General features: G+C 40.5%; 38 protein-coding genes (2 of these 38 running past the window's edge). 10 read left to right on the top strand and 28 right to left on the bottom strand.

The annotated features are described in order from the left end of the window. The 5 genes from KZP23_RS15060 to KZP23_RS15040 form a co-directional block, all read right to left on the bottom strand. Positions 1-2,225: the 5' portion of a SusC/RagA family TonB-linked outer membrane protein gene (locus KZP23_RS15060; protein WP_226332613.1), read on the bottom strand. Its footprint begins 1,156 nt before the window's first position; the window shows 2,225 of its 3,381 coding nt (coding positions 1-2,225); it begins with the start codon at positions 2,223-2,225; the stop codon falls past the left edge of the window. A gap of 103 nt (positions 2,226-2,328) precedes the next feature. Continuing rightward, positions 2,329-3,351, bottom strand: coding sequence for a FecR family protein (locus KZP23_RS15055; RefSeq protein ID WP_226332612.1), 1,023 nt, complete (start codon positions 3,349-3,351; stop codon positions 2,329-2,331). 261 nt (positions 3,352-3,612) lie between these two features. After that, a complete protein-coding gene (gene tnpA / locus KZP23_RS15050; protein ID WP_226332611.1) occupies positions 3,613-4,074 on the bottom strand; it encodes an IS200/IS605 family transposase in 462 nt (153 codons plus the stop codon). 46 nt (positions 4,075-4,120) lie between these two features. Further along, complete coding sequence (locus tag KZP23_RS15045; RefSeq protein ID WP_226332610.1) at positions 4,121-4,708, bottom strand: RNA polymerase sigma-70 factor; 588 nt, start codon at positions 4,706-4,708, stop codon at positions 4,121-4,123. Continuing rightward, a complete protein-coding gene (locus KZP23_RS15040; protein WP_226332547.1) occupies positions 4,650-5,567 on the bottom strand; it encodes an IS1595 family transposase in 918 nt (305 codons plus the stop codon). The genes KZP23_RS15045 and KZP23_RS15040 overlap by 59 nt, the downstream gene beginning before the upstream one ends. 467 nt (positions 5,568-6,034) lie before the next feature. Between KZP23_RS15040 and KZP23_RS15035 the strand changes: the two genes are divergently transcribed. Both KZP23_RS15035 and KZP23_RS15030 read left to right on the top strand, forming a co-directional pair. Then, the gene (locus tag KZP23_RS15035) at positions 6,035-6,478 is read left to right on the top strand and encodes a hypothetical protein (protein WP_226332609.1); all 444 of its coding nucleotides are present in this window, start codon (positions 6,035-6,037) and stop codon (positions 6,476-6,478) included. A gap of 174 nt (positions 6,479-6,652) precedes the next feature. Beyond that, a complete protein-coding gene (locus tag KZP23_RS15030) occupies positions 6,653-7,111 on the top strand; it encodes a rhodanese-like domain-containing protein (RefSeq protein ID WP_226332608.1) in 459 nt (152 codons plus the stop codon). 7 nt (positions 7,112-7,118) lie between these two features. On the opposite strand, the gene KZP23_RS15025 is transcribed toward KZP23_RS15030, so the two are convergent. Further along, the gene (locus tag KZP23_RS15025) at positions 7,119-8,963 is read right to left on the bottom strand and encodes an alkaline phosphatase (protein WP_226332607.1); all 1,845 of its coding nucleotides are present in this window, start codon (positions 8,961-8,963) and stop codon (positions 7,119-7,121) included. 575 nt (positions 8,964-9,538) lie between these two features. Then, on the bottom strand, positions 9,539-11,038 hold the full coding sequence (locus KZP23_RS15020; RefSeq protein WP_226332606.1) for a sulfatase: 1,500 nt from the start codon (positions 11,036-11,038) through the stop codon (positions 9,539-9,541). Positions 11,039-11,471: 433 nt separating this feature from the next. Here KZP23_RS15020 and KZP23_RS15015 point away from each other — a divergent pair, with 433 nt between their 5' ends. The 5 genes from KZP23_RS15015 to KZP23_RS14995 all read left to right on the top strand — a co-directional run bounded on the left by KZP23_RS15015 (position 11,472) and on the right by KZP23_RS14995 (position 19,648). Further along, on the top strand, positions 11,472-11,951 hold the full coding sequence (locus tag KZP23_RS15015; protein ID WP_226332605.1) for a YchJ family protein: 480 nt from the start codon (positions 11,472-11,474) through the stop codon (positions 11,949-11,951). 74 nt (positions 11,952-12,025) lie between these two features. Beyond that, positions 12,026-14,377, top strand: a complete 2,352-nt coding sequence (locus KZP23_RS15010; protein ID WP_226332604.1) for a type IA DNA topoisomerase — start codon at positions 12,026-12,028, stop codon at positions 14,375-14,377. Between the two features lie 470 nt (positions 14,378-14,847). Then, complete coding sequence (gene corA / locus KZP23_RS15005; protein ID WP_226332603.1) at positions 14,848-15,945, top strand: magnesium/cobalt transporter CorA; 1,098 nt, start codon at positions 14,848-14,850, stop codon at positions 15,943-15,945. A gap of 183 nt (positions 15,946-16,128) precedes the next feature. Next, on the top strand, positions 16,129-18,741 hold the full coding sequence (locus KZP23_RS15000) for a PAS domain S-box protein (RefSeq protein ID WP_226332602.1): 2,613 nt from the start codon (positions 16,129-16,131) through the stop codon (positions 18,739-18,741). Between the two features lie 517 nt (positions 18,742-19,258). Beyond that, a complete protein-coding gene (locus KZP23_RS14995; RefSeq protein WP_226332601.1) occupies positions 19,259-19,648 on the top strand; it encodes a response regulator in 390 nt (129 codons plus the stop codon). Positions 19,649-19,702: 54 nt separating this feature from the next. Here the strand turns inward: KZP23_RS14995 and KZP23_RS14990 are convergent, their stop codons facing one another. From KZP23_RS14990 to KZP23_RS14955, 8 genes are all read right to left on the bottom strand, one after another. Then, complete coding sequence (locus KZP23_RS14990; RefSeq protein WP_226332600.1) at positions 19,703-21,316, bottom strand: fibronectin type III domain-containing protein; 1,614 nt, start codon at positions 21,314-21,316, stop codon at positions 19,703-19,705. A gap of 277 nt (positions 21,317-21,593) precedes the next feature. Further along, positions 21,594-23,108: a sulfatase gene (locus tag KZP23_RS14985; protein ID WP_226332599.1), complete on the bottom strand. Its 1,515-nt coding sequence runs from the start codon at positions 23,106-23,108 to the stop codon at positions 21,594-21,596. A gap of 20 nt (positions 23,109-23,128) precedes the next feature. Further along, complete coding sequence (locus tag KZP23_RS14980) at positions 23,129-24,784, bottom strand: glycoside hydrolase family protein (protein WP_226332598.1); 1,656 nt, start codon at positions 24,782-24,784, stop codon at positions 23,129-23,131. Between the two features lie 14 nt (positions 24,785-24,798). Further along, a complete protein-coding gene (locus tag KZP23_RS14975; RefSeq protein WP_226332597.1) occupies positions 24,799-27,252 on the bottom strand; it encodes a glycoside hydrolase family 95 protein in 2,454 nt (817 codons plus the stop codon). A gap of 119 nt (positions 27,253-27,371) precedes the next feature. Beyond that, the gene (locus KZP23_RS14970) at positions 27,372-28,895 is read right to left on the bottom strand and encodes a RagB/SusD family nutrient uptake outer membrane protein (protein WP_226332596.1); all 1,524 of its coding nucleotides are present in this window, start codon (positions 28,893-28,895) and stop codon (positions 27,372-27,374) included. Between the two features lie 26 nt (positions 28,896-28,921). Then, positions 28,922-32,302 (bottom strand): SusC/RagA family TonB-linked outer membrane protein, encoded by a 3,381-nt coding sequence (locus tag KZP23_RS14965; protein WP_226332595.1) that lies wholly within the window; start codon positions 32,300-32,302, stop codon positions 28,922-28,924. Positions 32,303-32,355: 53 nt separating this feature from the next. After that, on the bottom strand, positions 32,356-33,411 hold the full coding sequence (locus KZP23_RS14960) for a FecR family protein (RefSeq protein ID WP_226332594.1): 1,056 nt from the start codon (positions 33,409-33,411) through the stop codon (positions 32,356-32,358). A gap of 233 nt (positions 33,412-33,644) precedes the next feature. Continuing rightward, positions 33,645-34,325 (bottom strand): RNA polymerase sigma factor, encoded by a 681-nt coding sequence (locus KZP23_RS14955; RefSeq protein ID WP_226332593.1) that lies wholly within the window; start codon positions 34,323-34,325, stop codon positions 33,645-33,647. A gap of 417 nt (positions 34,326-34,742) precedes the next feature. Between KZP23_RS14955 and KZP23_RS14950 the strand changes: the two genes are divergently transcribed. Next, the gene (locus KZP23_RS14950; protein ID WP_226332592.1) at positions 34,743-35,924 is read left to right on the top strand and encodes an IS4 family transposase; all 1,182 of its coding nucleotides are present in this window, start codon (positions 34,743-34,745) and stop codon (positions 35,922-35,924) included. 78 nt (positions 35,925-36,002) lie between these two features. Here the strand turns inward: KZP23_RS14950 and KZP23_RS14945 are convergent, their stop codons facing one another. Both KZP23_RS14945 and KZP23_RS14940 read right to left on the bottom strand, forming a co-directional pair. Then, positions 36,003-36,413, bottom strand: coding sequence for an SRPBCC family protein (locus KZP23_RS14945; protein ID WP_226332591.1), 411 nt, complete (start codon positions 36,411-36,413; stop codon positions 36,003-36,005). Between the two features lie 1,614 nt (positions 36,414-38,027). Further along, complete coding sequence (locus KZP23_RS14940; protein WP_226332590.1) at positions 38,028-39,590, bottom strand: sulfatase family protein; 1,563 nt, start codon at positions 39,588-39,590, stop codon at positions 38,028-38,030. Between the two features lie 228 nt (positions 39,591-39,818). Between KZP23_RS14940 and KZP23_RS14935 the strand changes: the two genes are divergently transcribed. Then, on the top strand, positions 39,819-40,037 hold the full coding sequence (locus tag KZP23_RS14935) for a hypothetical protein (protein ID WP_226332589.1): 219 nt from the start codon (positions 39,819-39,821) through the stop codon (positions 40,035-40,037). Positions 40,038-40,388: 351 nt separating this feature from the next. Here KZP23_RS14935 and KZP23_RS14930 read toward each other — a convergent pair whose 3' ends face one another. The 3 genes from KZP23_RS14930 to KZP23_RS14920 form a co-directional block, all read right to left on the bottom strand. Then, complete coding sequence (locus tag KZP23_RS14930) at positions 40,389-42,458, bottom strand: sulfatase-like hydrolase/transferase (RefSeq protein ID WP_226332588.1); 2,070 nt, start codon at positions 42,456-42,458, stop codon at positions 40,389-40,391. Positions 42,459-43,512: 1,054 nt separating this feature from the next. Further along, a complete protein-coding gene (locus tag KZP23_RS14925; protein WP_226332587.1) occupies positions 43,513-44,496 on the bottom strand; it encodes a polysaccharide deacetylase family protein in 984 nt (327 codons plus the stop codon). Positions 44,497-45,272: 776 nt separating this feature from the next. Continuing rightward, a complete protein-coding gene (locus KZP23_RS14920) occupies positions 45,273-46,451 on the bottom strand; it encodes a hypothetical protein (RefSeq protein WP_226332586.1) in 1,179 nt (392 codons plus the stop codon). Positions 46,452-46,542: 91 nt separating this feature from the next. On the opposite strand from KZP23_RS14920, the gene KZP23_RS14915 reads away from it, so the two are divergent. After that, a complete protein-coding gene (locus KZP23_RS14915) occupies positions 46,543-46,692 on the top strand; it encodes a hypothetical protein (RefSeq protein ID WP_226332585.1) in 150 nt (49 codons plus the stop codon). Between the two features lie 95 nt (positions 46,693-46,787). Here KZP23_RS14915 and KZP23_RS14910 read toward each other — a convergent pair whose 3' ends face one another. From KZP23_RS14910 to KZP23_RS14875, 8 genes are all read right to left on the bottom strand, one after another. After that, positions 46,788-48,011: a glycosyltransferase family protein gene (locus tag KZP23_RS14910; protein WP_226332584.1), complete on the bottom strand. Its 1,224-nt coding sequence runs from the start codon at positions 48,009-48,011 to the stop codon at positions 46,788-46,790. A gap of 1,083 nt (positions 48,012-49,094) precedes the next feature. Then, on the bottom strand, positions 49,095-50,180 hold the full coding sequence (locus KZP23_RS14905) for a glycosyltransferase family 4 protein (RefSeq protein WP_226332583.1): 1,086 nt from the start codon (positions 50,178-50,180) through the stop codon (positions 49,095-49,097). 1,026 nt (positions 50,181-51,206) lie between these two features. After that, positions 51,207-52,394 (bottom strand): hypothetical protein, encoded by a 1,188-nt coding sequence (locus tag KZP23_RS14900; protein WP_226332582.1) that lies wholly within the window; start codon positions 52,392-52,394, stop codon positions 51,207-51,209. Between the two features lie 256 nt (positions 52,395-52,650). After that, positions 52,651-53,781: a glycosyltransferase family 4 protein gene (locus tag KZP23_RS14895; protein ID WP_226332581.1), complete on the bottom strand. Its 1,131-nt coding sequence runs from the start codon at positions 53,779-53,781 to the stop codon at positions 52,651-52,653. 1 nt (position 53,782) lies between these two features. Further along, positions 53,783-54,844: a glycosyltransferase gene (locus tag KZP23_RS14890; RefSeq protein WP_226332580.1), complete on the bottom strand. Its 1,062-nt coding sequence runs from the start codon at positions 54,842-54,844 to the stop codon at positions 53,783-53,785. After that, positions 54,844-55,782: a glycosyltransferase family 2 protein gene (locus KZP23_RS14885; RefSeq protein WP_226332579.1), complete on the bottom strand. Its 939-nt coding sequence runs from the start codon at positions 55,780-55,782 to the stop codon at positions 54,844-54,846. Before KZP23_RS14885 ends, KZP23_RS14890 begins: the two co-directional genes overlap by 1 nt. A gap of 75 nt (positions 55,783-55,857) precedes the next feature. Beyond that, on the bottom strand, positions 55,858-56,808 hold the full coding sequence (locus KZP23_RS14880; protein ID WP_226332578.1) for a glycosyltransferase family 2 protein: 951 nt from the start codon (positions 56,806-56,808) through the stop codon (positions 55,858-55,860). Positions 56,809-57,001: 193 nt separating this feature from the next. Then, positions 57,002-57,671, bottom strand: partial view of a glycosyltransferase gene (locus KZP23_RS14875; RefSeq protein WP_226332577.1) — the 3' portion only. 218 nt of this gene lie beyond the right edge of the window; the window shows 670 of its 888 coding nt (coding positions 219-888); its start codon lies beyond the right edge, outside the window; it ends in the stop codon at positions 57,002-57,004.

Below are 57,671 nucleotides of genomic sequence, written 5' to 3'. Positions count from 1 at the left end.
GCTCTAAGCTTTAAATAATCTACAGTTGTGGAAAGTCCGCCAAAAAAATCTTCTTCACTAAGAACCCAGCCCAAAGCAACTGATGGAAACACCCCAACTTTATTTTGACTACCAAACCCTGAAAAACCATCTCTTCTTACTGTACCAGTAATCATATATTTGTTTTTAAAGCTATAAAACAATCTGCCCATCATATATAAGCTGGTCTCTTTTTCGTGCCCAGTAGAAATACCGTTCAATGTTGGATCTCCTGCCTGAAGTCTATCATAACCCAACAAATCATTTACAAAATTCTGGGCATTAGTATTAGTGTTAGACACATTTCTTTCCTCTACTCCATATAGGAATGTTGCATCCAACTTATGATCCTCTTCAAATGTCCTTTTATAGGAAACAATATTGTCAAATATCCAATCATAATCTTGGCTATGAAATTTAGAACCAGCTCCCGTATAGCTAGCACCCCAAGGATTAAAAGTAAATTGATCAGTCCTTCTATAGTTCTGGGAAAAATTAAGTCGATATGTTAATCCTTCTAAAAAAGGAAGGCTTACTTCGGCAAAAACTTTTCCAAACAGATTAAATCGCTTATCTGAATTATCTTGTTGAATTTGCAAAAACGGATTCAGGCCTCGGTTATCAGGGGTTAATGCATAATCCCCGTTCTCATCATAAACAGGAGCCCATGGATACATCACAAACGTATCTGATATATTCGGTGAAATTCCTGAATAATCACTGGTGGTTAAGAAAGACTCTAAACCTACACTAAGCCAATTATTTATCTTTCCCTTTAGATTTGCTCGATAATTATATTTTTTAAAAGCTTCATTTTCCATAAAACCTTTAACATCTGTAAATCCTCCTGATAGAAAATAGCTAACCCATTCATCTCCACCTCTAATACTTACATTTTGGTTGTTCGTACTTCCGTTATGGGTCAATGATCCCCACCAATCATTTTCTATTCCAGCAGAATAATTATCAGCAATGGCACCATTTCTAAAATATGGAGTTAAAGTAAAATCAGGATTGCTCTCTAAATAATCAGGCCCAATACGGCTACCATTGTCCCAAAAAACATCATGTAAAAACATATCGAGTTCTTCTCCTTCCATTGGTTCTAGTTTATTGGAAGGAATCTGTAAAGAATAACTAGCACTATAATTAATTACAGGCTTTTTCGACTCTCCTCCTTTTTTTGTTGTAATAAGTATTACACCATTAGAGGCTTGAGATCCATAGATAGCAGTTGAACTGATGTCTTTTAATACATCTATTGATTTTATATCAGCGGTATTGATATCAATAATATTACCTCTATATATCATTCCATCTACAACAATCAATGGTTGATTATCACCTTGGCTACTCGAAATCGTATTTTGCCCCCTTATCGAAAATGAGGGATTTTCTCCAGCTACATCTACAGCTCCAATATTTAGTCCAGGGACAGATCCTTGAAGCCCTTGAAAAGCGGATACATTTCCCATTTGAGTCAAATATTCTACGTTAGCTGAAACAACAGCTCCAGTTAAATCACTTTTCTTTTGTGTTCCATATCCAATTACTACTACTTCATCCATATTTTGGTAGTCTTCTTCCAAACTGACTTCCAGTATAGTTTGACTAGTAATTGAAATTTCCTGAGCCTTGTAACCCACAAAAGAAATGACCAATACAGCTCCTACATCAGGCACTTCAATCGAGAAGTTACCATCTATATCAGTAACGGTCCCCTTGGTAGAATTCTTTACTATTACCGTTGCGCCAGGAATGGGCTGCCCATCGGAATTCGAAAGGACTGTTCCACTTACAGTAAATTCCCTAATGGCATATTCAATTATTTTCTCCTCGGAAGAAGCCTTGCTTACGCTGATATTATTGTTAACCTGCTTAAATCTGAGTTTTTTCTCTCTGGCTATTTCGATCAAAACATCTTCAACGCTTTGCTTCTTCTTCACAAGGCTAATTCTTTCTGATAAAAACGGATCATCTTTATCATAGACAAACACAAAAGGGGTCTTCAATTCCAGTTCCCCAAATAGATCAACAAGCTTCTTGTTATCAAAGCCGACATTGACACTTACTTCTTTCATGCTTTTCACACTTTGGGCATTGGTATCCGTAGCCCATAACATGTTCACAAATAAAATCTGAGTGATTAGCCCAATTATAGAATAGGTAAATCCCATGAGCAATAGTTTTAGTACTCGTTTTTTCATACTTTTAAGTGGTTTATTGTTTAAAACATAGGCAATTAAACTTCTCTTTAACCGTATTGATTGGCGGATCAATACGGTTTCTTTTCTCTCATACGCAGATTTTTTAGTTAAATGTGATGATCAATTTCTTATCTTTTAATTCATATTGAAACCCTTTATTATAAGATACAGCATCAAGAATATTGGATAAATATTCATTCTTAAAAGTTCCTTTTAAATGCCAGGTTTGATTGGGTACGCCATGAATATCTACGCTTACCCCGTACCATCGACTGATTTCCTTTACAAATCCCGAAAGATCCACACCATTAAATATCAGCTCTCCATTTTTCCAATAAATCGCTTTATTAAATGTGTTTGGATCCTTTTCTCTGCTGAACTCACGAAATGCGTCAAGTGACTTGATATAAGTTAGCCCCTTTCCTGGACTCAAAAATAGTTCTTTATCTTGTCCCTCATTTTGATTGATGACCTTGACCGATCCCTCTAGCAAAGCCACACTCGACTGACCTTCTTCCTTAAATGCATGGACATTAAATGCTGTCCCTAACACTTGAATATCAAATTCATTTGTTTTGACAGTAAAAGGCCTTGTTTTGTCAGTAACAATCTCAAAAAATGCTTCGCCCTCTAAATTCACTAAACGACTTGAGTCCGAAAAATTCTCCGGAAAAGAAATTTTGCTGTCTGCATTCAGCCAAACTTTTGATCCATCAGGTAACTGAAATTGAGACTTTTGTCCTAAGGGGTTCATTTTATCAACCATAGCAACTGAAGTAGGCTGAACTACTACTTCTTGTTTACTAAAAAAAATAAGGGACAACACCAAAATAGTCACCAGTGATGCTACTAGTCCATAACTAATCCTTCTTATATTCCATCTTTTAGTTGATTCATTTGGAGCATCTCTCAAATACTTTTCCCAAATCTTACTTTTTTGATCCTCGTGGTTAATTAACTTATGGTCCTCAATGTCATCCTCCCAAAAAGACTGGAGTTTTTCGAATTCATACTGGTTTCTATGATCCTTTTTCAGCCATTCATGCACAGCCTTCTTTTCAGAAGCAGAAGCACTTCCTTGAAAAAATCTGATTAATAAAATTTCTATATCTTGGTTCTTATCCATGAAGTCACATTATCTCGATCAATAATAAAGACAACAGTTCTTCTAAAAACCCGTAATGATTATTTGACTTTTTTTACTTTTTCAAAAAAAATATTTCAATGATGGATATAATACCAAAAAATATCTCAGTCAGTATACCCTAAAACAATAAAGACAGAAACCGCTGATTTGAAACTGAAATCCTGCCCTTATATTCATCATAAAATTGCTGAAGGATAGCCCGTAAATAATCCTCGGGGCAAGCCCACGAGGCATTATTGGTCAATCGAATATTTTTAATTGATAATTGGTCTTCAGTTTTTTATATCCTTTTTCCAGCCCTTGACTCTTTACATAATTAGCGATCTTTTCCTCTGTTCCATGTTGGCCTACCGTATTGACAAAATATCCCTTACCCCAAAACTCCCCTCCCCAGAGCTGTTTTTTCACCTCTGGGCATTCTTTAAACACCTCTCGTGACACTAAACTCTTTATCTTTCTCACTATTTTGGTTATACTATACGTTGGAACCGATTGGATCAGAAAATGTACATGGTCAGCATCTGTACCGATTTCCAGAAATTTAATCTCATATCTTAGTTCTATCTGTTCACACGTCGATGTCAGAACTTTATCAACCTCTTTACTGAACACTACTCGTCTATATTTTGCTGAGCAAACTATATGGTACAGCAAAACTGATACATTATGACTCTTATGGATATACTTACTTTCTTGCGACATCGAGTCACAAGATAGTAAAACGAGGCTAGCCTCGGGGAATTTGACCCTAAGAGATTAAATCTGAAATGGCCAATTTTAAATGAACCTCAACAGTTCTTTCTGATATTTCCAATATCTCAGCCACCTCTTTATAAGACATATTTTCGTCCTTTACCATTTTAAAAACCAACCTTCTTTTTGGTGGCAAGTTTTCAATTACCCGATTAAGTTCCCTTCTTAAATCACTATTGATCATCCTCTTTTCAGGATCTGAAACATCCGGAATAAGATAATCTTGTATATCATCAATACTGATTTTTCCCTTTTCTTTTGAAGAAACCTTAAGCATATTCAGTGCCCGGTTTTTAACCATTTTGAAAAGATATCCTTCAAAATTTTGAATTTGGAGTAAGCCTTCTCTCTTCTGAAGTAGCTGCAAAATCACATCTGAAACCACCTCCTCTGCCATTTGATAATTTGGTAAAAACAATAAGGCTAAATTGATCAGTCTGGTATGGTAATGATCAAAAAAAGTCGCAAATGCTCGCTGATCATTGTCTTCAACAATCTTTCTTAAAATATTATGTGTATCCGTTTTACTGCACGTATGGGTAAGTGCCCGCAATAACGAGCCTTTCAAAGAGTCCTTTGCCAAAATATCTTCGGTTCAATCTGTAAACAAACTCATTTAAATAGTTCTGTAAATATTTATAAGTTATCATGTGATATACCCCCAACAGGGTTCTTTTAAGATTACTGATTGCTTTGTGTACCCATTTTAAGGTGTCGTTTACGGACTCCTTTCCCGATGGAACGGCCAAATGGGTGGCCACCACTTCCTCTATTTTCGAGTAGGCCGTGTTCTTGTCTGTAAACAGTACCACATCCCCTACGGTATTGGCCCGGATAAAGGCATTGACACTCTCGCAGTCCACTTTGTCCATGACCCTCATTTTGAAATAGCCACAGCGCTTTGTTTTCTGCCCGGAATCCAGGTCTTCCAAGGGTACCGATTCGGCCGCCACCGCTACTGCGGTCTGTTTCTGGCTGCCTTTTCCACGTTTAAGCTGACCCAAGATCTGGTTCTCCTGTACGGTTTCCATATAACACTCGTCATATTCAATCATGTCACTGAGGATATAAAGCTCATCTCGTTGTCCCATGGCTGACCGTATCCTGTGCATCAGACGGAAAGTGGTCTCATATCGGCTAAGCCCCAGTTGCCGCTGGAGCTCAAGGCAGGAAAACCCTTTCTTGGTCGCCGACATAAACAGCATGGCCAATAGCCAGATACGGAGCGGAAGCTTGCTGTTTTCCATTACCGTCCCTGATTTAAGAGAAGAACGTCTCCGACAACTGCTGCATTCGAAAAACCTGCCGTTGGCAAACCAATAGTGTCGGGTTATCTTCTCACAGTTTTTGCACCGTATACCGCTTTTCTCACGGTATTTCTTGATGTATTGTTCACAACTTTCCTCATCTGGGAAATGGCCCGTAAATTCTATAAGGTTCATAGCTTTTCTTGTTTTTATGCAAGAAAACAACTATCCTGATACCTTGAAATTTAATGACACGTATTGTCATATTTTATTACGTGCACTCTTACGGATACACATATAAAATATTGTTTAACTTAATTGGATTCATATATCTAGCAATAAATGCTTTTTACAAGCAAGTGGATTATTATGGGCAGGAATACGACTTTCTCTTTGTTGGCAGCCATCTTTATCAAATTTAGCACAAAAGACCTAAAAAACAAGAATCCAGCCTTTTTGAACATTAAAAAACTATTTTTTAGAATAATATGATCCAATATTAAACAAAACACCGTATTTGTCTGTTCATAGATTAGTCACCAATACCAAATCATCAATTACAAATTCTCATTTTAACAATTGATTTAGAAAAAATAGTTTATCATCACCCTATCCCCTTACAGCTATTCCTCTTTGGCAAAAAAAGTATCCCTTTAATCTATATGAAGCATCAGCCCAAAAAGCCGAGAGATCAAGGCCTATTGAAACAACTGCTTTACAATTTCCAGTCAAAATATCAAAGGAGCCCTACTTCCTTTGAATCCTTGGAAATTGCTGAATTGGCAAAATTGCTCTCCAGTCCTAAACAAGCCATAATTGAAGTCAAAATCACCCATTTTGAGCTTGTTAGGTCAGTTATGGATTCCTCAGTCCTTGAATATGGATTATCTGACCTTGATACAAAAATCATAAAATGGGCGGGAATCTATTTCTTGCAGAACCAATATATTTTTATACAGGTCGAGGATCCAGACCAAAAGCCATCCCTTAACATACAAGTTTTAGGAAATGACAGTAGTGCTGTTCCTCTTTTGATACAGCACAAAATAGCTCAGGAATTTTGGCAAGAGTTTGAGTGGCTTTATCATCATACAATTGAAAATTAAGCTATATCATAAATATTACTGCTATCAATCCACCTACTTATCCATTAAAAAAATTTACCTTGTGAACATTAAGCTTTCCTTCACTCCCCTGAAAATTCTGGTCTTTTGTTTCCAAAACAAAGTAAAAAAGCCATCTTGCAATAAAAACATACTTCTAGCTTACTCATTTATCCCATGATGAATAATCTTCCAAAGATCCAAAAATTCCTTCTAAGCAAGCTACCTTTCTTATTCTTGGCCATTTTGATCACGGTAGCATTCCAACAAAAGGAGCCTTGGACAGCCAAGCAAATGTTACCACCTGCTGAACTTGTTCAAAAATTAAAACTTCCCAAAGACAAACAACCCCTTATCATCAGCATCGGCCCCCAAGCGGTCATAAAGAACTCCGTGGATATAGGTGCGGGACAAAACCCCAAGAACATTACTCAACTTAAAGCCTTGGTCAGTAAATTACCTAAGGACAAAGAAATCGTTCTTTATTGTGGTTGCTGCCCACTGACCAAATGTCCCAATGTAAGACCTGCTTTCTCCACCTTGAACGAAATGGGCTTCAAAAACCATCAACTATTGGCCTTACTGACCAATATCAAGGTGGACTGGATCGATAAAGATTATCCCGTAAAGCAATAAATTAAATCTAATTACTGCTATTTACCTGCTGATGGCTATGGACCAATTCCATAATCCTCTTAAAAATATCGGTATTCTCATAAACACCGGTAAATGCGGATGCATGGGCACCATAAGCAAATAAAGGCACCATAATGCCGGTGTGGTCATGCGTACTAAATTCCAACTCAACTTCCCTTTCTGCTATATTTCCCTGAGGTAAAGTCACTCCCCCCGTTTCATGGTCCGCAGTGATCAATACCAAAGTTCCAGGATGGTCATCAGCATATTTTAGCACCTCACCTATCGCTAAATCAAAATCTACTTCCTCTTCCACCACCATTCCAGCGTCATTGATATGGCCTCCTGAATCTATCATGGCCCCTTCGATCAGCAAAAAGAATGGAGCCTGCTTATTATCCAAAAAGCTCAAAGCATTTCTTGTCGCTTCTAACAAGTAGTCCTCTCTACCTTTATTAACTGTTGGCAGGCCCTGATTACTCGCAAAATAACCGATCCTTTCAGCTCCTGAATGTGCAATTTCCCTGATTGATTTGGCCATTGAAAAACCTGATGTTTCCAAAGATTGGATTAAATCCCTTCCATTGGTCACAAAATCATTTTTACCAGCTCCAATAAATAAGCTCAATGGGCTGTTAGCGAGGTCCTCTGCGATACCAAGGGTCATTCCCCTGTCCATTCTATGTGCATAAAAAGAAGATGGAGTAGCGCCTGTCACATGATCAGTAGTGACAATACCACTGTTAAAATTATATTCTTTAAGGATTTCCGGAAGATTTTTAAGTGGTGTTTCATTTACAGAAAAGCCAATGGCCCTGTTATTCACTTTTTCACCCGTGGCCAGCGCTGTGGCTCCAGCGGCCGAATCAGTCGTAAAATCATCAGCTGATTGGGTCTTGACCAAGGCGATATGCTTTAATTGGCTCAGATTCAAAACCCCTCCATTGGCATATACACCTGCAGATATATGCGCCAAACCATTGCCGTCGCCGACCATCATTATAATTTGCTCTATAGGTACTTCCTGTCCATCCACTAGGTATTCGGGCTGGTAAACCGCATGCGGATATTTTGTGATAACTAGGTTTTTATCCAATTTGCTTAGGTACTCGTAAGCCTTATTGGGCTGGTCGGTATTGATATAATCAATGCCTAAATCAAAAAAAGCTTTCCATGCTGTTTTGCTATCCGGCGCCCCCCAAAACCTAATGGGGCGATTGGCATCATGGACAGTTTTGATCAATTCTTTCAACACTTTTTCCTCTTCAGCTACCAATCTGCCCTTTCCATTCCAAACGGAATATTTACTATAGGGCAAACTTACCAAGGCTATTTTATCCCATGGTAAACGCTTGGACAAATCAGTATCCTGATAATCAAACCGTATCAAATCTGAATAATTTTTATAGTCATTTATATCAGGCCTGCTGCCGGAGACCACCACTTGAACACCAGATTTAGCTCCATCCGAAAGAATATCTCTATAATCTTCAAGCACCTTTTCCAATACTTCCATGGTGGCATAAGCTTCTGTTTTGATGTCCACCAAAAGTTGAAAATCCATGGATAGTGGAAGCCCCAAATCTTTTGCCTTTCTGATCGGTGCTAGGTAAAGACTCTCCAATGTTTGGCCGGGCTTTATACTCTCTCTTTCATGGGCTACCATCAATTCTCCATTGACCAACAATACATCCGCTTCTATAGAGGCACAATGACTGGCAAAAGCCGTCCAGAAAGGCACATTTTGTTTGTAATCATTATGAGAATGAAGCTTAAAAAGCTCCTTTTCCTGCGCCAGCAAACTCAATGACAATAAAAAGTAAAAAAAGGTGAAAATAATCCTGATTTTCATATGGGAATAATTTGTGGAATTTTTAGTCAATTATTTTTGAAATCTATTAAACCCGAAATATGCATTAGCTTATCTATTACGGACTGAAAATGCTTTAAAATCAGACGCTTTGCTGCTGTTTTCGACTTCACCATAGCGGTGCTATGCCTCAGTCTCCAAACAGCCTGATTTTCTTGCATTTTTAGTCCTCACTACGATTGCTAATGCATAATCCGGGTTAAACCGAGGAGCATACATAGCTTGGGAAATCAATCCAAATCACCTCCTTAAAGCATTTTCCTATAGCCTTGATGGTATATTCCTATACCAATCTAAACGACTAAATCATAAAATTACGGGTATAAATAGATTGAATTGTCATTGAATAATTGGGGCTTAATGAAAGTACAAAATTATTCACATCATCCACTAAAGAATCCTAATAAAGATTAACAATTGATTAAGTTTCTTTTCCAATAAGAGCAGTATGGTTGTATTTAACCTGTCTTAGCTTAAAAATGTATGTTTATTTAATGGTCAAGATAACGGTTCTTTTATTTTTAGAAAGACTGTAGTAATTCGGAGTCTTGGCTTAACTATTCAAAAATCCCAGTATTTCCCCGCTCCCACAGCGGCATCAATTGCTCCACTATTTCCGGCTTTTGCTGGGCGATATTCACGGTTTCATTGGGATCGTTCTTATGATCATAAAGCTCTATTTTGGGCTCCTGTTCCCTGAAGTATTTACTCAGTCTATATTCAGGTGTCCTTAACGAAATTCCATTTCTAAAATAACCATAGGCTGTATTCCTCCATTCCTCCCAATCAGGGTTTTCCATTAAAGGAACCATGCTTTTTCCATCCAATGGATAGTTGGTTTTCACGCCCATCAAATCCATCAATGTAGGATAAATATCAACGGTACTAACGATTTTCTCAATTTCCTGAGCTTCCACTTTGGGATGCTTTATCATCAAAACGCTTTTCAGCCCCCTTTCAAAAATGGTATGCTTGCCCCAAACCAATTGGTCGCCCAAATGCCAGCCATGATCTCCCCAAACCACTACTACCGTATTCTCATCCAAGCCCAAACGCTCCAGTTCATCCAAAACCTTTCCCACTTGAGCATCCACATAGCTAACAGCTGCCAAATAACCATGACGAAGTTTTCTGGCGTAAGCATCAGATACCTTATGGTCCAAGCCCGCTTTTTCTTCTCCTAAAGCATATTGGTTGAATTCACCACTCTCTAATAAACTGGCTTTGGAGGAATTTTCTGGAACAGCTGCAAATGGCGCCAAGGGAATATCTTCCTCATCATAAAGGTCCCAATATTTTTTGGGAGCGGTAAAAGGTAAGTGCGGCTTGAAAAAGCCTACTCCCAAAAAGAAGGGTTCACCCTCTTTTTGGGATTTAAGCTCTTTTAATTTTTTTATGGCCAAATTAGCTGTCAGACCATCCGGATACCCCTCATCTTCCACATCGGCTGATTCGTAAGGCTTTACCTGCTTGTTCATACCATTTCTATTGTTACCATCTGCATAACCGAAAAAAGCATTGTGACCCGTTCCCCATTTCCCTGCATCCAATAGCATTTCATCCCAACTATGTGGCAATTCTAACTGGTCACTTTTTGGGTCCATATAACCATAGACATAGCCATCTGGATGATGGGAAATCTTGCCGATGCCTACCGTATAATATCCATTTCTCTTCAGCTGGTGTACAAAAGTCTCCGGCAGCTCTCCTTCTGGCTTCCCTGCAATTTTATTTGCTGCCGCTTGATTATTCAAATCTCCCTTATTTTTGGGCAACTGACCAGTCAACAAACTATACCTGGAGGCGCCACAAGTGGGAACGGTAACATAATGATTCATAAACAAACTGCTCTGACCGGCCAATTCATCCAGATGGGGTGAATGCACATAATCCTTTCCATACGCGCCTAATTCGGGTCTTAAGTCATCAATAGCGATGAACAGCACGTTCAAAGGCACTTCCTTCTTCTCTTGACAGGATAGGGTCAAAAGCATGATTAAGCCCAAAAGGACATTTTGCTTGATGAGTTCAAATGGTAAAAAATTCAGTTTTCTCAATTTTGCCGGCATTTGGTTTTATAATGTTCAAAAGTATCCTATAAAAATCATGGTATTATTTTAGTCCACAAAATAAATACCAATTTAAAAAGCACGCTCTCCATCCACCAGCAAAATTTATTTCCCTATAAATGATCCGCTTTCTTGCTAGTAATATAGTTTCTCTCGGATTTCTCGGATGATCACTGATAAACCATCAACAATCCATGCTCAACTGGCCGATTGATGAGCCATTCTTCTTTAGTTAAACGTTTACTGACATCATTGCAGATATAGATATTCTTTCAATTATATCCTGTCTTAACCAGCAAGCATTCAAAGACATCCAAAACCATCTGTAAGTTCATATTTAATTTTCACCCAGCACATTCTTTAATCCCTAATTTCAATGGATATCTTTGTAGCAGTTTTATAGTTTAAATACACATCGGATATGACAGATTGCTATTGTGGATCAGGACGGTCCTTTCAGGATTGCTGCGGACCAATCATTAAATCCAAAGCTGCTCCAACGGCGGAGGCCTTGATGCGATCCAGGTATGCTGCCTATTGTATCGTCGATGCTGGTTATATCCATCAAACTTCACATCCCAAGGTACAGGAGCAATACCAGTTTGAGGATATTCAAAACTGGGCCAAAGAAAATAAATGGACCAAACTGGAAATCATTCATACTGAAAAGGGCCAATCTTCAGATAATGAAGGAATAGTTGAATTTAAGGCACACTTTATCGCTGCTGATGGCAAACTGCATGTTCACCAAGAAAGATCAGTATTTCTAAAGGAAGACGGAAAATGGTTTTACTTGGAGGGTAGCTACCCAAAATCAGCCCCAGTCCAATCCAATAAGGTATCCCGCAATGATCCTTGCCCATGTGGAAGTGGCAAGAAGTTCAAAAAATGTTGTGGCTAACCATTATAGTTCTTTATTTTTAACCCAATCAATTTATTCATCAGGCCATACCCAAGACCTGTTTATCCATTTCCATGAAAGTTTGTATCGCCGAGAAGCCCAGTGTAGCCAAAGAGATAGCCCAAGTCATAGGGGCCAATGCCAGAAAGGATGGATATTTTGAAGGCAATGGCTACCAGGTAACCTGGACCTTTGGACATTTCTGCACCCTTTACCCACCGGAAGATTATGATAGCAGCTGGAAAAGATGGGACCTTTACACCTTGCCCATGTTACCAAAAAGGTTTGAAACAAAGGTCATCGAAGACAGTGGGGTAAAAAAGCAGTTTAAGGTTATCCAACAGTTATTTAAAAAAGCTGAAGTAGTCATCAACTGTGGTGATGCCGGACAAGAAGGAGAACTGATCCAACGATGGGTAATGAAACAGGCCGATTATAAAGGTCCTGTTCAGCGGCTTTGGATTTCATCATTGACTACCGAGTCCATCCAATCAGGCTTTGATAATTTAAAACCTGCAGAGGATTTTGATAACCTTTTCTACGCAGGCAGCTCGAGGGCCATAGGTGACTGGCTTTTGGGCATGAATGCCACAAGGCTTTACACACTCAAATACGGGGGCTATAAGCAGTTATTGTCCATAGGTAGGGTTCAAACCCCTACCCTTGCCATGTTGGTACAAAGACACCATGAAATAGAAAACTTCCAACCAGAACCTTACTGGGAACTTCAGACCCTTTACCGCGAAACCAAGTTCAGCAGCACTGAGGGAAAGTTTTTCAAAAAAGAAGATGGAGAAAAACTGCTAGAACAAGTCAGTGGCAAAGACCTGTTTATTACTGATATTGAGAAAAAGGAAGGCAAAGAATATGCCCCAAAGCTATTTGACCTGACCAGTTTACAAGTTTACTGTAATAATAAATTTGGTTTCACTGCCGACACCACACTTAAACTGGTGCAGAAACTTTATGAAATGAAAGTGGTCACCTATCCCAGGGTGGACACCACCTTTTTGCCCAATGACATGTACCCAAAAGTACCTGGTATTTTAAAAGGACTCGGCAATTATTCCCAATATACATCGCGGCTACTAGGTAAAAAGATCAGAAAATCCCCAAAGGTATTTAATGACAAAAAGGTGACCGATCACCATGCCATCATCCCAACAGGTGAACAAAAGCCATTGCCCAATGCAGAGCAAAAGATCTATGATATTATCGTAAGGCGCTTTATCGCCGTATTTTATCCGGATTGTAAAGTGGCCAAAACTTCTGTAAGCGCAGCCGTAGAAACCGTCACCTTTCAAGCCAAAGGAAAAGAAATCCTAGAGGAAGGTTGGCGAGTACTCTTCCCCAAGGAGTCCAAGAAAAACAAGGAAGATGATGATAAGGAGGACGAAGAAGGCATCTTACCTTCCTTTGATAAAGGAGAACATGGTCCCCATGAACCGTCTTTTACAGAAAAGACCACCAAGCCCCCTAAGCACTATACCGAAGCCTCTCTTTTGCGTGCCATGGAAACCGCCGGTAAGCAGGTGGAAGACGAAGAACTCCGCGACCTGATGAAAGCCAATGGCATCGGCCGCCCCTCCACTAGGGCAAGTATTATAGAAACGCTTTTCAGAAGGAAGTATATAGAAAGAAGAAAAAAGCAGGTGGTTCCCACAGAAATGGGTATTCAGCTGATCGGTACCATCCAAAATGAACTGTTAAAATCAGCAGAACTTACCGGACAGTGGGAAAAGCAATTGAAAGAAATTGAGGAAGGTGAATTCAGCGCCATCAAGTTTATCCATAATATGAAAAAAATGGTGGCTGAGCTGGTACAGGAAGTACGTTTGGAAACAGGCAAACCTAGATTGGCAGCACCAGAAGCAGCACCAAGCAGCCCAAAATCTGCAACAAAAGAAACGGCTACTAAATCCAACGCTACCACAAAAAGTAAAAAAAGCGCCAAAAGCATAGAAGAGGTCATTTGTCCAAAATGTAAGCAAGGCCATATCATCAAAGGAAAATCAGCCTATGGGTGTAGTCATTGGAAATCGGGATGCAATCTCCGCTTGCCTTTCAAGTTCCTAGAAAAAAAACTTACGGACAAGCAAGTCCAAAGACTATTGGAAAAGAAGTCCACTACCAAATTGAAAGGCTTTATGCATAATGGCCAAAAGGTAGATGGTATTATTCAACTAAGAGACGACTTCCAGCTTGAATTTGAATCAAAAGACAGTAAACCAAAAGAAGCTGATACCAATAAAATGCCTTCCTGTCCAAAGTGCAAAAAAGGCAGCATCATCAAAGGAAAGACGGCCTATGGATGTAGTGATTGGAAATCCGGTTGTGATTTCAGGTTTGCCTTTCAGGATATCAAGACCAAGGCCAATGGCCGGCCACTGACCAAAGAACTGGTACTGGAGATTATCAGCAGTTGATTATTTGATAACTTCATCAATCATCTTCAATGCCTGCATCTTTTAAGCATAATAGTATTATTTACAGTCCTCTTTTCCAATTAAACCAAACTGGTATGACGCAAGGAGTGCAGAAAAAAATGAAACACTCTTCATAATAGGAACCCAGCAAATTCCAGGCAAAACACCTTGGCCCCGATTGAGTGATCAGCAGTGGATAAGGATTGGGAATTTGTGATGAGATTAATCCATTCCTTTGGTACGGATCTAATTTCCGCTATCAAATCACTCTTATTCTGAAATCAGCATAAAACTCCTGATAATTACTTTTGAGAAGTCCTACCAGCATCAGACAATTCCTGAGACATTCCTATTTTATCCACAAATCCAACCCTATTTTTAAACATAATTTCTCACAAACAGTTTTTCTAAACCAATAAAACAAAAAGTCCTATCTTGTATCGAAACTAAGCAGTCAAAATTTTCCCAAAATGATTACACCTAAAATACCTTTACCTTCCAACCCATTTAAATTTGTCAAAAAGCAAAAGCAGGAAATCGGCATTTCCCCAGATGAGCTTTTGTTCAGGGGGATAAGAAAATCAGATAAAGTTCATTTAAGGATCATTGATTTTGATGACCAACAATTAGAAGAAAAGTCCATTGAAAACATTGATGAGGCATTTCCCCTCAGCGATACCGCTACGGTGACCTGGCTCAATATAGACGGGCTGCATGAGGCTCAAATCATGGACAAAATCCATAAAGGGCTAAATCTACCCAAACTTGTGCTTTCCAATGTTATGGACACCCAAGCTCGCCCCACAGTCCAAGACCACGAAAACAGCTTGTTTATCTCCCTCAAAATGCTGCAACGTAATCCTGAAACCGATCTGATAACCATTGAAAATCTGAGTATGGTGATTATGGATCATATGTTGATTTCTTTTCAGGAAAAAAAGGGAGATGTATTTGACCCTGTCCGTGAGCGGATTCGAATGAACAGAAAGCGCATCAGAAATTCAGGAACAGATTATCTGGCCTTTACGCTATTGGATATCGTCATAGATAACTATATCTATAACTTGGGCATATTAGGAGAGAAAATAGAAGATCTGGAAGATCGCCTGCTCGTCAACCAAAACAAAAAGACCATCGACCTGATCAATCGCTACAAGCGGGAATTGAACTTTATGAGAAAAAGCATCAAGCCCGCCAAAGAGATGATCTTAGCCCTTGCAAAACTGGATACGGACTTTATCCATGAGGAAAATGAAATCTATTTCAGGGAGCTCCAAGAAAATATCAGCCATGCCAGCGAAACCTCGGACAATTACAGGGAAATGCTATCTGACCAGCTGAATATTTATCACACCACCATCAGCTCCAAGCTTAACGATATCATGAAGTTCCTGACCATTTTCTCTGTTATTTTTATTCCCTTAACATTTATAGCAGGGATATATGGGACCAACTTTGACGTACTTCCAGAACTGCATTACCGCTACAGCTATTATATCATGTGGCTGGTAATGATTGTGATCACCATCGCCATGTTGGTTTATTTCAAAAAGAAAAAATGGTTTTAGATAAGTTCTTATTTCAATGATTCTAATTGAAATTTATTGCTATTTAACTAGCATATAAAAATGTCAGTAAAGTAAAAAAACAAATGGCCATTTGCAGGGTTCGATGATATAGTCGTCTAATAGTTATCATTTATAGCATACAAGAACTGTAAATTATCCATAAAAGTAGAAAGGCTACACCGCATGAATTATTTAGAGACAGAGCTTAAGGATTTACTTAAAAATGATGATACCATTTTCGGTTTTATTAAAGCATCCGCCTTAGATGGAATGTGGTATTGGGATCTAGAAAAACCGGAAAACGAATGGATGGACAACAGGTTTTGGACAACTTTAGGCTACGAACCGGACAGTTTTCCCAAGCAAGCCTTAATTTGGAAGAACTTTATTTTTAAGGAGGATCTAGATCAAATCGATAAAAGCCTCCACAGACATCTGGATGATTCCAATTCCCCCTATGACCAAATCGTCCGTTTCCTCCATAAAGATGGACATACCGTTTGGTTGAGGTGTTGGGGCAAGGTCATAAGGGATGAAAGCGGAAAGCCCATTAGAATGTTTGGTGCCCATATAGACCTCACGGAACTCAAAACAAAAGAGCAAATCCTTGAACATTGTAATACCGTAGCCTCCATTGGGCATTGGCAGTTAAATTTAGAAACGCTAAAACTGAACCTAGGTAAGGTAGCGAAGAAGATCCTACAGATTGAACCTGATTTAAGCCCTGGTTTAAAAACCTGTTTGGACAAACTGGAAAACAGAAATGACCGCCTTTTAATCATCAATAGCAGCAAGGAAGCTCTCAAGGAAAACGTCAGTTTTGAACTGGAACTGCCTATTCTTTATCAGGACGGATCCACCCACTGGATCAAGCTAATTGGAATTCCCCAAACAGGCAATGATAAAATATTGGGATTTTATGGGACCATTCAGGATATCAATGAACAAAAAATTCAAAACTTAAAACTCACCAAAGAAAGGGAAAAACTCAATAATGTCATCAAAGGTACCAATGTAGGCACCTGGGAATGGAATGTCCAAACTGGAGAGGCCATTTGCAATAAAAGGTCCGCCGAGATAATAGGCTATACTTTAGAGGAATTAGCCCCTATTTCCATCAAAACATTGGAAAGTTTTATTCACCCCGATGATTTTAAAAAGCAGCAAAAGAAACTGAAAAAATACTTTTCTGGAAAAAGGGACTTTTATAAGTGTGAATATAGGGTAAGACATAAGGACGGGCATTGGTTATGGATCTTGGACAAAGGCAAGGCCTTTTCTTGGACAGCTGATGACAGGCCCTTACAGATGTTTGGCACCCATCAGGACATCACCTCCAGCAAACAATTAACAGAAAATCAGGGGCTATTCATTAAACACGCCCCATCCGCCCTGGCCATGGTTGACCTTGATTTCAAATATATCGGCACCTCTCAAAAATGGCTGCAGAGCTTCCATATAGAAAAAGATGATATGAATCACCTCAGCCTCCTCGATACTTTTCCAGAAACCAAAGAGAAGCTAAAAGAAATCAGGGAATATTGCACCAAAGGATTAAACCACTCCGAGGAAGCCTATAAGATCAGCAAAGAGGGTAAGGTACAGTGGTTGAGATGGGAAGCAAGCCCCTGGATAAATGACCATGGAAAGGTCGGGGGATTCATCATGTCAGCAGAGGACATCACCCAACAAAAAATAAACGAAGAAAAACTCAAAATCAGTGAACTTTCATTTCTAAGAAACTTTTCCAACGCTGCGATAGGAATGGCACTGGTCAGCCTAGAGGGATACTGGCTGAAAGTCAATAAGAAATTATGCCAAATGATCGGCTATACCACCGAGGAGTTGCTTAAGCTCACCTTTGCCGAAATCACCCATCCAGATGACCTGGAGACCGATTTGGCTTTTTGCGAGGAGCTATTGGCTGGCAAAAGGGAAAACTATCAGATGGAAAAAAGGTATTACCATAAGAACGGCGACATCGTCAACATCATCTTGGCAGTATCCTTATTAAGAGGTATCAATAATAAGCCCATGTACTTTATTTCCCAGATCATTGATATTACAGAGCTAAAGCAAGCACAGCAAAAAATCCAAAGCCTCCTCAACACCACCCAAGAGCAAAACAGTAGGTTACAAAATTTCGCCCATATTGTCTCCCATAACCTTAAATCCCATTCAGGGAACATCGATTTTATGATCGATATTGTTTTGGACGAAAAACCGGATTTGAAAGATCTTCCTACCATCGCCCACTTAAAACAAGCCTCCAAAAACCTCTCAGAAACCATCTACCACCTCAACGAGGTTGCCTTGATCAATACTTCAGTAAAGGAAAACCTAAAATGTATATCTGTCCATGAGGCCATTCATAAGGGAATAGAAAATGTATCGGCCTTGGCCCAATCTGCCCAGGTCAATATCATTAACAAAATAGAAGCAGGTCATGAAATACTTGGTTTGCCAGCTTATCTGGACAGTATTATCCTGAATTTCCTGACCAATGGCATCAGGTACCGTTCTAATGGAAAAGCCGATAAACTGGAAATTAGCAGTCAAGAACAAGGAAATTATATCGTTATCAAATTTGAGGACAATGGATTGGGGATGGATTTGCAGCGCAATGGAAAAGAGCTCTTTGGCATGTACAAAACCTTCCACCGTCATCCAGAATCCAGGGGAATAGGGCTTTTTATCACCAAAAGTCAGGTCGATGCCCTGGGCGGAAAAATAGAAGTCACCAGTGAGGTCAACAAAGGCACAATGTTTAAGGTCTACTTTCAAAAATGTAAATAGCTCAAGGGTATTTTGCTGGCAGCACCAGTTCACAATTTTATACACATTTCTTTACAAAACTGGATTATCTAAACCAATATAGCTCAATAATAATATTTATAATGTATATCCGCAATTGCACCAGTAAAGGTTAAAAGCGAATCGAAATGTTGGTTTTAGTTAAAATATCAACTGCTTCGGTCTTCAGTCTTCAAACTCCCGACCACTTAAGCAAAGGATTTAAGGTTACTGGCATCATTGCGGATAATCAGAATATTTATTATTCAAAAACATTTCACCAACCAACACCCGAGTTCATGGTAAATTTTAGATGATTTTAAGGTATTATTAAAAATAATGGAATAAAATATTATGTTTAAACAAAAACAGCTTATACTTATTTTATATATTTGTTTTACTGGCGGAGCTTAGGGAAAGCTATCAGCCAAAAGGTATTGAAAAGAAATTTAGCGTATTTTCATATAGGCAATAATTTGTTTTTTTCCTTTTACTGTTAGAGATACATATGGATAATGACATGAAAAAAATCAGCAGTCTTTGTATAATAGATGATGACCCCATCTATACTTTTGGATTGAGAAAAATTATCGAATTGGGTGGCTTTGATGTAGAAACCATATTTTATGAAAATGGCAAAGAAGCTTTCGAAAAATTGTCCCAATCCATTGACGAAGGAAAATCCATTCCGGAAATAATTTTGCTGGACATCAATATGCCCATATGGAATGGTTGGAAATTTTTGGATGAATTCACCAAAATAAAGACTTCACAAAAAACCAAAATCTATATCATTTCCAGCTCGATCGACCCCAAAGATCATGAAAAGGCCAAGGAATATGATGTGATTGACAATTTTATTATCAAGCCCATCTCGGTGGAAAATATCAGCCAGCTATTGATTAACTAAGAACAAGTGATTGATTTGATCCTTTGCTTGGCCATTGCACCTTCACGGCCTGCTTTATCTAGCTTCAAAGGACTGCACCTCAGACCAATCACTCCAATTAAGGTGCTGGTCCCTGTACCTTACCCGCCAATAGTATTTTTTCCCTACAGTTAATAGTTTAAATACCTTTTCATCCCTCAGGTCATCCCCCTTCTGTTGGTCTTTATCATAATACCAATTTTCATGTTGCTTCCAAGTATCCATGATAAGATCGGAAAAATCCGGATCTATGCTTATTTGCCAATTTGATGCTGCATGAAAATTTCCCTTTCTATCGCTTTCAAAAGCCCCTGCTCTTAACACCAATCCCTTGGCAGGTGCTCCTTCATTCCTAGGATAAACCGCCTGAGGGACCTTTGGGGCCCAATTCATTTTCCATACCGTAATGGAATCCCTCAATTCATTGTCCCTGGAATGGTATTGATTGCCCCTACTGATCCTTTTCACTGTGAATTTAGGGTCCGCAGGATTGGCATCGACCTCTACCATCACAAAACCATACTCGTCTTGGCTCACTGTAAATTCATCATAATCCCTACTTTCAAACTCACCCCAGTTGTCCAGTGAACCACCCGCGGAAGCCACGTTGATCCATAAGTGCTTATGGTCCTTGGACTGCCCTCTGGAATAAGCATGAGTATGTCCAAAAAAGTGAACACTGGGCTTGCCAGTCTTATCTGTGAATGCCTCCAGCCTTTTGACCACTTCACCACTAAAATCAGATTCTCCGGGAATCCATAATTCCGATTTATGGGGATGGTGCATCTGAGCAAAAACAAAGTCTATTTCAGCCATTCCTTCTGTTTCAGCCAACACCTTATCCAACCATTCCAACTGGGGCTTTGCTCCTCCAATCCCATAACTGATATTTGAATTCAAACCCAAAATACGGGTATTGCCATAATCCTTGAACCACCAGTTTTCTGCATAGGCAGGGGTACCATTTTCCGGTAAACTGAAATACTTAAAATAAAATAGTGATTGATCTTCGTGGTTGCCCAAAACAGGATACACCGGCACTTGGGAAAAAAGCTGTGCTGCAGGCCCAAAGAAATGCTCCTTCCAGTGCTCATATACGCTGCCTCTTCCTACCAGATCTCCGGGAATCAGGACCATGGCCAGGTTTTCAGGGACATTTCCTTCAAACTCTTCTTCCAAATAAGATAGAATTCCTTCATTTACAATTTCGCTGAATTTTCCAGGCTCATTACCGTCAATCTGCATATCACTCATGGCCAACAGGTTAAAGGACTTCCGGTCACTGGAAAATGGTGGTGTCTTAAATTGATATATATCCGACACAGCCTCCCCTGTCCTTACGCGATAATAATATTCTGTCAGTCTTTGTAGCCCCTCCAGTTTCACCTCATGTACCCTTGCTTCCGTAAAATTGATATCAAATGCCTTGCCTACTGTCTGATTGCCCAATTTGGAAGATGTGCCCCACTCCACCATACTTTCTTCCCCAAAATCTGTCTGCCACATGATGGTGATCCCATTTGGCGATGCATTTTGTAGATAAGGTTTGATTTCTATCTGTTGGGCCTTTAGCTGCCCTTGCAAACCCAAAAAAAACATCAGTACACCAAACAAACCCGTTGACTGAGGGAACAAAAATTTCAATCTCATTGTGATCATTTAATTGCGTGGACAAATAATTTCATTATTATCAACCTCGAGACGAAAACCAAACCGCCCTGATGAATAGTAAAGGCAAATTTAGTCTTTTAAACTTCCGGTTTGTTTAAATTAATATTGCCATTATATCAGCTCTATTTTATCAAAAAGGGTTGTTAATTAATCAAAAGGAAACAGTCTAATCTTGTCGAAAAAAAGAAACCACATGAATCTTATAGTTCATGTGGTTTCCTGTTAATTCAATCAATCGATATCCTCCCGGATAATATTATTTCTTCGAAATATATGGGTATGGCACTGGCTTTCCAGTTTCCTTAATGATAGGCATTTGCGCCTTTGTTTTCTTTAAATGCTGTGTCAGCAGTTTGGCCAATTCCTTCGCTTTTTTAGGATTTTGGGCCAATAAATTATTCTCTTCACTGATATCCTCTGGAATATTGAAAAGCTCTAATGATTGGTCCACATGATGGTAGATCAATTTCCAATCACCTTTCCTCACCATACTGTAAGGAGGCTGATCATAAGTATTGGGATAATGCCAAAATAAGGCCCTCTCATGGTTAGCCTCTTCCCCTTTAAGTAAAGGCACAAAGCTTTGTCCATCCACCTCTTTGTCTATGCCCTTAGAAATCCCCGCCATTTGCAGAAAACTTGGGTAGATATCCTCAATGATCAAATAATCATCAATTACACGACCGGGCTGACTCACTCCCGGCCATTTCACGATCATTGGCACCCTGATTCCCCCCTCATAGGGCGTTAATTTATGTCCTCTCAAAGGCAGGTTCCTAGGAGTTTGCTTAGGGCTGCCATTATCCGACATAAAAACGATGATGGTATTATCTTTTACCCCTAGCTTTTCGAGCTGTCCAATGATATCTCCCAAGGATTTATCCATCCCCTCAATCATGGAAGCATAGGTAGCTTGAAACTCACCAAGGCCGGCATCAATGTATTTTTGGTAAAAGCGTTCATCCTTTTCCCAAGGGGCATGTATGGCATAATGGGCCATGTACAGGTAAAAAGGCTTCCCCTTGTCCACTGCTGAGGCAATGGCCTTGTTGGCTTCCAAGGTCAGGGCTTCCGTCAAGAAAATTTCTTTTCCATGGTACTTTTCCAAACCAGGCACATCCCATACAGGGCTGCCTGATCTCCAAACGGAACTAAAATCATGCGTTCCATGATAACTTCCAGGGCCTCCTGCGGCATGTCCGGCGATATTGACATCAAAGCCCAGATTTCGGGGATCCTCTCCGGGGGTATCCTTCGCCCCAAAGTGGGCTTTTCCCACATGGATGGTTTCATAACCTGCCGCTTTTAAAAGCTGCGGAAGGGTACTGTGATAAACGGTTAATTCTTGCCCTTCTCGATCACTTAATCCATTTAAGTTCCACTTCGGAGATTGTAAAACAGGATGATCTTGATCTGGAGATTTATCTTTCCTTAAAGTCCAGGAAGTCACCCGGTGTCTCGCGGCATTCATACCGGTCATTAAGCTGATCCTAGAAGGAGAACAAACCGCCGAGGCATAGGCCTGTGTAAACTTATCTCCTTGACTCGCCAGCTTTTCCATATTGGGAGTATGGTATTGATTATTTAAGGTTGTCTTTTCCGTATAAAAGGGCACAGAGGTGTCTTGCCAGCCCATATCATCCACAAAGAAGAAAACAATATTAGGTACTTTCGATGCCTTTTTACTTTGAGCAAATAACTGCCCAAAACTCCCTAGCATCAACAAAGCCATTATAACTTTGACCGTTCTACTTTTTATAAATATTTCCATGTTAATTTTTAGAATGTATTTCATTTCGCGGGAATTTCACCCGTTAGAATATCAGAAGTTTGCCCATCTGAACTTATCATAACTTGTACCTTGATTTTTCCTCCATTTAAAAGCTTCTCTTTTATAGGAATTTGAATGGTTCTTTTTTCAAAAGGCTCCAACTCAGGAACAATGGTCTTACCTATCTCCTCATATCCATCATCATCAAGGTATTTCACGCTTAGCGTGGATTTCATAGATCTGCTTTGTCCAAAATTCTGCACCTCCACTGAAAGCATATTTTGATCAATCCTAGGTAATTTAGCTGAAAGGGCAGCCTCCAAATAATTTACCCATGGCAACCTAGCAAATCCAAAAAGCAAGTTACCTTCCTTGTCTTTTCCTAGCAGTTTTCCTGCAAAATTATCTTCCTTAAAACCATTTCCTTCTCCTTCAAAGACCAAGATAAGATCTTGACCTGATGGTCTAGATGATTTTAATCTACAACCATGGCCATAATTAACTTCTTCAGAAGCTCCAAAATGCAAAGAGGAAAGATCCATATCTGTCTGCGCATTAAATCCTTCTTCAGACTTCACTAAAACCTCAATACTTTTGGTTTTGGCATTTATCTCTTTTTTATTGAGTATCGTCAACTGTCTCCCAACTGTCAGCGGGATACCTATATTCTTTGAACTGTGTTTATCATTTGGTTTGTCCTCATGCTTCAAATAATCAATCACCGCAAAGTTCGCTTGGACAGCTCTTCCTAGTTCATCCTGAAGAATTTTTATCCTTTCATATTTGAACCAATCTTCCTTGGTCCCATCGGTATATTGGGTAATTCCTGGCATATAAGCTTCTCCGGGATCAGTTTTCCAATTGATACCATCCTTTGACCTGAGATAAAAGGCGATTCTTCCCAACCAATCATTGACAATAAGGTGATATTGAACATGGTCTTTCCAAACTACAGGATCTTCAAAACGACCTTCTACAGGAGGATAAACCCTTTCATTACTGACTTGATTGAAAGTAGAAATCCCATCCTTGCTGAACCATACACCACCTCCCCTACATACCATCAAATAGGAACCATCTTCACGTTGGGCGAAGGTCAAATTGGATAATCCTTCAATAATTGGCCGGTCTCTTGGGTCAAACTCAAATTTATCATAATGCCAAGGGCCATTTAAATTATCGGCGATATAATAACCATCGATTACATAAATGATATAACTGCCCTCCTTGGTTTTGTAGATTTCTGGATTGTGTCCTTTCCCTATGGTATTAATTACCTTAAAGGGTCCTATTGAATTGTCTGCTACGGCATGTACAACGATCGAATTGGGCCATTCCATATGCCCCTTAGGAGCATCTTCCCTCCACCTACAAACAAAAAGGTGATACTTACCATCCTCTGTCTGCATGATATTTCCTCCCCAATAAGACCATTCTCCATCTTCAATACCATTGTCTATATACCTTGGCACGACTCCTTCTTCTCCCCATATTTCATTGACCAATTTTCCAACAGGATCAATAGGCTTAAATAGGTCAAGGAAGCGACCACCTTCCACCAGGTTATTCCATTCTGGAGGTTTTGGTCTTTCCTCTATTTGGGCATTGGCCTTGATACCTGATAGCAGGATCAAAACCATGAATGCCCCAAAAACTTTATTGTTTATTGTCATCATAAAAGGCCTGGTGCTTAGATTTCGGTCAAAATATACTTTTCTCCTTTCTCTGTATCAAAGGACATTACTTTTGCTGCATTACCTGAATTCTCCAGCAGTGTCTTGCCTTTAAGGGTGCTCACCTTCATTCTGGCTGGCACCAATACACTACAGGCTGACCCTGCCAAGGATTCGATAGAGGCCTTTACAATATTTCCATTTTCCCAAGAGAAATCAACCTTAAAGGCTCCTCTGCCCCGCATTCCTTTTACACTACCGTTTTGCCAAGCATCGTCACTAGGCAATGCAGGAATAAGTCGAATGGTTTCATCCTGACCTTGACTTTGGAAAAGCATCTCTGCGATTCCCGCTGCTCCGCCAAAATTACCATCGATTTGGAATGGTGGATGTGCGCAGAATAAATTGGGATAGGTTCCCCCATTGCTCATGACCATCTTGGTGCCATCACCTCCAACAGGCTGCAATAATTTTTTCAGTAATAATAGGGCGTGGTCTCCATCTCCCAATCTGGACCAAAAATTAATTTTCCAAGCACGACTCCAGCCTGTACCACCATCACCCCTCATTTCCAAGGTTTTGATTGCCGCTTTGGCCAATTCGGGAGTATCCCAAGGGGTAATTTCATCATAAGGGTGCAAACCATACAAATGCGAAACATGGCGATGTTTAGGATCTGCATCCTTCCAATCATGCAACCATTCATTGAGATCTCCTTCAGCTCCTATGGTGTTGGGAGCAAGTCTTGAACGTTTTTCGGCTAATTGCTGAGCAAAAGCTTTGTCTACCCCAAGTATTTCAGCCGCTTTGATGGTACTTCCAAAAAGCTCCCTGCTGATTTGCATATCCATCGTCGGTCCCATTACGGTATGACCTCTATAGCCATTGGGCTTCACATAGGTATTTTCTGGAGAATTAGAAGGGGCGGTAACCAAATACTGATTTTCAGGTTCTTCGATCAGCACCGATGACAAAAACTGAGCAGCACCTTTCAACACCGGATAATAAGCGGCCAAAAAAGCCGTGTCCCGGGTAAACCTATAATGTTCCCAAATATGTTCTGACAACCAAGCTCCCCCCGTCATGGTAGATCCCCAACTCGCTCCTTCCCCTGGGGAAGTATACCTCCATGGATTACTGATGACATGAGCCACCCATCCCGGTGCGTTATAGTATGCTTTTGCCGTTTTCTCTCCATGTTCTACCAAATCAGCGGCAAACTGGTGTACAGGTTCTGCCAAATCTCCCAAACCTACTTGCTCGGCCACCCAATAGTTCATTTGTAAGTTTATATCCAAGTGATAATCCCCATTCCAGGGGGCTTGGTATTCAGGTGCCCAGATTCCTTGCAAATTTGCCGGCAATTGGCCAGGCTGAGAAGAAGCAATCATCAAGTACTTGCCGTAATTATAATACAATACTGGCAACTGAGCATCTTCCTTTCCATCAGCATATCTTTGTAACCTTTCAGGAGTACTCAAGCTGTTGACTTCTTCATCCTGATGGTCCAGCACAAAGGTATTTCTCTTAAAATATTCCTGATAGCCATCAATATGGCGTTTTTGTGCCCCTTTTATTTTAAATGCCCTTAGCCTTTCATTCACCACATCTACTGGATTGGCAGCCCTTGTTTTAGGGTCCTCTATATTGAAATCCGTTGCGGCAGCCATAATCAAATAGCAAGTATTGGCGCCTTCCACGACAATTTTACCCTCCTTGCTATTTACATTCCCTCCTTGGGCGACAAGCTTAATTGCCGAGGCAAACTTCATCCCAGGAAGATCCCCATTGGGGAGTTGTCCAGTCATTAGCAGTTGTTCCTGTCCAATCGCTTCAGTACTGGCATTTTCCTTTCTGGTCAGGCCAATGCTAAAGCTGAGTTTTTTCTTTTCAGAGGCGGAAAGTTTGATCAATATCACCTTATCCTCAATACTAGAAAATGCCTCTTGGATATAATCTACACCTTCCCTCGTCCATGTTGTTTGGGCCAGGGCATTTTCTATATCCAATATCCTTGAATAATCAGCATAATCGGCGGTTGTATCCTTCCATGTAATCCAAAGGTCACCAAGGGTCTGGTAACTACCATAACTTACATTGGCCCCCCTACCTCTGCCAGATCCGGGGCCCTTACTGACAAAATTCTTTTGCAAGAGTGCCTCTGCCTCCCTGTTTTTGCCTTCAAGTAATAACTTTTGGATATCATCCAGGTATTCATGGGCATTTTCCCTATCGGCATCCTGCACACCACCTGACCATAAGGATTTTTCATTAAGTACTATGCGGTCCCTATTGGGATTGCCAAAGATCATTCCCCCCAGCTCCCCATTGCCTATAGGCAAGGATTCCAGATAATTACCTGCAGGTTGCTTAAAATAAAGGCTTAAATCCGCTTTTTGCGCCCACAGATTATGTCCTAGTAACACCAAACCTCCCAGAAGTGGAAGGGCTTTTCTAAAAAGCTTTTTCATTCTACTAAAATATATATTCTTTAAAACTGTTCATTACCCCAGGGCTATATAGTCTATTTGCCCTAAATGTAGAAAAGCCTTGGGGATTCCCAAAGCATTTCTATTTAATCTATTGATATTTATTGATAATCGGGATTTTGTTCCAATACCCCTTGGCTAATATCTATTTCTGACTGTGGAATCGGCCAATGAAAAAACTTATCTTCATAATGATAACCGACGATTCCGTCCTCAACATTATTTAGGACTTCTTCTGCAATCCTCCATCTTTTCAGGTCATAAAGCCTTAAACCTTCAAAGGCCAATTCAATCCTTCGTTCATGTCTGATCCGCTCACGCATCTCTTCCTTGGAAAGTCCATCCGGCAATTCTGGCATATCAGATCTGAACCTGACCTCATTGACTGCATCATATACCTCAGAATTGGGACCTGAAAGTTCATTCTCAATTTCTGCAAACATCAATAATACATCAGCATATCTAAGCAGAACCCAATCCTGTTGACTTCTAGTAGAATAACCATATGGAATCAAGCTAGGTGTCAGGAATTTCTTCAAACCAAATGTTGTTGGACCACCATTGGAAGGGGTATGAGTATTTCCATCGCCCCAGTCAACAAAATCTTTAAATACTGTTTTGGCCAATCTGCTATCCCTATTATTAAAGGGTTGCTCTGTATTTGTTAATGGTGATTCTCCATATGGAAGTCCGTCAGTGCATTCATAATCATCCACAAAATTCTGAAGCGGGCTTATCACAAACCAATCACCATACCACTGGTCCATTGCTGTGGCATTATCAGGAGCCAAAAACTTGATCGAGAATATAATTTCCTCATTTCCTTCCTGCGTAGCATCCTTAAATACATCTACATATTCCTCAGACAAATCATAACCTACTCCCATTAGTGAGGTAGCTAATCCCTTGGCAGACTGAAGAATTTCAGCTTTTGCATTCCCATTTTCATCGTAAGCATTGTACATCAGCGCTCTCAATAACAAGCCCTCAGCTGAAGATTTAACGGCATGTCCTCCTCCATCACTAAACGGAACTGCGCTAAGCTTCCCAATGGCTTCATTTAGATCATCAGTTATTTGGTCAAATACAGCTGATTCAGGTTGTTTCTCCTGATGTTGGTTATCTAGATTCAATGGTTCCAGTACAATGGGTACAGCTCCATAAGCTTTGTATAGTTCAAAATAATAATAGGCCCTAAAGAACTTTGCCTCGCCCTCATAAATCCCTCTCTGGTCTACACTAATATCAGTACCTACATAACTGGATAATTGATCCAAGAAAATATTTATCCTTGAGATAGCCTGATAGCTAGACCTATAAATATCGGACACATAGCCACCAGAAGTGGGATTGATATTACCTTGTACAATTTCCCTAGACCCCCAATAATTATGCTGTCCATAACCATTATCGGTCAGCACATCCAAATTAGGTGCTCCGAAGGAGTACATGGAATTTTGAATGGTCCCATATATTGCCGTGAGAGCATTATCAAAGTCAGATTTGGATTTCCAAAACAGATTGGATGATAACTGATCTGTAGGGTTTTTATCAAGGAATCCATCACAGCCCGCCATCAATGTTATCGTCAATATGATTAAAATATGTTGTTTTATCCTTTTCATAATCGCTTAGTTTTTGATTGGGAGAATTAAAGTTGAACCTGAAGGCCAAAAGAATAAATCTTATTCTGTGGATAGTTTACGAAATTTCCATTTCCACCCCTTTCAGGATCTAATCCAGGATAATCAGTGATAGTAAACAAATTATCCCCTGAGAAATAGACCCTCAGTTTGTTAAGCCTTAGCTTATTCAAAATGACTTCATTAAAGCTATATCCTAGCACCAAATTTTTCATTCTCAAATAGCTGGCATCCTGTAGGAAATAGGTAGATGCTCTAGAAATCTTACCACCATCATTCCATCCCCAGTACATCTTAGGCATAGTGGTTGAAGGGTTTTCAGGAGTCCAACGGTTTCTCCAATCCACTGTTGGTACGGCACCTTGCACAAATGGTATTGTTCCCCAATTGTTTACAAAAACATCTCTCTTTTGTACCCCTTGAAAAAAAGCAGAAAAGTCAAATCCCTTATAAGAAGCCCCAAGGTTAAAAGAATATTCAAACTTTGGAAATGGATTCCCTATAACTACTCGGTCATCTGCATTGATTACATTATCACCGTTTTGATCCTTGAACTTCAAATCTCCAGGCGTGGTATTATCATTGAATTGCTTTGGAGAATTGTTAACTTCCTCCTCAGTTTGGAAGATGCCTTCCCATTCCAGCATATAATAGCTGCCCCAAGGTAATCCCTCGCGATAAATATTGTTACCACTGATCTGCTCCGCTCCATATTCTACCAATTTATTTCTGAAGCGGTCTATATAAAAGCCTGCTTCATAAGTCAGTCCTTTCAACCCTCCATCTTTTAAATAATTCCTGTAATTCATACTAAATTCCAAGCCGGTATTTTGCATCACCCCATCATTAATGGTAGGAGGAGTCAATCCCACTACCCCTGCCAATTGAGAATCCCTTAAAATATCTGAAGTCACCTTTCTATACCAATCTACCGTCACACTCAATCCATTGAATATTAACATGTCCAAACCAATATCCGTCACCTTAGTGGTTTCCCATTTGATATTGGCATTGGATAGCCTGGTTTGGGCGACCCCGGTGGACAGGTCTGCATTATCAAACGGATATGCACCTGTGAATAATAATATATCCTGGTAAGGATATAGTCCTATGTTCTGGTTTCCCAATTCACCATAAGAAGCCCTAAGCTTAAGGTCATTTAACCAGTTGATATTTCCATCAGTAATAAATGACTCTTCAGAAACCCTCCATCCTGCAGAGACAGAAGGGAAAGCACCCCACCTAGTATCAGGGCTCAACCTACTGGTCCCGTCATATCGTAGGTTCACTTCTAACAAATAGCGTTCGTCATAATTATATCCTGCACGCCCGAAGAAAGACTGTATGGCCCATGCATTACTGGTTCCAGAAGCATTTTGTACCGCTGGACTACCCGCATTAAGTTCCAATAGTTCATTACTGGAAAAACGCTCTCTATAACCTCTAAGGAATTCGTAATTTTCACTCTCTTGGCTATATCCACCCTGTAAATTTATATGATGCTTTTCACCAATGCTTTTCTCGTAATTCAAGTAAGTAAACAAATTGGTATAGATCTCCTGATAAGCATCGATCATAAGTCCCCTGCCTCCTACATCCAAATCAGTCATAAAATCTCCTGTATGGTAGTTATATAAAGGTACTGCAGGCCTCCAATCTTTACTTTTGAAAAAATCTGCTACCACAGCCCCCTTGGTATACCATTTTAATCCGGGTACCAATTGAAATTCTGTCCAGGCCTGGGCATTCACCGAATGGTCCACTAGGGTATTGAGCACGCCATTTTCAACAATGGCCACAGGATTTTTATTATTGCTTTCAAAAGGAAAAGCCTTATATGCATACCTTCCAGAACCATCAGGTAAGGTGGGCAAATAGGTTGGTGCTTGTGACAAAGTGGACAAGAACATATCCACCCCACCTTGTCGCGGGTTAGATCGGTCTCCCCTTTTTAAAGACAGGTTAGTACCGAATTTGATATTTTCATTCAAAGCGGAATTCAGGTTTACCCTGAAGTTATAGCGCTCATAATCAAAGCCCTTCATCACCCCTTCTTGATTGACATATCCCAGGGACACATTATAAGTGGTCAGTTTCTCGCCCCCATTGAACGACAAATAATGATTTTGCGTCGGTGCAGGGTTAAACATGATGTCCACCCAATCAGCATTGGGATATTTATTCCTATCCGTAGCATTTCTGTACATGTCAATTTGTTCTTGTGTGTACAGGCCAGTAGTGATATTGGTATTCAACTTTGCCTCGTTGAACATTTCCATATATTCTGCAGAATTGGTAATAAATTCCGGCATTCTGGAAGGTGTATTAATCGCATAATTACCATTATAATCTATTCTCAGTCCCCCCTTTGTTCCCTTTTTGGTAGTTACCAAGATCACACCATTGGCAGCCCTAGAACCATAGATTGAAGCTGAAGCGGCGTCCTTAAGGACAGAGACATTCTCTATATCATTTGGAGAGATATCGGATAAACTACCTTCTACACCATCTATTAGGACCAATGGATTAGAACCCGCACCACTGAAAGTACCTTGGCCCCTGATCTGGATCCCAAGGCCTTCATTTCCAGGTTGACCGGAATTTTGCACTACCCTTACACCTGGTAACCTACCCTGTAACATGGAAGCAGCATTGGTTACAGGTCTTCTTGAAAGTACGTCACCATCTACATCTGCCACAGCACCAGTTACATTGATTTTTTTCTGGGTACCAAAGCCTACTACAACCACTTCTTCCAAACCCTGAAGATCCTCTTCCAAGGCTACTTCGATGATCGACTGATTACCAACTCTTATCTCTTGAGGCTTGTATCCCACAAAAGAAAAGATCAGTATTGACTCCTCGTCAGGAACGGTAATAGAAAAAGCCCCGTCAATATCCGTTGCAGTTCCTGTTGTGGTCCCCTTAATGCTTACAGTTGCTCCTGGAATGGCCATGCCATCAACTGCAGAGGTTACCACACCCTTCACTGTTTTATCAAACACTACGTTTTCCACCATAACCTCTTCTTCTTGTTTGGAAACATGGATGGTATTATTGATACTTTTAAAGCGTAATTTGGCATTTCTTGAAAGCTCCTCCAATGCCGATAATAAGGTACCATTTTGAACGGACAAATCTTGCGGAGGCACATTTCCCAGCCTTTGCTTCTCATAGGCAAAGGCATAACCTGTCTTCCTTTCTATTTCCTCAAAAATGGAATAAAGCTCTTGCTGATTGGCATGAATGGTAAGGTACACTTCCTCAATGCTCTTGTCTTGTGAGCTGTTGACCCTAGCAGTCAGGGTATGGCTTAACATTACAAATGCCAGCAAAAATGGCATCCATACCATCCTGCTAAAATTTAAAATTGGTACGTGTTGTTTCATAATCATTCTGGGTTAGTTGAAAATTATGTTATTAATAATCATATGAGTTTACATTATGTATTGTCCTTGGATTTCACCAATACTGTTTGTCCCTGTATTTCGAATTTTATTCCAGCAGAATATTCCATTCCCATCAGAACATTTTTTAGGCTTTGGTCTTCAAACCTCCCTGTATAGTCTCCTTCAAGTGTTACATCCTTTTCAATGACAAAGGAGACATCATACCAGTTGGAGAGCTGTTCAAAAACCTCATCGTACTGCGTATCCTGAAATTTTAGGATCTTTTCTTTCCAGCCCACCAATAATTCATAATCATAGAAATCCTTGCTCATTGCATTGGTTTTCCTGTCATAAAAAATGGCTTCTGTTGGAGTAATATGGCTTTCTATTCCATTGCCCGTGCTCACACGGACCTTCCCTGTTACCACAGCTACATGGAGTTTGTTTTGGCCATCATATGCCTTGATATCGAAAGAGGTTCCTAATACCCTGGTCTCCAATTCCCCACTTTTAACTATAAAGGGCCTTGCTGTATCCCTTTCCACATCAAAAAATGCCTGTCCTTTCAAATCTATTTCTCTAGTATTGCCAAAAGTTTCAGGATAACTTATGCTACTACCTGAATTCAATACCACCTTAGACCCATCAGGAAGCATGACTGTCTTTTTTATGCCTTTTGGGGCTGATTTATATATTGTTGGAATACTCACTGCAATAACCTCTTCCTTTGGTTTGTTGAACCAAATACTGTAAGAAAGCATCATCATTCCCAAAAGAAGAATAGATGCCGCTATAGACCCTCCCCAAGTGAAAATTCCAGGTTTCTTCACAGCATAATATCTGCTACTACCTTCCTCATCACTCTTATGGTTGGCCAGGATAAGTTGATCCAAACCTTTATAGAATCTTTCTTCATCCATTTTATTTTCTTCAACAGGCTTCAGTTTTTTGGCTATCAGTCTGGCATTGTTGAACATTTTTATCTTATCAGGATTGTTCCTGCACCACTTTTCCCAGTACCTGTTGCTATGGTCGTTTGGCTCACTTACCCATTTGATAAAAAATGTATTTTTCAGAAAATCAGATTCGTTCTTTGGCTTGAATTCCATTTATATATCTCTAGATTGAAATCAATTTTACTTTATTGATTACTTAGAGACACACATTCAAAAAGTGACATCGGAAAAAGGGAGATTTTTTTTCGAAAAAAGTAATCTAGGTAAAATCTGCTTAAATGAAATGATTACAAAAGCCCTAATCCATGTGGTTTTTAAGTCAGAATCAGGAAGACTGAGGTGAATAGAAATAACTCTAAATAGAAATTTCAAAGAGTTTTAAAAAGTCAAAGTATATTGAACAATAAAACCAATAGAAAAAGTACGTCTTCATGTTTTTTCAAGACCTCGGACATATTGTTAAGTGCCTTATAAAGTAGATTTCGAGCGGAACGTAAATTGGAAAAATCCATTATCCCAGCAATCTCCTTATAGGAAAGCTGTTCAAAAAAATAGAGTGAAATGATTTCCCTTTGTCTTACAGGTAAGTCATTGCTGATTTTATGAAGAAGCTTTTTTATATCTAAGGTAAAAGGTGTAGTCAAGGCATAGAAATCAGCTTCCACTTCCATTTTAAAACCATCCAACCGCTCATAATCTTCATTGAGTTTTATCTTTCTGTTACGCTTTAAGACCCGTAACAATTTTCTACGATAGGATGAATACAGGTAATTTTTTACGGATTTGATTTCTCCCAATTGGTGCTTTTTAGAGACCATATACAAAAAGACATCTTGGACAATATCATATGCCAAGTCCCGATCATTGGTTATTTGGGTCCCATAATTAAAAAGTTTGTCTGCATAGCGGGTATATATTTCAGCAAGTGCCTCATCTTCTCCCATTTTCACTCGATCCCATAACAATTCATCTGTTAGCGTACCAACAGAATTACCCACAAGGGGTACGATATCCTCCTTATTTGGATTATCCGTATTATCTGAAAACTGCGTATTCAGGCGAAGCATTTTGGGTGTTTTGGGAATTACTATAAAAGGATTCTTGGGTAATATTATGGATAGGAGCTAGCAATATTGTATTATCCACGTCAATCCAATACCCTATGTCAAAATAAATCAACAGCTAAGTAGAACAATATCAAAATTTGTTAAAAGCTTTTTAACGATATTGCAAATCAGGTATGGATATTTGGTAAAATAAAATCAGTAACTAAAAACCTAATTAAAAAATCATGAAAATCTTGCTAATTATGAGCTAGTGAAATGACAATAAAAAAATAGGTAGACATATAAAACACCATATCTCTACCAAAAAAAATATTTAATATTAAATTATATCAATAGCGTCCTAAATAAAAAAATGGGAGGTCTTAATTTTTGCCCAAAATAGTTATTTTGGGTTTGCACCAAAAACTCAGACCTCCCATGGGTAATATTACATTGTTTTCACAAATTATTAAAAAGATAGACCGATCAATTTTCAAGAATTTGGTAAAGAAAAAGCAGACCGATAAGGGCTGCAAGGGATTCGATAGCTGGACACATCTTGTCTCGATGTTGTTCTGCCATTTTGCCAAGAGCACCTCGGTAAGGGACATTTCCAACGGACTCCGGTCTGCCACCGGTAACCTTAACCATCTTGGTATTTCCAGGGCCCCTTCCAAATCAAGTATCAGCTATCAGAACAAACGAAGGGATTCGGACCTGTTCAGGGACCTTTACTATTCCCTGCTGGGAAGTTTAGGACAGCAGGCTTCCATTAAGAGGTCCAAACTCAGGATCAAGGTTCCTGTTTATCTGCTGGATGCCACGGTGATCAGCCTTTGCCTTTCGGTTTTTGACTGGGCCACTTTCCGTACCAAAAAGGGAGCTGTAAAGATGCATACCCTGCTGGAATATGACGGGAAACTCCCTGTTTACGTGAACATTACCGAGGGGAGTGTCGGGGACAATAAAGGGGCTTACGACATCCCCCTGGAAAAAGGGTCGGTGATCGTCGCCGACCGGTATTACAATGACTTTCCCATGCTCAACGTCTGGGACAGCAAAGGGGTGTTCTTCGTGATCAGGCACAAGGGCAACCTTGCTTTCAGTACCGTCGAAGAACGGGAACTGCCCACAACAACCGCTCAACATGTGCTCAAGGACGAAGAAATCGAACTGACAAACCCACAGTCCAAGGCCAAGTACCCCGGGAGGCTCAGAAGAGTGGCCGTGTGGGATGAGGAAAACCAGCAGACCATAGAACTGATCACCAACAACTTTGCATGGGCCGCTCAGACCATTGGGGATCTCTACAAATCACGATGGGAAATTGAGGTGTTTTTTCGGGACATCAAGCAGCTATTGCATATCAAAACTTTTATCGGAACCTCTAAAAATGCGGTAATGATCCAGATATGGACGGCTTTGATCACCATCCTGTTGCTCAAAGTCATGAAGGCTACCGCAAAATTCGGCTGGCACCTGTCCAATCTTGTCGCCTTTATCCGGCTTAATATCTTTGTTAAAATCGAACTGCAGAAATGGCTCGACAGCCCCTTCATGGAACCCGATAAACCACCCCAGAATATAGTACAGGGGGATCTGTTTGCTCAAACTCCTTAATATGTCCCTAATTTGGATTTAAACACTGGATAAAGGGCTTATCAAAAATTATTTAGGACAGCATTGAAATTATATCAATTAATTGGATTCCACATATTTTTTAAAATTGTCCAGGATCGCCTGCCAGCCTGTCTTCTGCATTTCTACTGGATTAGAACTCTCTGGATCGAAGGTTTCCTCTATCAGGCTTGTATCGCCCTCAGTTTTAAAAATCACCCGAACATTTCTACCATCCTCAAGTTCATAAGTGATCAGCTTCTCTTGAACCACATCCAAATAAACACCTGAAAAGTCAAAGCCCATACTACCATCTTTTGCTTCCATTCTAGCGGTAAAAACGCCTCCTTTTTTTAGATCATTGGAAGCATTAGGACAATGCCATTCATCATTGGCCGCATTCCATTTGGTGATGTGTTCTGGTTCGGTCCAATACCGCCAAACTTTTTCTACTGGGGCATGGACAGTGGTTTTTATGGTGATTTTTTCCATCGCTAAGGTTTATTGGTTGTAGCTATGGAATATAATGTTTTTGGTATTTTTAATCAATTTCTTTTCTCGATAAAAATTCGACCCCGTCGGGGTCGTGTTCTGATTATCGCTTTCGATCTAATTATGTTTTTACCCCTTCGGGGTATTGATGGTAACGGGAAAATTTTCAAAATTAAATGCTCTCTGCGCCCGAATACATAAGGAACATATCATCCTAATTGAATTTGAATAATGCATCCTTCGCGGTACAAACTGTATTGAACGTTTCCAATTATCAATAGAATTTTCGACCACGTCGGGGTACTGAGGGTTACGGGAAAATTTTCAAAAATAAATCCTCTCTGCGCCCGAATACATAAGGAACATATCATCCTAATTGAATTTGAATAATGCATCCTTCGCGGTACAAACTGTATTGAACGTTTCCAATTAACAATAGTATTTTCGACCACGTCGGGGTACTGAGGGTAACGGAAAGATTTTTAAAAATAAATGCTCTCTGCGTCCAAATACATAAGGAACATATCATCCTAATTGAATTTGAATAATATATCCTTCGCGGTACAAACTGTATTGAACGTTTCCAATTATCAATAGAATTTTCGACCACGTCGGGGTACTGAGGGTAACGGAATGATTTTCAAAATTAAATCCTCTCTGCGTCCAAATACATAAGGAATATATCATCCTAATTGAATTTGAATAATACATCCTTCGCAGTACAAACTGTATTGAACGTTTACAATTAACAATAGTATTTTCGACCACGTCGGGGTACTGAGGGTAACGGAATGATTTTTAAAAATAAATGCTCTCTGCGCCCGAATACATAAGGAATATATCATCCTAATTGAATTTGAATAATGCATCCTTCACGGTACAAACTGTATTGAACGTTTCCAATTATCAATAGTATTTTCGACCACGTCGGGGTCGCTAGGGGGATATCGTATACCAGGCTAAGCATGTTTTACCCCTTCGGGGTAAGGGCAATAGAGAGGTGGGTAATAAATATATTAAGGGAACTATCGATAAGGCCAATCGCATAGTGCAAAGATTATAATAGTCTCTTACCTGATGGAATATTTGACCTCATTCCGATCAAAAGATCAATCTTCTTTATGAATATAAAAATGTTTCCCCCCTTTAGGGGTATAGACCGTAACATGGCCAATTTTCTTAGAGGAAGTGGGACCATATCTGGATGCAAATGGAGCAAGCATATTTTAACCCTTCTGACTATGACATTAAAAAATATGGTATCAAGAATAGGTTACTCCTGAACAATGATCCCGAAGGGATCAAACATTCTTAACGAGATCGTCTAATCTAAAGTATCCTGCGACTCCAAAGGAGTCGAACATATCCTGTTTCATCTATCAAACTCGGCAAATTAAATAAAAAATAAGGCTGTCTCAAAAATCCACTCCATACGATTGAGGCGATAGCGAAGAGAAGCCTGCCTAAAGGACGGAAGGCAGGCAATCTCAACAGACGCGCAATGGGAGTACTTCGAGATCACTTCGCTTGGCTCGTGATCGCCTGCCCCGCTCTAAATCGAGGACGGATTTAAGACTTATGAAACAGCCTCTTTTGAGTACTTTTTGATGAGGTTTATTTTAACTCCAAAGCTTCAACTTCTGTGTTTTCATTGCCTCTGATCCTGTTATAATCAGCGATCATGGCTTGCAGTTTTTCAGGATTGCTGGCAGCCACATTGTTTTGTTGACCCATATCCTCTTTTAGATTATACAATTGATATTCACTGTCATTGCCCAACTCTATATTTACCTGTCCAGCTACCGCAGGGCCTTTGTATGGAGGAATCATGACCCAATCACCTTGCCTTAGGGCTGTTCTGGTACTTGCTTCCAAGATCAACTCCTCCCTGCCCTTTTGGGATTCACCCATAAAAACATCCAATAGATTTTTGCTATCCAAATCTTTTTGCTCACTGCCCACCAAATCAGCCACTGAATTCAACAAGTCCATCTGACATACCAAGGCATCGGAAACCTGAGGAGCAATCTTATCCTTCCAATAAACCATAAAAGGCACACGGGTACCCGCTTCAAACAAACTGTATTTACCACCTCTGAGTGGACCGGCTGGAGTATGGTCTCCTAATTTCTCTACTGCACCATCATAATAACCATCATTCAATACAGGACCATTATCACTAGAGAACACAATCAAGGTATTTTCCATTAAACCTTCCTCTTCCAAAGTTTTCATAAATTCACCTACGCACCAATCCGCTTCAAGGATCACATCACCCCTTGGTCCCATACCTGACTTTCCTGCAAATCTTGGGTGAGGAGTACGCGGCACATGGGGCTGCTGCAGGGCATAGTATAGGAAAAAAGGCTCATCTTTATGGGCTTTCACATAGTCTTGGGCCTTGGCCAGGAAATGATCGGCCATATCCACATCAGACCACTTGGCTGCTTCTCCGCCTTTCATAAAGCCAATTCTAGGCACGCCATTCACGATGCTGTTATTATGTCCATGGTGCCATCTCATGCTCAGTAATTCCGGATTTTCCTTGCCTGTAGGTTCACCTTCAAAGTTCTTTTTATAGCTTACCTCAATAGGATCGTTTGGATCAAGGTTCACCACATGGCCATCTTCAATATAGACCGTGGGTACCCTATCCTGGGTGGCAGCCAAAATATGGCTATAGTCAAAGCCCACCTCATTAGGGCTGGGGCTGATCTTTTCATTCCAGTTGACATTCCCGGTACCAAGACCTAGGTGCCATTTCCCCACTATCCCCGTGTAATAGCCTTGTTCTTTCAGCATCTTGGGAAGGGTCTCCTGATCCGTGCTGATCAATAAAGGAGCCGTCCCAGGAAGGATTTTGGCATTTTTATTTCTCCAAGGGTACATGCCTGTCAACAGGGCGTAGCGGCTTGGGGTACAAGTTGCCGATGTTGCATAGCCATTGGTAAAGCGAATGCCACCATTGGCCAGCTTGTCCATATGGGGGGTGTTGATTTCAGTAGCCCCATAGGCGCTGATATCCCCATAGCCCAAATCATCCATATAGATAACGATGATATTGGGTTTTGAAGGTGTTGCTGTTGTCGTTTCATTTTGGGTTTTGGTACTACATCCAACAGTGGCCAATATGGCCATAAAGCCAAGTACCATTTGTTTTAAAGGTTTGTATTTCATAAGTGGTTTATTGTTTATTTGTTTTGGTCCTCATTAAAAATAATATTTTCTAATATGATTATCCGTTATTACACCAGTAAACTTATTTCTCACGGATTCCACAGATTTGCACGGAATAAAATATCGTTTCTTTTGACTTTTGTGTTCTTACTGAAAGAATATCTTATTTACAAAATACTGGTGTCTTTACGGATATACAGATTTTCTGAAATCCATAATTTAGTTAGCTTGGCATTAGCGATAGGTAAAACCACCCCAAATATTTTGGCGACTAATGTCGTGAACCTGTATATCCCCTTTACCCCTACCTGGGCAGAAAGACCTGGCGCTCTCCATATGCAGACAGTCTCAAAAATCCACGTCATTGTGATTGCAGCGATAGCGAAAAGAAGTTTGCCTGTCGGAAGGCAGACAAACTCCGGATATGTACAATATGAGTACTTTTAGATGACTTCGTCGCTACTATTGACGTGAATAAAATGTCCCAGATATTCCTCGGGGCAGGCTATGCTGACGATAGAGCCAGTCCCTATTATCGGGAAAGCATCTCTTCTAGTAACAATTAACTAGAGAGATCCTTCCTTTGTCAGGATGACATCGATTTGAAGCTCACGTCATACAACTCTTTTATATTTGAGAAAACGTTGACCTCTCGTATGACGTATTTCAGACTTATAAGACAGCCTGTTTTTCAATTATTGTCTCCTGTATTTGTTCATTCTCTAAATTTTAGGTCTTAGTATTATAGCCGACTTTGTTAATTAAGACATGAACAGATTTAATTTTACCCTTCTTCATTTACCTGAAATAAACATTATCCGGTAACTCAGTTTTTCCAGTATCATTGAAGTTCCAGAATAGGTTCAATTCGGGATCTGTACTTAGTTCCTTATTTGAATAATAAAGCTTGATAGGATGATAGCCCGCCTCTAGGTATACGCTACCTGAAATCGGGCCTTCGGTGGAATAATTTCCATCCAAGACCGCCATATCATGGATGCGCATAAAGACCTTTTGGGCTCCAGCCTCTATAGAAAATTCGTATTTACCGTCACCGGGCACATTGATATATCCTTCAAAAACCTGAAGATGTCTACCAGATGGGACATTGACCGGTGTGAGACTGCTTAGTTTTTGTCCTTTTTTGGCCTTAGCGCTCAGCTGGGGAATCCAAGGGGTATCAAAGCCATAAGTATAAAGGGTCAAGCCAGGCTTTGCCTTCTTGATTTCCATGGCAGGTACCAACTCTTTATCATAAGGCCTGGGCGCTTCAGCATCCGCCATTCTGCTTCTCAATACTACCGCTTTTAATTCACGCTGAAGTCCAGGCATTGCCGCGGCCAAATTCTCGGTCTGCTGGCTATCTGCACTGACATCATAAATTTCAAAATCATCCTCATGGCTTTGGATATTGTACCTTAGCCCAACATGCTTGCCCTTTCGGATCATCTGCATTTGTCCCCGTTTTTTACCTTGATGGTTTTCATCAAATTCTGCATATTTTGGCACTGCTCCATTTTGGAAATATTCCACATAGACAAAGCTTGCTTCCTGCTTCCCCCTATGGGTCAAAGCAGGCAATAATGACACCCCGTCTGTCCTCACCGGCGCTGCTATTCCAGCAGCCTCTGCAAAAGTAGGCAACCAATCATAAGAGATACTTGGGGCATCCACCACGGTATTGTCCTTGATCTGTCCGGGCCAATAGGCAATGGTAGCTGTTCTTAATCCCCCTTCATAGACATCCCTCTTGATCCCGTCAAAATGGGCGAAATTATTAAAGAACTCAGGCGTATAGTCCACATATTCCTTTGGCAGGTAAGATTCCCTGGAAGGGCCATTATCAGAGGTAAAGACTACCAGGGTGTTTTCATCTATTTCCAAGTCCTTCAATAATTGCAGGATATCCCCTACCTGATCATCAATTCTTCTATTGACCGTAGCATAGCGCTTATAGGTATCCGGCCAGGCCACCTCGGGAGTAGAAGGATCTTTGTCATCATCATAGGTGGCATTGGCAAACTCAGGATAAGTAAAAGTATCTACCTCTCCAGAGGCCGTGTTGATCATTTTACCTGGAGTTCCCAGCCATTGCAAGCCACCATTTAGGCCCGCGCCTTCCGGGTAATCCTGGGTGGGCAGCTCCAATACCGCATGGGGTGTATCATAGGAAAGGAACATAAAAAAGGGTTCATCTTCCTTATCCTGATTATGTTCTATAATATACTGCTTGGCTTTGGCCGTAAAAAGGTCTCCCGTATAGCATTTGTCCAGCCCTTGGGCGATCTTATAATTTTCGTATACCTCCTTTTGGCCGCGGTAAACCCCTTCCACGGGATAGTGTTCGTGGCCATCACGGTGGCGGATATAGCCATAGTAATAATCAAATCCTTTTTTTAGTGGATGTGATGGCCAGTCAGGTCCTTCCCCCGGTCCCTGCAAGCCCCATTTGCCGATCAAGGCGGTGGAATAGCCTGCTTCTTTGAGCACATCGGCGATGGTATAATTGTCTCCCAGGTATTTGTCAAACTGATTATCCCTGACATGGGCATGGCCTTGGCTGACGCCCATTAAAATGGATGCCCTGGAAGGCGCACAGACAGGTGCTGCGGTGTAATGATTGGTGAGCATGGCCCCTGCTTCGGCCATCTTGTCCAGTTCCGGGGTCAAGATCCAAGGTTCACTACGGTCTCCAGTAGCCATCCGTTCATTTTGGAAGAATTTGCCCAAGTCCCCATAGCCCAGGTCATCTGTGAGGATAAAGATGATATTCGGCTTCTCTTTGGAAGACTGTTGTGCGCTGAGGCTAAAAGAAAGCAAGAAGCTGCCCATCAGCACCCAGGTAAAAAAGCTTGGTCTTTTATGCATTATAAGTGGGGTTTTATAAATTTATTTTTTTGCTATTTGTTATTTCTATTTATCCGCAATGATTGCAATAGCCAAAGCTCATTTACTTGTAAGGCTGGAAGTTTGAAGAAGGAAGACCGAAGGATTGCCTCAGGCATTGTTCCTATAAATCAAACAATTTTGCAAACCATGATTTTAACACACCCGTATCCTCCAATTTGAAGGATTACCCACAGTTGTTAAGTCTAGTTTAAACCCGCATTATGCATTAGCCTATCTATTGCGACCTGAAACTACTTTAAAATCAGTCGCTTCGCTGCTGTTTTCGATTTCACCATAGCGATGCTATGATTCAATCTCCAAACAGCCTGATTTTCTTGTAGTTTCAGTTCTCATAACGATTCCTAATGCATAAAACGGGTTAAATTAAGAAGCCAATTTATTGAATTTATTTAAATAATCTTGATCATTTTTTATGGTTTTAGCTCATTAGTCAAAAAATAAGAAAGGAAATAATGGTTTTTTTCAAAAGGAAAAGGAATTTATCGGGTGGGGATTTGAGACGGAGATAAGGTATAAAGTATAAGGTACGATGTACGAAGTAGGGTGAATGGGGAGTGGGAAATGAGGAATGGGGAATGAGGAATTAGGAATGGGGAATTAGGAATTAGGAATGGGGAGTGGTTAAGGGTTAATTGGTTAAGTGTTTTGGGGTTCGGGAGTGGGGAATTGTGAATGGTTAAGGGTTAACTGGTTAAGGGTTTGGGGATTCGGGAGTGGGGAATGGTTAAGTGTTTTGGGGTTTGGGGGATGCTCGGAGTAGCTAGTCGCTATTTGGGAGTAAAGATAAAAGAATAAAGAGCAAAAAGAATGGGATAAGTCTCAGCATTCCCATCGCTACCCCCAGCCCCTGAAGGGGAGTCTACCGCACTAAGTCACTATGTAGAAAATATGAGGTTTAAAGTAGGAAGGATGGAGAATGGGGAATTAGGAATGAGGAATGAGGATTGGGGAGTGGTTAAGGGTTAACTGGTTAAGGGTTAAGGGTTTGGGGGGAAGAGGGTTAATGCTTAAATCATGAGACGGCCTTTACTTTTTTGTGTGCGCCGCTGAGGGATAGCATATTACAGGACTGCATGCCGTATTCCTCTTTCAGTCCCTTAAAATGTTGTAAAATCACCTTCAAAAAACTTAAGTTGTCCGAGGTATAGGTTCCAAAATTATGTGGATGCCACCATAAATGATATACCTCCCCTTTCTTGGCTGCCAAGGTCATTTCCTCTGTGATCCGTTGGATCCGGCGATGATTAAAAATAGAAGGCTGTCGATATGGCCTGAGCAATCTGGATGCCGGTATATTGATCATCCCTGAAGCTTCATCGAAAATCTGCTCCTTAGGATAAGATGTCCTGTTGCCCAAGGCATAAAGGGTGTCGCCAGTACGGAAAACCTTCTTGAGCAAGTTGCTCTTTTCGGGAGACTTCCAAAACCAATCGGAAGGATTGCCCCGATAAACCTCAAAGCCCTCTTCTTTACAGATAGCAATACTTTCTGGCCCGTATTGATTTCTAGGGAATACCAAGGAACTAAGACTAAGGCCAAATTTATCCTTTGCTATCTTCTTGGCCATTTTTAAATCCGCCCTAAACTGGGAAAGCTCTTGTCCTTTTTCTTGGGTATAAAAATGAGAAAACGTATGGGAGCCTATTTCCTGGCCAGGACTATTGATGATTCTGGTGATCAGATCCGGAGCAAAAAGACAATTAGGGGCCTCATGCATGTTCTTTGCCGCCCATTCATAGGCGGATAGTTTAATATTGTCATAATTGGGAAAATCTTCCGGCAAATAATCCTTCCATTCATCCCAGCTTTCTGCAAATAACATCCCCACGGTGGCCCAAGTGGCTTCTATTCCAAAATCGGCAAATAAATCCAATATTTTTGGAATGGCCATGCGGGCATTCTGGTAATATTCCCGTTCTGCAGCCAGTGGAAACTTATCGAACCTTCCCCAATGCAATTCAAAATCCAGCGATATGGTAAAAATGGAATTTCTCATCAACAACTAAAAATACACTTTTGCATATAAATATTTACAGTTTATCACGAAAATATTTCAATAAGCCTCAATTATATTCCCATTGGGGAACCTTGGAGGTATTCAATGTTTTAGCAAACCTAGCTAATTAAGTCTATAAAGTGAAATTTAGGAGGAAGAATGGGGAATGAGGATTCGGGAATGGTTAAGGGTTAAGGGTTAATTGGTTGGGGGGTCGGGAATGGGGAATGAGGAATTAGGAATTAGGAATGGAGAATGGTTAAGGGTTAAGGGTTAATTGGTTAAGTGTTTGAGGTTGGGAATGGGGAATGAGGAATTAGGAATGGGGAATGGTTAAGTGTTAATTGACTAAGGGTTAATTGGTTAAGTGTTTGGGGTCGGGAATGGGAAATGAGGAATGGTTAAGGGTTAAGGGTTAACTGGTTAATTGGTTAGGGGGATGCTCAGAGTAGCTAGTCGCTATATGGGAGTAAAGATAAAAGAATAAAGAGCAAAAAGTAAAGACTTAGAATGGGATAAGTCTCAGCATTCCCTTCGCTACCCCCAGCCCCTGAAGGGGAGCCTACCGCACTAAGTCACTATGTAGAAAATATGAGTTTAAAGTAGGAAGGATGGAGAATGGGGATTCGGGAATTGTGAATGGTTAAGGGTTAAGGGTTAACTGGTTAATTGTTTGGGATTGGGCATTGCAAATGGCCTTTTATATGAGTTCCAAATTGCAAATTTGGAACAGCGTGGGAATGGGGAATTATGGGTATAGGGTGGCTGATTGATTGCTAAATGGGTTGAGAAGTTTGTTTGGATTTCTTCTGATACATCCAAGCCATAAACAATATGATCAATAGCATATAAGGGGCTTTCATGCGCATCATGATGCCCAAATTCCCCAGGCTATTGGCATATAAAAGTGATGTCAGGACAAATAAAACAAGTGAATAGCGCAGGAAAAGCGGAATTTTCCTCCAAGCTTGCCATTTGGCTTTGACCAAAAAGAAAAGCAAGAGTACTATCAACAGGGCATTTTCTATGGCCGCGGCCATATACATCAATCCACCTTTTATTTCCCCAACAAAAGGCCTGAACCAATAAGTGATCAATCGCATGGCCAATCCATAATCCTTCACGGGCACTGATGATCCAATGCCCTCCCCACTGAGCATGGCGATCTGTTGCTGGCTGATGGCTATCGGATTAATATTGGGCAAGTCCTTGATACCCGAATACCTATAAATGGCGGGTATGCATAAAACCAATAGAAAGAGCCCTCTCCAAAACAGCTGTTTTTGGGACTTGGAGAGCTTTTTGAAATCCATAAGAAAAAGCAAGACCAAAGCTATTGCCATGATGGCGGCCAAATAGGTCCTGACCATAAAAACACTGGCCAAGCCAATCATGCCCAATGCCCAATACCTTTTTTGACTTCCCCGGGACAAGGCAAAAAGCAGGGCTGACAATCCCCAAAAACAGAGTGCCTCCTTCCCTACTCCAGCGGTCCAAAAATGTATATTGGGCCAATAAAGCAACAGTAAGGCCATTGGCAATCCCCTGAATTGGGGAGCAGCTTGGTAGTGGTAGTACACGGTATGACTCAAATACCTAAAAGCATAATAGCCCAGCAGCCCATACAGCATATTGCCGGTATACCAGGACCAGTTCAGGACCTTGGAGGGAATATAGTTGAGCCAATACATAAATGGATAGCCTACCCCAAAATAATCCCCCCAAGAGCTGGCATGGGGATGGGCCAAAGGACCGATCAGTGCCCAATAACCCTGGCTGTCCCCTCCTTTTTGGCCGATATAATAGCTAAATACCAAGACCATGAGCATATGAAAGACCAAGAGTGCCTGAAGGTGAAACAGGTAAGCTTTGGGCAGGCCTTTTTTCTTGACCATATGCCTATTGTCCGCTATGCAGAGGCCTATCAATAGGATGATAAAAAGGTATTGGAGCATATTTCGTAGGTTAAGAAAAATCTAAGCTAGTAAAAATTTGAGGATAGACATGAGACCTGAGACATGAGATTGGAGATAAAAGTCATGAGTCGTGAGTGGAAATAAGGTACGAGGTGGGAAGGATGATGAATGGGGAATAGGGATTCGGGATTGGGGATTTGGAAATGGAGAGTGGTTAAGGGTTAATTGGTTAATTGTTTGGGGGTTGGGGAATGGGATTGGGGAATGGGGATCGGTTTAGGGTTAATGGTTAATTGGTTGGGGGATTTAGGTTCTCGATTTTTGACATTGGACTATTGACATTCGTCTTTGGCTGTGGACTTTAAGCTTGGCTGGTTATTCCTTAAGGCTCTCGTTGATGACCTTGCTATATTCGGCTATGCTTTTATTGAGGCTAAAATGCGCCAGGGCAAAATCCCTGATCTCCTGACGGTCTACTGTGGATAAGTCCTTCACCCATTCCACGGCCCGCTCTTTTCGGTCCTTTTCGCGGTGGTAATAGAGGTGGACAAATGGCAGTCCTTGCAGTAAAATTTCTGTATCGCCAATCCCAGTACTGGCGATCACCGGAAGGCCCATCAGTAAATACTCCCCCAACTTAATGGGGGCCACTCCCCTCATGCTCCAGGCTGGCAGGCGCAGGGAAAAAGCGATATCTGCCGCTGACAGGTGGGCAGGGATTTCCTGAAAAGGTAGGGATCGGAAGATCAACTTATCCTTTAGGCCCTTTGGTATGGCATGCCCCAAATGCTCTTTATGATTGACCAAAATTAAAAAGCGGCTGTTGGGCTGTTTTGTCTGATACAGTTCAAAAATGCCCAACATCTCCTTCAGGGCGTATTGGGGTCCTAAGCTGCCTGTGTATACCCAGAGTTTCTCGGTCTCCCTTATGCCCAGTGCCTGCCTGACACGTTCCCTATCTTGAGTCGAAAAAGTAAACCGGTCGGCATCCCTTCCGTTGCTTACCCAGTGAAAATCCCTGCGCCGACTCTCCCCTACCTTGGGAATATGGAAGTCTATGGCTTTCTGTGTCCTGCACAAAACCTTATTGGCTTTTTGCAGCATTTGGGTTTCCTGCCTTTTCAGGTATTTATACTGAAAGTCATTGCTTTTTAAGGCCGTAAAATCCAGTCTTTCCTCCAAAGGCAGGCCATCCGCATCGAAGAGCACCTTCACCTCCTTTCTTTTCAATACCCGCCAGAGTCTATTGACCATCATGGCCGGCATGGTGCTCCTAGGCATAAGGAGCTGGAAACCTTCTTGCTTGATCAGCTTTTTGATGATCTTTCGCCCCTTATAAACGGTCCATAAGCTCCCCAGCAGTGGATGGGGTTTCCGACTGATCGGATAATGCCAATAAGCAATGTCCTGTGCTTCAGAGAGGCTTTTTAATTGTTTGATCTTATCCGGGGCAGCCCAGGAAAACTGTAGGATGGCACAGCTTACTATCCCACTTTCCTGCAAGCCCTGAAGTATGGGCAGGAAGAGGCTTTCCAGGTAATTGGTACTGTCACTGTCCCAAGTGATGAAAAGGAGTTTTTTGGGGTGGTGGTTGTTCATTGGTTGATGAGCGTTGAGATTTGAGACTTTAGATTTGAGACTTGAGACTTGAGACTTTAGATTTGAGACTTGAGACTTGAGACTTGAGATAATAGAAGAAAGAGTAAAGAGTAAAGACTATGGATTGAGTAAGTTTTCAGCTTTCGGTATCTGCACCTCCGCTACCCCCAGCCCCTGAAGGGGAGCCTTTCTTCTGGAGATGTGAGATTTGAGATATGAGACTTGAGAAAGGCACGGGGTACCTTGTTGAAAATGGGGCACGCTATCCTTTTGTCACTCTGAGGGTAGCGAAGAGTCTCTTTGCAATATCATTACTAGAAGCGATTCTCTACCTTCGGAAGACAGGTTCGCTTTGCTCTGAATATTAGGTATTAGACCTGAGATAAAAGAATGGAGCTTAAAAGCATTTCTCTATCGCTACCCCCAGCCCCTGAAGGGGAGCCCAACCGCACTCATGATCCTTAGGCGAAACTCATCAACAGGATTTCCTTCCCTCAAGACCCCGAAGGGGAGACTGTCTTCTGGAGATTTGAGATATGAGATTTGAGATAATAGAACAAAGAGTAAAGACTGATGATCGAATAAGTTTTCAGCTTTAGGCATCTGCACCTCCGCTACCCCCAACCCCTGAAGGGGAGCCCAACCGCACTCATGATCCTTAGGCGAAACTCATCAACAGGATTTCCTTCCCTCAAGACCCCGGAGGGGTCAAATATACGTAGACGTCAGGCATCACGTCGTCCCAACGACCCTGAAGGGGTCGAACCTCACACGATAACAGATAAATCATAAAGTAGCACCAATCCAGATTTGGTTTAAAATGAATTTTAGGGGCATTGCAAATGCCCTTTATATTGGTTCCACATTGCAAATGTGGAACAGCGATAATCGATTGTCACTCTGAGTGTAAGGAACCTGTCTGCCTTTGGTAGAGAGTCTCTTTGCAAGATCGCATTATTCTTTACGCTAGCCTGTGCCTCACATATCTGCATATATTCGTTTTCCATGGATTCAATGGGGCATTACAAATGCCCCTTTATAGTGGTTCCACATTGCAAATGTGGAACAGCTTCGACAGCTTCGTTATAAATGTGGAACTTCACTATTAATATTTAAGTAGGATTGGATTTTTTGCCAGTTGTGCTCGAGGGTGTATTTTTCTTCTACCAGTTTTCTGCCTGCTGTGCCCATGATTTGCCGGAGATAAGGGTCTTCCAGAAGGATTTTCAGGTACCGGGTCCATTCCTCGTGGCTGCTGGCCAAAAAGCCATTCACTCCATGCCGGACCACTTCCTTGTTCATGCCAATGGGTGAAGCGATAACGGGCAGCCCACAGGCCATGTACTGGATGAGCTTATAGGCACATTTTCCCTGCTCCCAAGGAGTATCGTTTAGGGGCATGATGCCGATATCCAATTGCTGGATCATAGCTACTTCCTCTTGCTCGGACCAGTAGAGTGTTTTTTCCAGGTCAAACAAGCCTATCCCCTGTCCATTGGCGATAATATGTAGGGTGAAAGCCTCTTCTTTTTTCAGCCCTTCAAAAACCGGCTTTAATTGGTCCAAGTATTTCAGTGTGGTGGGCGAGCCTATCCAACCTATTTTTACGGTTGCATTTTCCTTTACAGGTCCCAGTTGGTACTTATTTAAATCAATGACGGTAGGGAGGTCCATGATATTATGGGCACCGGCTTCTTGTGCCCTTGCGGCCAAGTACTCATTGCCCAACCAAAGTTGATCTGCCCTGGCCATTAGCCGGTCTATTTTGTCCCTTAGTAAGCTTCTGATCCATTTATTCCCATGTAGGTCATAATTATGGAATACGGCATCATCATAATCGAAGATGTATTGGGGACCTTGTTTGAAGGCCCATTTTTCCAAGCCAAAGGGGATAAAGGGAAAGAGTTCTTTTTCTATGATGATATACTCATAATCAGCAGCGTTCCGAAGTATCTTCCAGCGTCTTTTATAACAGGCAAGCACATTACCTTTATCGATGGGGCGCTTTGCATAATGTTCTTCCAGGTATTGTTTATTAAAGAAGGAGGAAAGGGTTACATCAAAACCTGCTGCCTCCCATAAGGGCAGGTACTGAAAGGTCCTTAGCCTGCTGCTGGCTCCCATTCGTGGGTATTTGGGAAGGAAGAGTATTTTGTTTTTTTTGGGCACTTTTTTATAGTAATATTCGACCCCTTCGGGGTCGTGGATGATTGTTATTCCGATCCGTTAGTGATGTTTGACCCCTTCGGGGTCTCGGAAGAACCACAGCGTAGCGCTGAGATAGCACAGAGCTCTCTGAGGTTTAATATAAGTCAAAGGCCTAAAGTTAAAAGCCTAAAGCCAATGGGACTAATTATTGGCATTATCAAATGAGCCGGGTCTAAGGGTAACTACAGCGTAGCGCTGAGATAGCACAGAGGTCACCGAGGTTGATATAAGTCAAAGGCCTAAGGTTAAAGGCCTAAAGCAGATGGGCCTAATTATTTATTTTATCAAATGAGCCGGGCCTAAGGGTAACCACTGAGTATCGCAGAGATAGCACAGAGTCCACTGAGGTTGAGTATAAGTCAAAGGCCTAAGGCCAAAAGCCGATGAGACTCAATATTTACTTTATCAAATGAGCCGGGGCTAAGGGGAACCACAGCGTAGCGCAATGGTAACACAGCGGTCACTGAGGTTGAATATAAGCAAAGGCCTAAGGTTAAAGGCCGAAAGCTGATGGGACTCACTATTTACTTTATCAAATGAGCCGGGGCTAAGGGGAACCACAGCGTAGCGCAGAGGTAGCACAGCGGTCACTGAAGTTGAATATAAGCAAAGGCCTAAGGTTAAAGGCCGAAAGCCGATGGGGCTCACTATTTACTTTATCAAATGAACCAGGTCTAAGGGTAACCACAGCGTAACGCGGAGGTATCACAGCGGTCCCTGGGGTTGAGTATAAGTCAAAGGCCTAAGGTTAAAAGCCTAAAGCCAATGGGATGAATTATTTACTTTATCAAATGAGTCTGAGACCTACCTAAAGGTAGGCAGGCCTGCCTACAGCAGGCGGGCTCAGGGTTTGTGGTACTGGGGCACAGCCCTCAGCACAACGGGTATGCTATGGCATTACCAATGCCCTATTATTTGAGTTTCACATCGCAAATGTGGAACAGCATAAGCCTGATGCCTTCGGCCATTGGCTTTCGGCATTCAGCTTTAGACATTTTCCTCTTTTGCTGCTGCTTTCTGTGCTATGATTTCTTGGCGTTTTTGGTAATAGCGTTGTTTTTCCAAGTGCTTTTGGTAGCGAAGCTTTTTATTGTAGACGATCAGAAATAGAATAAAAAGGACAAAATAGATCATCATCATATTCTTCATGCGCATGATTACCCCTAAGTTTCCTAAACTATTGGCAAAGGCCAAGGTTACGGGAATAAAGGTCACAAAACCCACCTTTAAGAAAACCGGCATATCCCTTAATGCCTCTGGGGTCCAGTTTCTAACAATAAACAAACTTAACCATAGGTACAAAGCATTTTCTATGGAACTTAAGAAAGCCATGATATTATGGGCATCAATAAAAATCGGTCTATACATATAAGTAAAAATCTTTAGAGGTAAAGAATAATTATTCATATCTACTCCAGACCCCACATGACTATCATTCAAATTACCAACTTTTTCACCTGTATAAGCAACTAAACTATCCAATGAAAGATCATCCAACTCAAGTACCTCCATAGTATGAGAACTTAAATAAAAAGTCCCAAACAAAGCTAAAGCACCTAATACAAATTTATATTCCCTTCGAATTTCTGATCCCAATATAATAGCAAAGGCTGTTCCACCAATCAATGCCTGCCCCATATGGGGTCTAGCCATGTACACAAAGAAAAAGGCAATTAGACCTTGCCACCAACGGGAATTGTACTTTTGTACTGCAAACATAAACCAGGCAATGGCCCAAAAGCAAATAGCATCCTTCCCCACTCCTGCAGTCCAAAAATTAAAATTAGCCATATAAAAAATGGCAGGAAATAAAGGGATATTTAAGATCTTATGGTTTAACGGGAAATACTCAGCCGTCAAAATGAAAAGATATCTAATCCCTATAAAACCTAAAAAACCAAATAAAATATTTCCTGTGATATAACTTAATCCAAACACTTTACTAGGGATATAACATAACCATAAAATAAAGGTGGTGCTTTCCCCAAAATATTTCATCCAAGTTTCCTCTCCATGAATCAACACCTGTTGCATTCCCAAACGCCAATAACCTTGCGAATCCCCTCCAAAATTAAGGATATACCAGGTAAAGAATAGGCTAAAAAAGAGGTGGTAAAAAAGGAGGTAGTGGAGGTGGTATTGGTATTTTTGGGGCAGGCCAAATTTTTTGGCCATACTTTGGTTGGTATTGACCAGGGCGATAAGGCATATGATGATAATGATGAGGTCGAGCAAAGTATTTCTTTGACTTTTGTGGTTTTATGTTGGGGTAAATATAGAGATTAATTTGATAGGTCATCCCTATAGAGATAAACTCAATGGCTTCTGTCCCCCCCTCCTAGCCTCCCCCTTTAGGGTGAGGAACCATAATCGTAAACGGAATCAATATGTCTCTCTACAAAGCCTGTCCCGAACTTGATTCGGGAGGGATTTAGGGCGTAATCCCTTTCTCCTTCAATAGCCCCAAATACAAATCCTCTACCTCCTTTACGTACCTTTCTGCGGAATAATGCTTTTTGGCTCTTTCGTAACCGGCATGGCCGAATTGGGTTCTGAGGTCGGGGTGGTCGATGAGGTGTTGGAGCTTGTCGGCCAGGGACTGGGGATTATAGGGTGGGACTAAAAAACCGGTTTCTCCATCCACCACCACATTTTGTAAGCCGCCTACCTTGGTCGCTACCACTGGTAAATGATGCATCATGGCTTCTGCGGCTACTAAGCCAAAGCCTTCCCTTGCAGAGGGGAAACAGGCTATGTCCATGATTTGGTAAAATATTGAGGTATTAAATTGATATCCAGCAAATATTACCTGATTCGAAAGTTTCAATTCATCGACTCTCTCTTTAATCATCTGCATATCGACTCCGTTTCCCACAATTAGTAATTTAATCCTGTTTGATTTTAATAGTGGTAACGCTGACAATAAATCAGATATCCTTTTATGATCATTATTCAATCTTCCTACAAAGCCAATTACTAAATTTCCATCTCCTATCCCAAATTTTAATTTTAATCTAGCGATTTCATTAGAAGCACTTCTTTGAATAGCTTGCACAGCATTATTAATTAAAACTATTTTTTCTTTCGGTTTTATTTTTGCCTCCAAACTTAGATACTCATAAACCTTGGGAGAAATGGCGACAACCTTATCTGACATTTTAGAATATATTTTTAAAAGCCAGTTTGCTTTTGTTGAGCGATTCTGAGGATCGGAAGTTTCTTCTATTATACGTATTGGAACATTCTTTAAAAAACCAGAAATGGCTGTTACACTATTTCCTTCAAATACCCCCCCATGAATAATATGTGGGCGAAAAGATTTAATTAAATTCTGAACTTTTCTATGTACATCTATATCAAATGGCCCTTTCATAGCTCCAACCTGAATGAGTTCTACACCAAGTTTCTGAAATGAATCTGCAATAGGGCCTCCAGCATAGGTACAGGTTATTTTTATTTGAAAACCTCTATGGATTAAATATTTACAAATCATCAAACGTGTCTGTTCCACCCCCCCAGATGCAATAGTTTCGACACAAAAAAGTAGCCTAATACTATTCACTTTAATTATTATATATATCCATCAAGTCGGAGACATGTTTTTCCAAAGAATATTTTTCTTCTACCTCCCTTTTTCCATTTAAACCAATCTCACATAGCTCTTCTAGCGATAATCCCATTATAGAAAGCATTGTAGATAAAAGCTCATTTTCATTACCAGGAGAAACCAGCCAGCCCGATTTACCTGAATAAATCAACTTTGGTGCTACCCCAGCCTTAGTTGAAAGCACTGGAATCCCCAACAACATCGCCTCAGCCAATGCATTGGAAAACCCTTCCGTATGTGAGTTTAATACGAACAGGTCCACATTTAGAATAGCTTCCCAAGGCCTAGTCTTAAACCCAACAAAATCCACTTTATGATCTAGGTTCATTTCATTCACCATTCCCTTAAGATGTTCTTTTTGTGGGCCATCACCAATAATAGTAAGAATGGTTTTAGGATAATATTGTAATATTTTTGAAAAAACAAGAATCAGAGACTCCAAGTTTTTAACTGGTTCTAATCTAGAAACGGTCAAAACCCTAAATATTCCATCATTTGAAAATGCTATTTTTGATTGTATACTTTTGGGAATAGGATTATCTATGATTTTTACCTTTGACATGGAAACCTTGTTTTTTAATACTAAATAATCCGCCACTACTTTAGCATTACAAAGGACATGATTTGAAAACCTATAAATTCCTTGGAACACCTTATTAGCTACCTTACTTTGTCCAGGAATTCCAATTTCTTCAGTAATTATATTTTTAATACCTGCCAATCTACCAGCTATCACTCCATGGAAATTAGCTTCAGCTCCAGAGGTATGGATAACATCAGGCATTTCCTTTCTGAAAAAATTAATCAAGGATAGGATAGTTACCAAACTTGGTATCTTTATATTCTGAGCCAAAACCACTACATTCTTTCCGTTTTCCATAATTTGTTTTTCAGCCTCCCCTCCTTTACCTAATGCACAAAAAATCCATTCATGCTCATCTTGCCAATGAGAAATGTTAATCAGCCTCCTTTCAACTCCTCCATAATCCAATGATGAAACCAAGCGTATTATTTTCATTAGCCGTAGATAACCCTAAAACAAAATTTAAGATAGTTTCTTAACTGTTTCTTAAGAAAAGAAACTTTCACTATTTCCTTCATGAGAACACTAGGAATAAAATAAACTATTTTACCAAGAAAATATTTGTTCCCCTGATGGTTGATAATCCTTCTTATTTCTCGGAAATTTCTGGAATCAAGGTAGTATTGAAAAAGATTAAAATAGATGTATTTGATTTTAAACTGGTTAAAGTCATCCTTACTTTCAATTGATGAGGATCTTAAATATCCATTTCGCCCTATTTCACATAGTAGAGATGAGGATATATCAAACTGAACGTTAGTGGCACTTTTTACATCACCTTGTTCGTAACAAACCAACCGTGCTTTGCAAAATGCAGGACTTCCAAAAGTCAATACAGCCCTAAAAAGCACATCTAGGTCCTCTCCTCTTTTCAGGTATTCTTTGAATCCAATATTCTCATCAAAAAATCGCTTGGATATCACCATAGCAGAGGTAAAAAACAATGTGTTAACAATTGCTTTATCAAAATACCTTTGTATTAAATGAAACTCTTCTCCAGAAAAACTTAGTTCCTTTTGATAAAAACTGTAGCTACTTCCCCAAACTCCTGCTTGGGGAAATCGAGTGATTCCATCTTTGATTACCGTCAAATACATTGGGTGCCAAAGATCATCTGCATCTAAAAAAGCGATATATTCACCTTTTGCTTGTGAAATACCATTATTTCTGGCTACTGATACTCCCTGATTAGCCTGGTGAATCAAAACTACTTTGCTCCCATATCTCTCCTCAACAAGCTGCTCTCCTCCATCGGAAGAACCATCATTCACTACGATGATCTCAAAATCTCTATAGGATTGTTGAAGCACAGACTCAATAGCCCTGCAGATATATGGTGCTTTATTGTATAAAGGGATGATTACTGAAAACAATGGATTAGAAGTGAGATGTTATACATGAGAATTGAGCCCCTGAGTTATCTGGACTAAAAGCACAGACAAGGACAGTCAAGACAAAAACCGCTTCAACCTTATGGCATTTTTAAAGCCCAAGAATTTGGATAAGTTTCGGAATTTTGGTCCCCCTATTCTAACTGGACTATCAAAATGAAACTTTTTAAACTCCATTTCTGCTTCCCTAATTAGTTCAGGGTATTTAGGGTAGGTCACATAAATAAATCTAAGATAATTCTTGGCTAAAGCAATTCTGACTCTGATTGAATCTTCTTTATTTCTTAATTCTCTTTCATAACAACGGTAACTTTCCAATAATGAGGCTGAAGCCATAAATGATTTTTGCTGAGACACATTGGTTACACCAGGTTTTCTGTAATACACCTTTTGGGTAGATTCATATAATATTTTTTCTGCCTGAAGTAATACTCGCATAAAAAATTCACCATCCTGGTTTATTATTAGGGTTTCATCCCATGCACCTGCCCTATCAATTAACTCTCTATGACACAAATAAACAGCAGGCTGCATCATTTCTGCATTGTTATATAAATCCAATAACATTTGTATGGGAATTTCATAATCTTTATAAACACCTAATGACCAATTCTCATAAATAGTATTGCTTTTGACAAATGTGACCCACTCACAAGAGGCCATTGTCATTTTACCCTTGCCCAGAAGTAAATTTACTTGATTTTTTATCTTATTTGATGAAATCAAATCATCTGCATCCAGAAATTGGATGTATTCACCTTTTGCATAGCTAATTCCCTTATTTGTAGCCTTAGATACCCCCGAATTTTCCTGTTCGATTAATACTATTTTTTCAGGGAATTGCTTTGCATATCTTCTTATAATCAACTTTGATCCATCAGTAGATCCATCATCTACTAATATGATCTCAATATTCTGATAAGTCTGAGCTAAAGCTGAATCTATGGTCTGTGACACATAGGCTGCTTTATTATAAACTGGGATAATGATGGATACTAATGGATTCATATTTACGTCATTGCGAGGACGAGGTAGGAGGACGAAGCCCGCCTCCAGGAGGGCAGGCAATCCCATTTTCGGTAGATTAGATTGCTTCGGGTCTCTCTAAAACCTTTTCGAATATATTGAATTATTTATGTCCCTCCCAATGACGGATACGTCACTGCGAGCGACCAAAGGGAGCGTGGCAGTCCCACCATCACTACCGTTTTGTCTCTCCTCCTCTAATCAAATTAAAGTATTCTTTAACTGCACCCCAATTGATGGCATTACAAACTTTAAAGATGGCCCAAGACTCATGAATGGGAACAGTAAAGAATTTCTTTAGTGAGAACCTATACCTCCTTAAAATAAAATTTAGCACATGGGGAGTAAAAGCCCATGTATTCTCCTCAAACCTGCGGGTAAATGCACCACCTAATAGTCTTCTATATTTATTTACCAAGTCCTCTGTATGATACCTGGCTGGATGATGGACAATGATATCCTCTTTATACACAATCTTATATTTGGAGCTGATCTTCCCTGATAAATCTGAATCTCCATTTGATTTTAATGCCGCATTAAAACCTCCAAATTCCTCGATCACATCTTTATAGGAAAACCAGTTGGCTGTAATTGCCTTACCTTCTCTTACATATAAATGAGTGGTAAAACCAGTATGTTTTTCATATTTTTCCGCAGCAGTCAGATTATGTGAATCCCTGAAAAATAAAGGAACTGGCCCTGTCAATATACCTATTTCCCTTTTATCATCATGTTCAAACAAATGATAGGCATTTTCCAACCAATCCCTATCCGGAACACAGTCCGAATCAGTAAACGCCAGGATCCTTCCATTTGCGTATTTGATTCCCGTATTCCTCGCTGCA

Source organism: Echinicola marina, assembly GCF_020463795.1.
Classification (GTDB): Bacteria; Bacteroidota; Bacteroidia; order Cytophagales; family Cyclobacteriaceae; genus Echinicola; species Echinicola marina.
Note: the sequence above shows the minus strand (reverse complement) of the source record. Positions and strands in the feature narration are given on the sequence as shown.

Excerpts from the sequence above, each read along its gene's own strand:
- KZP23_RS15015 (WP_226332605.1), top strand. The coding sequence starts at position 11,472 with ATGACAGATTGCTATTGTGGATCAGGACGGTCCTTTCAGGATTGCTGC.
- KZP23_RS14925 (WP_226332587.1), bottom strand. The coding sequence starts at position 44,496 with ATGAGAAATTCCATTTTTACCATATCGCTGGATTTTGAATTGCATTGG.
- KZP23_RS14930 (WP_226332588.1), bottom strand. The coding sequence starts at position 42,458 with ATGCATAAAAGACCAAGCTTTTTTACCTGGGTGCTGATGGGCAGCTTC.
- KZP23_RS14955 (WP_226332593.1), bottom strand. The coding sequence starts at position 34,325 with ATGCTTCGCCTGAATACGCAGTTTTCAGATAATACGGATAATCCAAAT.
- KZP23_RS14960 (WP_226332594.1), bottom strand. The coding sequence starts at position 33,411 with ATGGAATTCAAGCCAAAGAACGAATCTGATTTTCTGAAAAATACATTT.
- KZP23_RS14975 (WP_226332597.1), bottom strand. The coding sequence starts at position 27,252 with ATGAAAAAGCTTTTTAGAAAAGCCCTTCCACTTCTGGGAGGTTTGGTG.
- KZP23_RS14910 (WP_226332584.1), bottom strand. The coding sequence starts at position 48,011 with ATGAACAACCACCACCCCAAAAAACTCCTTTTCATCACTTGGGACAGT.
- KZP23_RS15040 (WP_226332547.1), bottom strand. The coding sequence starts at position 5,567 with ATGAACCTTATAGAATTTACGGGCCATTTCCCAGATGAGGAAAGTTGT.
- KZP23_RS15000 (WP_226332602.1), top strand. The coding sequence starts at position 16,129 with ATGAATTATTTAGAGACAGAGCTTAAGGATTTACTTAAAAATGATGAT.
- KZP23_RS14890 (WP_226332580.1), bottom strand. The coding sequence starts at position 54,844 with ATGAAAATAATACGCTTGGTTTCATCATTGGATTATGGAGGAGTTGAA.
- KZP23_RS15010 (WP_226332604.1), top strand. The coding sequence starts at position 12,026 with ATGAAAGTTTGTATCGCCGAGAAGCCCAGTGTAGCCAAAGAGATAGCC.
- KZP23_RS14900 (WP_226332582.1), bottom strand. The coding sequence starts at position 52,394 with ATGGCCAAAAAATTTGGCCTGCCCCAAAAATACCAATACCACCTCCAC.
- KZP23_RS14940 (WP_226332590.1), bottom strand. The coding sequence starts at position 39,590 with ATGAAATACAAACCTTTAAAACAAATGGTACTTGGCTTTATGGCCATA.
- KZP23_RS14920 (WP_226332586.1), bottom strand. The coding sequence starts at position 46,451 with ATGCTCCAATACCTTTTTATCATCCTATTGATAGGCCTCTGCATAGCG.
- corA (WP_226332603.1), top strand. The coding sequence starts at position 14,848 with ATGATTACACCTAAAATACCTTTACCTTCCAACCCATTTAAATTTGTC.
- KZP23_RS14965 (WP_226332595.1), bottom strand. The coding sequence starts at position 32,302 with ATGAAACAACACGTACCAATTTTAAATTTTAGCAGGATGGTATGGATG.
- KZP23_RS14995 (WP_226332601.1), top strand. The coding sequence starts at position 19,259 with ATGAAAAAAATCAGCAGTCTTTGTATAATAGATGATGACCCCATCTAT.
- tnpA (WP_226332611.1), bottom strand. The coding sequence starts at position 4,074 with ATGTCGCAAGAAAGTAAGTATATCCATAAGAGTCATAATGTATCAGTT.
- KZP23_RS15025 (WP_226332607.1), bottom strand. The coding sequence starts at position 8,963 with ATGAAAATCAGGATTATTTTCACCTTTTTTTACTTTTTATTGTCATTG.
- KZP23_RS14950 (WP_226332592.1), top strand. The coding sequence starts at position 34,743 with ATGGGTAATATTACATTGTTTTCACAAATTATTAAAAAGATAGACCGA.
- KZP23_RS14880 (WP_226332578.1), bottom strand. The coding sequence starts at position 56,808 with ATGAATCCATTAGTATCCATCATTATCCCAGTTTATAATAAAGCAGCC.
- KZP23_RS14980 (WP_226332598.1), bottom strand. The coding sequence starts at position 24,784 with ATGATGACAATAAACAATAAAGTTTTTGGGGCATTCATGGTTTTGATC.
- KZP23_RS14990 (WP_226332600.1), bottom strand. The coding sequence starts at position 21,316 with ATGAGATTGAAATTTTTGTTCCCTCAGTCAACGGGTTTGTTTGGTGTA.
- KZP23_RS15055 (WP_226332612.1), bottom strand. The coding sequence starts at position 3,351 with ATGGATAAGAACCAAGATATAGAAATTTTATTAATCAGATTTTTTCAA.
- KZP23_RS14985 (WP_226332599.1), bottom strand. The coding sequence starts at position 23,108 with ATGGAAATATTTATAAAAAGTAGAACGGTCAAAGTTATAATGGCTTTG.
- KZP23_RS14945 (WP_226332591.1), bottom strand. The coding sequence starts at position 36,413 with ATGGAAAAAATCACCATAAAAACCACTGTCCATGCCCCAGTAGAAAAA.
- KZP23_RS15035 (WP_226332609.1), top strand. The coding sequence starts at position 6,035 with ATGAAGCATCAGCCCAAAAAGCCGAGAGATCAAGGCCTATTGAAACAA.
- KZP23_RS14970 (WP_226332596.1), bottom strand. The coding sequence starts at position 28,895 with ATGAAAAGGATAAAACAACATATTTTAATCATATTGACGATAACATTG.
- KZP23_RS15030 (WP_226332608.1), top strand. The coding sequence starts at position 6,653 with ATGATGAATAATCTTCCAAAGATCCAAAAATTCCTTCTAAGCAAGCTA.